This window comes from Flintibacter sp. P01028 (assembly GCF_041925235.1).
GTDB classification, from domain to species: domain Bacteria; phylum Bacillota; class Clostridia; order Oscillospirales; family Oscillospiraceae; genus Lawsonibacter; species Lawsonibacter aceti.
This window is the reverse complement of record NZ_JBHEVC010000002.1, coordinates 1-55,369: the sequence shown is the minus strand read 5'-3', so window position 1 is coordinate 55,369 and position 55,369 is coordinate 1. Positions and strand designations below refer to the sequence as shown.

General features: G+C 58.3%; 58 protein-coding genes and 1 tRNA gene (1 of these 59 cut by a window edge). 6 read left to right on the top strand and 53 right to left on the bottom strand.

Annotated features, from left to right (window positions below; all coding sequences use genetic code 11):
- The 8 genes from ACEVJK_RS04450 to ACEVJK_RS04415 all read right to left on the bottom strand — a co-directional run.
- A protein-coding gene (locus ACEVJK_RS04450; RefSeq protein ID WP_147571200.1) for a biotin/lipoyl-containing protein crosses the window boundary here: on the bottom strand, positions 1–263 show its 5' portion. The gene continues 157 nt to the left of window position 1, outside the view; only the first 263 of its 420 coding nucleotides appear in the window; its start codon is at positions 261–263; its stop codon lies beyond the left edge, outside the window.
- A 201-nt stretch (positions 264–464) separates the two neighbouring features.
- Positions 465–1,601 carry a (R)-2-hydroxyglutaryl-CoA dehydratase subunit beta gene (gene hgdB / locus ACEVJK_RS04445; protein WP_240287852.1) on the bottom strand — a complete coding sequence of 379 codons (1,137 nt, stop codon included), beginning with the start codon at positions 1,599–1,601 and terminating at the stop codon, positions 465–467.
- On the bottom strand, positions 1,598–3,061 hold the full coding sequence (gene hgdA / locus ACEVJK_RS04440; protein WP_147571202.1) for a (R)-2-hydroxyglutaryl-CoA dehydratase subunit alpha: 1,464 nt from the start codon (positions 3,059–3,061) through the stop codon (positions 1,598–1,600). Before hgdA ends, hgdB begins: the two co-directional genes overlap by 4 nt.
- 65 nt (positions 3,062–3,126) lie before the next feature.
- Positions 3,127–3,297, bottom strand: a complete 171-nt coding sequence (locus tag ACEVJK_RS04435) for a hypothetical protein (RefSeq protein ID WP_186852475.1) — start codon at positions 3,295–3,297, stop codon at positions 3,127–3,129.
- A complete protein-coding gene (gene hgdC / locus ACEVJK_RS04430) occupies positions 3,294–4,088 on the bottom strand; it encodes a (R)-2-hydroxyglutaryl-CoA dehydratase activase HgdC (protein ID WP_147571203.1) in 795 nt (264 codons plus the stop codon). The genes ACEVJK_RS04435 and hgdC overlap by 4 nt, the downstream gene beginning before the upstream one ends.
- 145 nt (positions 4,089–4,233) lie before the next feature.
- Complete coding sequence (locus tag ACEVJK_RS04425) at positions 4,234–5,982, bottom strand: carboxyl transferase domain-containing protein (RefSeq protein WP_340405806.1); 1,749 nt, start codon at positions 5,980–5,982, stop codon at positions 4,234–4,236.
- A 186-nt stretch (positions 5,983–6,168) separates the two neighbouring features.
- Positions 6,169–6,972 (bottom strand): glutaconate CoA-transferase subunit B, encoded by an 804-nt coding sequence (gene gctB, locus ACEVJK_RS04420; RefSeq protein WP_147571205.1) that lies wholly within the window; start codon positions 6,970–6,972, stop codon positions 6,169–6,171.
- Positions 6,973–6,992: 20 nt separating this feature from the next.
- A complete protein-coding gene (locus ACEVJK_RS04415; protein WP_240287854.1) occupies positions 6,993–8,090 on the bottom strand; it encodes a CoA transferase subunit A in 1,098 nt (365 codons plus the stop codon).
- 255 nt (positions 8,091–8,345) lie between these two features.
- On the opposite strand from ACEVJK_RS04415, the gene ACEVJK_RS04410 reads away from it, so the two are divergent.
- Positions 8,346–9,191, top strand: a complete 846-nt coding sequence (locus ACEVJK_RS04410; RefSeq protein ID WP_147571207.1) for an AraC family transcriptional regulator — start codon at positions 8,346–8,348, stop codon at positions 9,189–9,191.
- A gap of 149 nt (positions 9,192–9,340) precedes the next feature.
- Here ACEVJK_RS04410 and ACEVJK_RS04405 read toward each other — a convergent pair whose 3' ends face one another.
- The 4 genes from ACEVJK_RS04405 to ACEVJK_RS04390 all read right to left on the bottom strand — a co-directional run bounded on the left by ACEVJK_RS04405 (position 9,341) and on the right by ACEVJK_RS04390 (position 12,694).
- Positions 9,341–10,219, bottom strand: a complete 879-nt coding sequence (locus ACEVJK_RS04405; protein WP_147571208.1) for a YitT family protein — start codon at positions 10,217–10,219, stop codon at positions 9,341–9,343.
- Positions 10,220–10,243: 24 nt separating this feature from the next.
- Positions 10,244–10,768, bottom strand: coding sequence for a CDP-diacylglycerol--glycerol-3-phosphate 3-phosphatidyltransferase (gene pgsA, locus ACEVJK_RS04400; protein ID WP_374740071.1), 525 nt, complete (start codon positions 10,766–10,768; stop codon positions 10,244–10,246).
- Between the two features lie 346 nt (positions 10,769–11,114).
- Complete coding sequence (gene rimO, locus ACEVJK_RS04395; protein WP_147571210.1) at positions 11,115–12,440, bottom strand: 30S ribosomal protein S12 methylthiotransferase RimO; 1,326 nt, start codon at positions 12,438–12,440, stop codon at positions 11,115–11,117.
- A 20-nt stretch (positions 12,441–12,460) separates the two neighbouring features.
- Complete coding sequence (locus tag ACEVJK_RS04390) at positions 12,461–12,694, bottom strand: helix-turn-helix domain-containing protein (protein WP_147571211.1); 234 nt, start codon at positions 12,692–12,694, stop codon at positions 12,461–12,463.
- Between the two features lie 69 nt (positions 12,695–12,763).
- On the opposite strand from ACEVJK_RS04390, the gene ACEVJK_RS04385 reads away from it, so the two are divergent.
- Positions 12,764–13,018 (top strand): hypothetical protein, encoded by a 255-nt coding sequence (locus ACEVJK_RS04385; protein ID WP_186852473.1) that lies wholly within the window; start codon positions 12,764–12,766, stop codon positions 13,016–13,018.
- On the opposite strand, the gene ACEVJK_RS04380 is transcribed toward ACEVJK_RS04385, so the two are convergent.
- The 10 genes from ACEVJK_RS04380 to ACEVJK_RS04335 form a co-directional block, all read right to left on the bottom strand.
- Positions 13,015–13,635 (bottom strand): regulatory protein RecX, encoded by a 621-nt coding sequence (locus ACEVJK_RS04380; protein WP_147571212.1) that lies wholly within the window; start codon positions 13,633–13,635, stop codon positions 13,015–13,017. The two genes, ACEVJK_RS04385 and ACEVJK_RS04380, sit on opposite strands and share 4 nt — an antisense overlap.
- Positions 13,636–14,745 carry a recombinase RecA gene (gene recA, locus ACEVJK_RS04375; RefSeq protein ID WP_186852472.1) on the bottom strand — a complete coding sequence of 370 codons (1,110 nt, stop codon included), beginning with the start codon at positions 14,743–14,745 and terminating at the stop codon, positions 13,636–13,638.
- Between the two features lie 119 nt (positions 14,746–14,864).
- The gene (gene prmC, locus ACEVJK_RS04370; protein WP_147571214.1) at positions 14,865–15,728 is read right to left on the bottom strand and encodes a peptide chain release factor N(5)-glutamine methyltransferase; all 864 of its coding nucleotides are present in this window, start codon (positions 15,726–15,728) and stop codon (positions 14,865–14,867) included.
- Positions 15,729–15,830: 102 nt separating this feature from the next.
- Entirely contained in the window at positions 15,831–16,817 is a 987-nt protein-coding gene (locus ACEVJK_RS04365) for a DUF1385 domain-containing protein (protein ID WP_340405653.1), read from the bottom strand.
- Positions 16,818–16,990: 173 nt separating this feature from the next.
- On the bottom strand, positions 16,991–18,418 hold the full coding sequence (locus tag ACEVJK_RS04360; RefSeq protein WP_147571215.1) for a cell wall metabolism sensor histidine kinase WalK: 1,428 nt from the start codon (positions 18,416–18,418) through the stop codon (positions 16,991–16,993).
- Between the two features lie 251 nt (positions 18,419–18,669).
- On the bottom strand, positions 18,670–19,359 hold the full coding sequence (locus ACEVJK_RS04355) for a response regulator transcription factor (protein WP_147571216.1): 690 nt from the start codon (positions 19,357–19,359) through the stop codon (positions 18,670–18,672).
- A 22-nt stretch (positions 19,360–19,381) separates the two neighbouring features.
- Positions 19,382–20,857 (bottom strand): VCBS repeat-containing protein, encoded by a 1,476-nt coding sequence (locus ACEVJK_RS04350; RefSeq protein ID WP_240287862.1) that lies wholly within the window; start codon positions 20,855–20,857, stop codon positions 19,382–19,384.
- 230 nt (positions 20,858–21,087) lie between these two features.
- Positions 21,088–23,169 (bottom strand): sensor histidine kinase KdpD, encoded by a 2,082-nt coding sequence (locus ACEVJK_RS04345; RefSeq protein ID WP_147571218.1) that lies wholly within the window; start codon positions 23,167–23,169, stop codon positions 21,088–21,090.
- A complete protein-coding gene (locus tag ACEVJK_RS04340) occupies positions 23,170–23,865 on the bottom strand; it encodes a response regulator transcription factor (RefSeq protein WP_147571219.1) in 696 nt (231 codons plus the stop codon).
- A gap of 147 nt (positions 23,866–24,012) precedes the next feature.
- Complete coding sequence (locus ACEVJK_RS04335; protein ID WP_374740068.1) at positions 24,013–24,963, bottom strand: exonuclease domain-containing protein; 951 nt, start codon at positions 24,961–24,963, stop codon at positions 24,013–24,015.
- A 154-nt stretch (positions 24,964–25,117) separates the two neighbouring features.
- Here ACEVJK_RS04335 and ACEVJK_RS04330 point away from each other — a divergent pair, with 154 nt between their 5' ends.
- Positions 25,118–25,366 carry a hypothetical protein gene (locus tag ACEVJK_RS04330; protein ID WP_262669792.1) on the top strand — a complete coding sequence of 83 codons (249 nt, stop codon included), beginning with the start codon at positions 25,118–25,120 and terminating at the stop codon, positions 25,364–25,366.
- Here ACEVJK_RS04330 and ACEVJK_RS04325 read toward each other — a convergent pair.
- Positions 25,356–26,207 carry a patatin family protein gene (locus ACEVJK_RS04325; protein ID WP_186852468.1) on the bottom strand — a complete coding sequence of 284 codons (852 nt, stop codon included), beginning with the start codon at positions 26,205–26,207 and terminating at the stop codon, positions 25,356–25,358. The two genes, ACEVJK_RS04330 and ACEVJK_RS04325, sit on opposite strands and share 11 nt — an antisense overlap.
- A gap of 181 nt (positions 26,208–26,388) precedes the next feature.
- On the opposite strand from ACEVJK_RS04325, the gene cysK reads away from it, so the two are divergent.
- Both cysK and ACEVJK_RS04315 read left to right on the top strand, forming a co-directional pair.
- Positions 26,389–27,321 carry a cysteine synthase A gene (cysK, locus tag ACEVJK_RS04320; protein ID WP_240288907.1) on the top strand — a complete coding sequence of 311 codons (933 nt, stop codon included), beginning with the start codon at positions 26,389–26,391 and terminating at the stop codon, positions 27,319–27,321.
- Between the two features lie 140 nt (positions 27,322–27,461).
- On the top strand, positions 27,462–28,775 hold the full coding sequence (locus ACEVJK_RS04315; RefSeq protein ID WP_262669793.1) for an Ig-like domain-containing protein: 1,314 nt from the start codon (positions 27,462–27,464) through the stop codon (positions 28,773–28,775).
- A gap of 100 nt (positions 28,776–28,875) precedes the next feature.
- Here the strand turns inward: ACEVJK_RS04315 and ACEVJK_RS04310 are convergent, their stop codons facing one another.
- The 21 genes from ACEVJK_RS04310 to ACEVJK_RS04210 form a co-directional block, all read right to left on the bottom strand.
- Entirely contained in the window at positions 28,876–29,403 is a 528-nt protein-coding gene (locus ACEVJK_RS04310) for a hypothetical protein (protein ID WP_147571224.1), read from the bottom strand.
- 4 nt (positions 29,404–29,407) lie between these two features.
- Positions 29,408–29,905 carry a pantetheine-phosphate adenylyltransferase gene (gene coaD, locus ACEVJK_RS04305; RefSeq protein WP_186852466.1) on the bottom strand — a complete coding sequence of 166 codons (498 nt, stop codon included), beginning with the start codon at positions 29,903–29,905 and terminating at the stop codon, positions 29,408–29,410.
- Complete coding sequence (rsmD, locus tag ACEVJK_RS04300; protein WP_262669812.1) at positions 29,902–30,495, bottom strand: 16S rRNA (guanine(966)-N(2))-methyltransferase RsmD; 594 nt, start codon at positions 30,493–30,495, stop codon at positions 29,902–29,904. The genes coaD and rsmD overlap by 4 nt, the downstream gene beginning before the upstream one ends.
- A gap of 3 nt (positions 30,496–30,498) precedes the next feature.
- Entirely contained in the window at positions 30,499–31,095 is a 597-nt protein-coding gene (locus ACEVJK_RS04295) for an NTP transferase domain-containing protein (protein ID WP_262669794.1), read from the bottom strand.
- A complete protein-coding gene (locus ACEVJK_RS04290; protein WP_262669795.1) occupies positions 31,088–33,379 on the bottom strand; it encodes a xanthine dehydrogenase family protein molybdopterin-binding subunit in 2,292 nt (763 codons plus the stop codon). Before ACEVJK_RS04290 ends, ACEVJK_RS04295 begins: the two co-directional genes overlap by 8 nt.
- Entirely contained in the window at positions 33,379–33,843 is a 465-nt protein-coding gene (locus ACEVJK_RS04285) for a (2Fe-2S)-binding protein (protein WP_147571228.1), read from the bottom strand. The genes ACEVJK_RS04290 and ACEVJK_RS04285 overlap by 1 nt, the downstream gene beginning before the upstream one ends.
- A 3-nt stretch (positions 33,844–33,846) precedes the next feature.
- On the bottom strand, positions 33,847–34,638 hold the full coding sequence (locus ACEVJK_RS04280) for a xanthine dehydrogenase family protein subunit M (protein WP_374740065.1): 792 nt from the start codon (positions 34,636–34,638) through the stop codon (positions 33,847–33,849).
- A gap of 178 nt (positions 34,639–34,816) precedes the next feature.
- Positions 34,817–35,590 carry an ABC transporter ATP-binding protein gene (locus ACEVJK_RS04275; RefSeq protein ID WP_374740064.1) on the bottom strand — a complete coding sequence of 258 codons (774 nt, stop codon included), beginning with the start codon at positions 35,588–35,590 and terminating at the stop codon, positions 34,817–34,819.
- Positions 35,583–36,590 carry an iron ABC transporter permease gene (locus tag ACEVJK_RS04270; RefSeq protein ID WP_240287874.1) on the bottom strand — a complete coding sequence of 336 codons (1,008 nt, stop codon included), beginning with the start codon at positions 36,588–36,590 and terminating at the stop codon, positions 35,583–35,585. The genes ACEVJK_RS04275 and ACEVJK_RS04270 overlap by 8 nt, the downstream gene beginning before the upstream one ends.
- Before the next feature lie 22 nt (positions 36,591–36,612).
- On the bottom strand, positions 36,613–37,695 hold the full coding sequence (locus ACEVJK_RS04265) for an ABC transporter substrate-binding protein (RefSeq protein WP_374740063.1): 1,083 nt from the start codon (positions 37,693–37,695) through the stop codon (positions 36,613–36,615).
- Positions 37,696–37,813: 118 nt separating this feature from the next.
- Complete coding sequence (locus tag ACEVJK_RS04260) at positions 37,814–38,149, bottom strand: winged helix-turn-helix domain-containing protein (RefSeq protein WP_186852461.1); 336 nt, start codon at positions 38,147–38,149, stop codon at positions 37,814–37,816.
- 11 nt (positions 38,150–38,160) lie between these two features.
- A complete protein-coding gene (locus ACEVJK_RS04255) occupies positions 38,161–38,673 on the bottom strand; it encodes a cob(I)yrinic acid a,c-diamide adenosyltransferase (RefSeq protein ID WP_186852460.1) in 513 nt (170 codons plus the stop codon).
- 199 nt (positions 38,674–38,872) lie between these two features.
- On the bottom strand, positions 38,873–39,793 hold the full coding sequence (locus ACEVJK_RS04250) for a tocopherol cyclase family protein (protein WP_186852459.1): 921 nt from the start codon (positions 39,791–39,793) through the stop codon (positions 38,873–38,875).
- 105 nt (positions 39,794–39,898) lie between these two features.
- On the bottom strand, positions 39,899–40,963 hold the full coding sequence (locus tag ACEVJK_RS04245; RefSeq protein ID WP_147571233.1) for a galactose ABC transporter substrate-binding protein: 1,065 nt from the start codon (positions 40,961–40,963) through the stop codon (positions 39,899–39,901).
- On the bottom strand, positions 40,920–41,873 hold the full coding sequence (locus ACEVJK_RS04240; protein ID WP_374740062.1) for a sugar ABC transporter substrate-binding protein: 954 nt from the start codon (positions 41,871–41,873) through the stop codon (positions 40,920–40,922). The genes ACEVJK_RS04245 and ACEVJK_RS04240 overlap by 44 nt, the downstream gene beginning before the upstream one ends.
- Positions 41,870–43,636 (bottom strand): sensor histidine kinase, encoded by a 1,767-nt coding sequence (locus tag ACEVJK_RS04235; protein ID WP_147571684.1) that lies wholly within the window; start codon positions 43,634–43,636, stop codon positions 41,870–41,872. The genes ACEVJK_RS04240 and ACEVJK_RS04235 overlap by 4 nt, the downstream gene beginning before the upstream one ends.
- Before the next feature lie 148 nt (positions 43,637–43,784).
- Positions 43,785–45,389 carry a response regulator gene (locus ACEVJK_RS04230; protein ID WP_374740061.1) on the bottom strand — a complete coding sequence of 535 codons (1,605 nt, stop codon included), beginning with the start codon at positions 45,387–45,389 and terminating at the stop codon, positions 43,785–43,787.
- Between the two features lie 140 nt (positions 45,390–45,529).
- Positions 45,530–46,588: a beta-methylgalactoside transporter gene (locus ACEVJK_RS04225; protein WP_147571236.1), complete on the bottom strand. Its 1,059-nt coding sequence runs from the start codon at positions 46,586–46,588 to the stop codon at positions 45,530–45,532.
- A 17-nt stretch (positions 46,589–46,605) separates the two neighbouring features.
- A complete protein-coding gene (locus tag ACEVJK_RS04220) occupies positions 46,606–48,114 on the bottom strand; it encodes a sugar ABC transporter ATP-binding protein (protein ID WP_374740059.1) in 1,509 nt (502 codons plus the stop codon).
- 160 nt (positions 48,115–48,274) lie between these two features.
- Positions 48,275–49,435 carry a galactose ABC transporter substrate-binding protein gene (locus ACEVJK_RS04215; protein ID WP_374740057.1) on the bottom strand — a complete coding sequence of 387 codons (1,161 nt, stop codon included), beginning with the start codon at positions 49,433–49,435 and terminating at the stop codon, positions 48,275–48,277.
- Positions 49,436–49,727: 292 nt separating this feature from the next.
- A complete protein-coding gene (locus tag ACEVJK_RS04210; RefSeq protein WP_186852454.1) occupies positions 49,728–49,994 on the bottom strand; it encodes a GNAT family N-acetyltransferase in 267 nt (88 codons plus the stop codon).
- 162 nt (positions 49,995–50,156) lie between these two features.
- On the opposite strand from ACEVJK_RS04210, the gene ACEVJK_RS04205 reads away from it, so the two are divergent.
- Positions 50,157–50,230, top strand: a tRNA-Gln gene (locus tag ACEVJK_RS04205).
- A gap of 180 nt (positions 50,231–50,410) precedes the next feature.
- Here the strand turns inward: ACEVJK_RS04205 and ACEVJK_RS04200 are convergent.
- The 9 genes from ACEVJK_RS04200 to ACEVJK_RS04160 form a co-directional block, all read right to left on the bottom strand.
- The gene (locus ACEVJK_RS04200; RefSeq protein ID WP_186852453.1) at positions 50,411–51,199 is read right to left on the bottom strand and encodes a hypothetical protein; all 789 of its coding nucleotides are present in this window, start codon (positions 51,197–51,199) and stop codon (positions 50,411–50,413) included.
- Positions 51,200–51,213: 14 nt separating this feature from the next.
- Entirely contained in the window at positions 51,214–51,609 is a 396-nt protein-coding gene (locus ACEVJK_RS04195) for a hypothetical protein (RefSeq protein ID WP_374740055.1), read from the bottom strand.
- Between the two features lie 99 nt (positions 51,610–51,708).
- A complete protein-coding gene (locus tag ACEVJK_RS04190; protein WP_186852451.1) occupies positions 51,709–52,470 on the bottom strand; it encodes a hypothetical protein in 762 nt (253 codons plus the stop codon).
- A gap of 103 nt (positions 52,471–52,573) precedes the next feature.
- Positions 52,574–52,804, bottom strand: coding sequence for a hypothetical protein (locus ACEVJK_RS04185; protein WP_374740053.1), 231 nt, complete (start codon positions 52,802–52,804; stop codon positions 52,574–52,576).
- Positions 52,794–53,285, bottom strand: coding sequence for a hypothetical protein (locus ACEVJK_RS04180; protein ID WP_374740052.1), 492 nt, complete (start codon positions 53,283–53,285; stop codon positions 52,794–52,796). Before ACEVJK_RS04180 ends, ACEVJK_RS04185 begins: the two co-directional genes overlap by 11 nt.
- Positions 53,269–53,430 (bottom strand): hypothetical protein, encoded by a 162-nt coding sequence (locus ACEVJK_RS04175; protein WP_374740051.1) that lies wholly within the window; start codon positions 53,428–53,430, stop codon positions 53,269–53,271. The genes ACEVJK_RS04180 and ACEVJK_RS04175 overlap by 17 nt, the downstream gene beginning before the upstream one ends.
- A gap of 145 nt (positions 53,431–53,575) precedes the next feature.
- Entirely contained in the window at positions 53,576–53,827 is a 252-nt protein-coding gene (locus ACEVJK_RS04170; RefSeq protein ID WP_374740050.1) for a hypothetical protein, read from the bottom strand.
- 16 nt (positions 53,828–53,843) lie between these two features.
- Positions 53,844–54,641, bottom strand: a complete 798-nt coding sequence (locus tag ACEVJK_RS04165) for an N-acetylmuramoyl-L-alanine amidase family protein (protein WP_374740049.1) — start codon at positions 54,639–54,641, stop codon at positions 53,844–53,846.
- A 354-nt stretch (positions 54,642–54,995) separates the two neighbouring features.
- Positions 54,996–55,262: a hypothetical protein gene (locus ACEVJK_RS04160; protein ID WP_374740048.1), complete on the bottom strand. Its 267-nt coding sequence runs from the start codon at positions 55,260–55,262 to the stop codon at positions 54,996–54,998.
- Between the last annotated feature and the right edge of the window lie 107 nt (positions 55,263–55,369).

Here is a 55,369-nt window from a genome sequence, read left to right as displayed (position 1 = left end):
ACAGAGCACTCCACCTTAAAAATGTTGCCAGGCATGGGGCTCTTGACTGCCGTCTCACCGGCGGCCACGGTGGCGGCAGGAGCCGCAGCGGGAGCAGGCGCTGGGGCGGGAGCGGGAGCGGCGGCAGGAGCAGCCACAGGGGCGGCCACGGGAGCGGCAGCCACAGGGGCGGCGGCAGGAGCAACGGCCGCGGGAGCGGCGGCGCCAGTTTTCTCCACGGTCACGCTGTAAACCTTGCCGTTCACTGTAACGTTGTAGTTCATAGCTTGTTTTCCCCTTTACAATTTATTAATCGGCCGCTTAAATACTGACACGGGTATTTCTACTCCAGTATTCACGGCTTATGGTTCTCTCCCGCCTGTTTTAGAGGCGGGAGAGAACTTAAAATCGTGGATATTATACCAGTTTTATCCGTCTTATGTCAAGGTCCGGGTAAATGAGATAAAAATATCTATATAGAAACTTTACAGCACGTCGGCAAATGCCTGGATCGCGGTGCTGGCCTGGCCAAAGTCCCGCATCTGCTGGTCCACACCCAGCTTGATGTGGGGGATGCCCGCCCCATCCAGAGCTTTCTTCAGGTAGGGATACTCCATCTCCTCGGGGTCGCAGAACTGCTGCATGAACAGGACCAGACCCTGAGCGCCGGAGTCCTTGACCAGCTTGACCACAAACTCGCCACGGCGGTTCTGGTTAGAGTGCTCATCGTACAGCAGCACGTCGTAGTCCTGATCAGCGAACTGCTGGGCCAGCGCCATCATGGGGTCGCCGGTCTCAGCAGCGTCCACCAGACAGGGACGGCTCTCATGGGCCACATCGTCGGCGACAATGGCGATCTTATTGTCGTCAAAGATTTGCAACAGCTTGGGGTTGTCGCAGATGATGCCGGAGGTGACCACCTTCTTACCCTTCCAGTTGCAGGCGGGCAGCTTGGACAGCTCCGCGTTCAGCCGCTCCAGCAGATCGGTGTGCTCATCCTTCAGCATGAACCAAGAGGAGCGGAAGACTGCGGAACGGTTGACAGCGGAGATTACATCAGGGTGCTGGCCGGCCAGCTTGGCAAACTCCCTGCGGGCGGCCCGGCTGCGGTTATACACCTTGATAGCATTCCGCAACGCCTCGTCCGTAATAGGAGCGCCGGAGATCTTCTCTAACTCGTTCTTCACATGAGTGTACTGGTCCACGCAGAACTGCAGACCGAAAGCGGGCTTGCGGTGCTGAGGGTGGGCCAGGAAAATGCAGGGCAGCTTGCCCTCCATAGCCACCCGGAAGTTCTGGCTCATGGGGCGCAGGGTGTCACAAATGGTGGGGGTAATCAGGCCGTCCAGGTCGTCCAGTGTGCCATCCAGCAGCATCTCCAGCGCCAACTGGGCGATGGTGCAGTAGAAGGTGGCACAATACTCCTTGGCCTGGGCGATGGTCTTGCTGTTGCTGCCCCAGATGCCCATGGGCACCATCCCAGCGGCATAGACCAGCTCCTCAGGGGCGTAATAGGGCAGGACGCCGATGACCTTCTTACCCTGCTCCTTATAGGCCTTGATCCGACGATAGGGGTGGTCGGAGGCCTCCTTAAACTGATTCAGCAGTACCTCGATGCTCATTTCTCAGCAGCCTCCTTCGCAGCTTTGTTAGCCTCCATGGCCTCTACCAGGCCCTGGACACGGGTCTCATACTGGGCCTCGTTGAAGTTACGGGGATCGGCCTGGTCGCCGTCAAAGCCGGCGCAGGGCACACCCAGATCCTTAGTAAAGCGGCGCTGCATCTCGGCCATGTAACCGGACCAGGGCTTGCAGGAACGGTTATAGTGGACCAGCACGCCGTCCACCTTGTTGTCCCGGCAGATGCCCTCACGCCAATCCACGCCCTGCTCGATACACACAGAGTTGGGGGCCTTGCAGTAGGCGCGGACCATCTCGTCCATGTTATTGTACACGAAGCCGAAAGCGGGGGCGTACACAACGGCGGTGACGTTGACGCCATGCTCCTTCAAGGGCTTGAACAGGGAGGGCAGCTTGGGCCAGCAGGGGATGCCCTCGAACATGACGCGGTACTGCTCCGGGAAGGGCGTTGTAGACTTACCCTCCTTGATGGCCTCATCCAAATCGCGGGAGAGCTGCTCAAAAGCCTCGGCAGCCTCCACACGGCCGCGGGCGGTCACAACGTCGGCCATGTGGTTGAACAGGTCGAAGCCGGAGTAAGGAGCGGGCTTGTACTGCAGATAGTCGCACACCTTCAGCCAGGCCTTGGCGGTCCGATTGGCGTTGGCGCAGGCTTCGTCAAACTTCTTCTCGTCAAACTTTTTGCCGGTCAGCTTCTCCAGATCGTGAATAGCGTTGTCAAACTGGCCGCGGATATAGGCCACATAGGTATCGTCTACTTCTACCGTATTGTTATAGGGGATATCGATCATGATCAGTGGGATATCGCACATACGGGCAATATTCTCATACCACTTGGTCATGCAGTTGCAGATGTTGTTGCAGCACAGCACAAAGTCGGGCTGAGGCATGCGCATCTGGCGGTAAGGCTTGATGGCCTCCCGGCGGAAGTTCTTATAGGCGATCTCCTTCTCGGTGGTTTCAGGCAGAGCCTCGATCTCATAGATGTCATCCAGCACGGTGTAAGGCTGCATGGTTTTGGGATCCTTCTTGGGCTTGCCAGTCTCAGGGTCGATGACCACCTTGCCGTTCTCGTCCTTCAGGGGCTTTCCGCTGTTGGGGTTGATGACAAACTCCAGCGTTTCAGGGTCAAATTTGCGGCTGGCGCGCTTGCCGGCGGCATAGGCCAGGCTAATACGGGCGTAGCCGCAGATGTCGTTGTCAAAACCCAGGTCCTCGGCGGCCTGACACATAATCTCGCCGTCCCGGTTGGCGGCGATACCGGCGGCCTGGTTTTCAGGGTACATTACGTTCAGGTCAAAGGCGGCGGCCAGCTCACAGGGGAACTTGGAGCTGGACCAGCCCACCAGCTTGCCCTCTTTCTTGGCCACACGGGCGTCGGCGTAGACGTCCTCAACGACCTTACGCAGAGCCTTTACGCCAGGACTTACTTCTTTAGCCATTGTAAATTCCTCCTTACCGGAAAATCAATTTTGCGATCGGCCGCCGAGACAGCGGCCATACTGCGTTACTTCTCTTTGAATGCGCCAATTCCGGCGATCACCAGACCGATGACCGCTATCAAAACCGCAAACTCTCCCCTGCTCATCAGGTCTCCCACAATTGGGAGCCATATCTCCGACAGCAGTAAGACCAGCGCAAACAAAATCAGCGCGATTCCAAAGAAGATCTGTTTCATCCCTTCTGCTCCTTCAGATACTTCTGATAGGCAAACAGGGCGGCGCCCAGGGCGCCGTTATACTGGGTCAGAGGCGAGGTATGGATGGTGTGGCCCAGCTGCTCCTCCAGAGCACTGACGATGCCGATGTTCTGGGCCACGCCTCCGGTCATAACTACCTGGTCCCTAATGCCCACCCGGTGGGCCAAACCGGCCACCCGGTTGGCCACAGAGTGGTGGATGCCGTTGATGATATCCCGCTTATCCGTGTCCTGAGCCAGTTGGCTGATGACCTCACTCTCGGCGAAAACCGTGCAGGTGGAGCTGATGCCCACGTTTTTGGTGGACTGGGCGCCCAGAGTGCCCAAATCCTCCACCTTCACCTCCAGCACTCGGGCCATGACGTCCAAGAACCGGCCGGTGCCAGCGGCGCACTTGTCATTCATAACGAAGTTGGTCATCACGCCGTTCTCAATCTGGAGGACCTTTACATCCTGGCCGCCGATGTCGATAACCGTGCGGACCTCAGGGAAAAGGAAGGAGGCCCCTTTGGCGTGGCAGCTCAACTCGCTCATCTGTTGATCGGCAAACTCCTCCAGGGAGTTGCGGCCATAGCCGGTAGCCAGGATATAGCTCATCTCCTCCCGTGCCTTGCCCGCGTTCTCCAGCACCTGGGAGATAGCCCGCTGGGGCCCGCTGGTGCCGGCACCCACGGGAATCAGGGACTTGGCGACGATGTCTTTGCCATCGGCCAGCATAATGCATTTGGAAGCGGTGGAACCGATATCGATCCCAAGGGTATAGATACTCATACGGTCAATTTCTCCTTGTATTGCTTAGATCGGCCGGATCGCAGCGCGGCAAAAAGGCCGCTCCCCCATCGATCCCATCCACACCCGCATCCGGGGACCTGCCGGCTGGGCAGCTCCCCGGCCGGATGATAGCGCAGGTGTCAGATCACCGGTGGCCCTCGTCGTAGTCCTTGATGGTCCGGGGCAGCAGCATCTGGTGGAATGGGCAAATGCTCTCAGGATTCTGATAGCAGGAGTCGGTGAAGGCCACGATGTAGTTGCGCATCATGGGCAGGTCCACCACCTCGTCCACCAGACCGGCCTGGGCGCAGAACAGGGGCTTGGACTTGACATCGTAGTCGTCGATCAAGGCGTTCATCTTGTCGATGGTGGGCTGCAGATCCTTGCCCGCCTTCTGGTCCTTGGCCAGACGGCCGGTGTACATGGCGTTGGCGGCGGTCTTGCCGTTCATGACGTTGATCTCGGTGGCGGCGGTGCCCAGGGAGAAGGCGTTGTTGTCGTTGCCCTGGGGCCCACCCAGGACATAGTGGGCGGCGGCGGTGCCGCGGCGCAGGGTAATCTCCATCATGGGCAGCTTGCTGCTCTGGATGGAGTAGATCAGGGACTGGCCCAGGCCCAGCAGCTCGGCCACCTCGGCGTCGTCACCCACGTCGATGCCGGTGGTATCCTGAATCCAGATCATAGGCAGGCGGTCACGGGCACACAGGGTGACAAACTCGTTCATCTTGATCAGCCCCTGGCGGTACAGCTTGCCGCCCGCGCCCATAGACTGGCCGTATTTGGCCACTTTATACTCAGGGTAGTTGGGGAACACGCCCTGCTGATTGGCCACCACGCCCACCAGTAGGCCGTCCACCTTGGCGATGCCGGTGATCATCTCGGGGCCGTAGCCCTTCTTGTACTCCATGAACTGGCTGCCGTCAAACAGGCGGCCGATGACAGAGTACATATCATAGGGACGGTTCTTGTTGTTCAGCACCAGGTCGTACAGCTCGATATCGGACATGGCGGGGGACTGGGGCGCGTCCACACGGAAGAACTCCAGGTCGAAGGTGGGCAGCATATCCACATACTTCTTGATACCGGCGATGACCCCCTCCTGATCGGCGTACACCTCGCGGAAGAAGCCGGTCTGACCGTAGTGGATGGAGACGGATCCGGGAGGATCGGCACGCAGGCCCTTGGTGGCCTCGATCTGGGCCAGAGCGGCCTCCATATCCACATGGGGCTTGGGATTCATGCCGCCTACGATACCGGCGCCGCCTACGGCCATATTGGCCTTCTCATGGGCGATCAACACGGTGGGAGAGATGGAGTGGTAGCCGCCGCCGGCGGGGTTGGTGCCGTGAATGCCTACGATAACGGGAATACCCATCTGGTTCAGCTCAGAGTTGCGGTAGAAGGGGGTGCCGCCGCCCCGGCGGTTGGGGTACACCTTCTCCTGCTTGTCCAGCTCCACACCAGCGCACTCCAGCAGATAGATCAGAGGGATGCGCAGCCGCTTGGCAGTATCAGAGCCACGGAGCAGGTTATCCGCCTGACCGGGAACCCAGGTACCGGCGTGCTTCTTGTTATCGGAAGCGATGATGCAGCACCACTTGCCGTTGACCCGGCCCAGGCCCTTTACGATGGAGGTAGAGCCGTTTTTGTTGTGCTCGGGGTTGTACAGGCTGTTCAGGGGGCACCAGGTGCCGGCGTCCACCAGCAGCGCGACACGCTGCATAGCGGTGAGCTGTCCCTTGGCGTTCATGTCCTCGTCCGCCTTGCCGGCAGACAGGGCGTCTACAATATGGGCATGGATGTCGTCCTCGATGGCCCTCAGCTCGGCCACGTTCTCGGCGTTGACCTTAACAGGCTTGCCCACCACAGGCATGTTCTGGAAATAGCGGGGCATGGAATAGTTACCCAATGTAATTTCCTCCTTTTATATCGTATCATCTCTGATGCGCGCCGTGCCACCCAGGCGACCATAAATTGTATTGGGTCGCCGACGCCCCCGATCAACACTTGTGTCGGCGGCAGTACGGGCAGGGGAACACGGTCCGAAAGAAAGCATTTCTTCCCATCAGCAGCTTATTTTTTACTCCTTGGGAACCTTAATAAAGGCCTGACCGGGATCGATCTCCTCGCGGATGACCTTGATGATCTCGGGAGAGGGGCCCTCAAAGAGCTGGGCGCGGGACACATCCACCTCGAAGCCGGTGTTCTCCTGAACCATCTCAGGGGAGGAGAAGGGATAGTAGTAGGCCAGGTACATCCGCTTGGTCTCCTCATCGAACTTCATAATGCCCAGATCGGTGACCACCATCTGGGGGCCGCGGTTGCCAGGCAGGCCGGCGCGCTCGCGGCCGCCGGGGCCATCCATCCAGCCGCAGGAGGTAATGTAGTCGATCTTCTCCATAAAGCGGCGCTTCTGGTGCTGCATCATGATAATGGTGTTGCAGTAGGTGGCGATGCCGTTGGCGCCGCCGGAGCCGGTAAACCGGGTCTGGGGCTTGATGTAGTCACCCTTGCCGTAGATACAGGTGGAGTTCACATTGCCATAGGGGTCGATCTGGGCGCCGCCGATAAAGGCGATGAGCCGGTCCTCGTCGTGGAGCCACTCGTTGGCCTCAAACCCGATGAAGCGCACGTTGGGCCACTGGACAGCGCAGTGAGCCATAAAGCGGTTGTCACCCACAGAGCGGGGGACCTCCACAGGGGAACAGTCCATCAGCCCGCTCTCCACGATGGGGTGGCAGGAGGGGCATACCACCCGCTTGGCAAGGGAGGCGCCGATCAGTGGAAGACCGGTGCCCACAATGACGATCTGGTTCTCTTTGATGTTCTTGGCGATGGCGTAAGCCTGCATCTCCTGCTTGGTATACTTGGTATAATCAGCCATGTCTATGTACCTCCCTGTTCTTAGTGTCTGGTGGAGTAGCCCAGATGGGGCTCGTTCTTCAACCGCATCAAACGGGAACCGCCCACCTTATCCAGCAACTCATCGTGGTCCTTGACGGAGTAAACCCACTTGTCTACATAGTCCTTAAAGGTCTCAGGGATGGCGATGCCGGCGGCGGCATCGTCAGCGGCCTTCTTGGCCTTGGCGGCAGCCTCGGCCAGCTTCTCATCCTCAGGCTTGGCGGCGGCGGCCTTCTCAGCCTTGGCGGCGGCCTTGGCCAGCTGGGCCTTGGCATCCTCGGCATCCTGGTACTTAGATGCCTTGTCATACTCCTTCAAAGCATGGGAGTCGTTGTCATAGTAGTTATAGCACTGAGAGGGCCAGGCTCCATAAGGGGCGTGGACTACGGCGGAGACACATTCACCGAAGATACGGGTCAGAGTGGGGTCGCGGCGGATATACTCGTCGCTGACCAGCTCCTCACAGGTGACAATGACCTTGCGGGCAGCCACGGCGATATCCACATCGTGGAACTCGTCGCCCTCGACGATACAGGTGCCGTCGGGGCTGGCCTTCTGCACGTGGATGATGGCGGTGTCCAGCTTGGGCACAGGGACGGCCACCACCTTCTCGCCAGGCTTGAAGGGATTTTCGATCTCGACGCACTTCAGGTCGTCTACCTTGTCCATGGTCTTGCGCTGCTCCTCGCTGATGCCCCAGTATTTCATCAGGCCGGAGCCCTGCATCAGACGGACAGGCAGGAAGGGCAGGCCCAGGGAGGCGGCGTGGAGCTGGAGCATCAGGACGTCCTGGGAATAGTCCTCATAGGTCAGTTCGCCCTTCTCGATGGCAGCACGGAAACGACGGGAGACATTGGTATAGCCGGAGTTGGCGGTGTAGCAGTTGATGTACGCTTTGACGCGGCCCTCGCCAATCATCATATCCCAATCACCGCCGGCGGGGCCGGCCCAGACAGTAAAGTCCTTCTGACCCTGGCGCAGGATCTCACTCACAGCGGCATAGGGCTTGCGGTTGGTGGTGAAGCCGCCGAAGCAGATACAATCTCCGTTCTCGACGAATTTCGCCACGGCGTCATGCAAGGAATACACTTTGTTCATGGTAAAACCCCCATTACAAAAGATTTTTTCATTCGCTTCTTTTTCTCAAATTTTCAAGGTACTGATATGCGCTCTATATCGGCTATTATTTTAACACAACTGACACAAGAGGTCTATCTTTAATTTATCAAAAAGTTTGCATATCTTCGCCTGCTGTGCTATAATGCTCCTGGCCCTCTCCCCCACGCCGGCCGGGGGGGCCTTCCAGGGGCGCTTTGCCCTGAGAAATGAGCCATACAAACGGAGGTTTGCCGTATGACCAATGTGGAGTTTCATCTGCAGCTCAACCACAACGACACCTGGAACATGAGCCGGCTCCATTTTCATGACCACTTCGAACTCCTCCTCCCTCTGACCAGCCCCGGCAACATCTTTGTCAACGACCAGGTGTACCCCCTTCGCCGGGGCACCCTGTACCTCATTGGGGAGAACACCCTCCACCGGACCATGGCCACCGGGGCGCACGCCAGGTATGTCCTCCACATCAGCCGTAAATCCCTGATGCAACTGTCCACCGTTCAAACCGATTTCACCCAGCTCACCCACGACTCCTTCCGCCGGGCTAACCTGAACGGTATGCAGATGACCGAGATCATCGAGCTGTTCCAGGCCTTGGAGCGCAATAAAAACGACGGTTCCTTCGGCAGCGACATCCATCAGATGGTGGCCCTGCTCAATCTGCTGATTCGGGTAGCTCCTACCTTGAATGCCGCCACTGCCGGAGAGGCCATCCACAACAAGGACTTCCTCCGGGTGGCCCCCATTCTAGATTATATCCGGGACAACCTGTCCGAGCCCCTGTCCCTGGATCAGATCGCCAGCCAGTTTTTCATCAGCAAACACTATCTATGCCGCGTCTTCAAGGCGGCCACTGGCTTCTCCGTAATGGAATATATCATCTACAGCCGGGTACTGCGGGCCCGCCAGCTTCTCCAGGAGGGCACCAGCGTCCAGCAGGCCGGCGAGTTGTCCGGCTTCTCAGACAACTCTCATTTCATCCGCACCTTTGGCCATCTCACCGGGGTCACGCCCGGCCGGTATGCCAAGGAGTATCAGAGCAGCGATCAGATCCTGCTCCGTGAAAATCTGAAGCATAGATAGGGACAGGCCCCTTTTTTTCCCGATTTTCCCAGATGAGGCCCCCACTACGGGTCAACATCTGCAAATCAGCTTCTTCTCTTCCTTTTGTCTATTTTGACCGGATATACCAAAGGGCGCTGTGTGCCACGGCACACAGCGCCCTTTCTTTTTCAATCCCTTGGCCTTCGATAGAACTTCCCGTGGACCCGCTCAGTCCGGATGACATTGACAAAGGCTTTGGGGTCGGCCTGACGTACCTTACGGACCAGGCCCTTGCTTTCTCCCACGCTGACCACCGTATAGATCATAACGCAGGGCTCCCCATTGTACAGGCCAACCCCCTCGATCAAAGTAGCGGTATGGTGGGTATCCTGTATCTGGGCACACACGCCCCCCACCGTTTCCCGTCCCGTGACGATAAACAGGGTGGCCCGGCCGCTGTCCGGGTCCAGCAGACGGATGGTCTGAGTGCTGGTAAACTGGAAAATGATGGAATACAGGGCCCGCTCCCATCCGAAAAGCAGTCCGGCCACCGTCAGCATCACCGCATTGCCCGCCAGAATATAGTTCCAGGCATCGATATTCTTCCGTTCGGACAGGGCGATAGCAATAAAATCAGTACCTCCGCTGGTGGCTCTGGCCCGCAGGCAGAGGCTGACCGCGAAACCGGTGATCAAGCCGCCGAACACACAAATCAGCAGCAGGTCCTCTGTAATGGGGATGGTAGGCACCAGGTCAGTGAAAATGCTGACCAGGACAATACACTGACAGGAATAGAGGGTAAACTTCTTTCCCACAAACCTGAAGCTAATAGCGGCGGGCACCGCATTGAGCAGCAGATATACTGGCGAGAAGGGGATGTCTACTCCCCAAAACTCCCAAGCCGCGCGCTGGGTCAGACGGGCAAGCCCCGTAAAGCCGCCGGGAAACAGGTCGCCGGCCTGGACAAAGCTTTTCATATTGACGGCGATGATAAGCGACGCCAGCGTCACCAGGACCAGGCGGAACAGGATATCTCTGACAGGGGACCGCACCGCTTTTTCCGACATAGCCGCTTCCTCCATATTACTGGTCTATTTCACATCGGCCAATACGTCCAGGTTCTTCATAAAGTATTCCACGCCGGAATAGATGGTAGCCAGCACGATGACAGCCACACAGATATTGTTGACCAAGGGGGCGATGGGCAACAGCATCAGCACGATGCACACCATAGTGGAGGCGGTCTTTACCTTGCCGGACCAGCCGGCGGCGATGACTCTGCCTTTGTCAGCGGCCACCATACGCAGGCCAGACACCCCGAATTCCCGGATGATGACCACCAGCAGCGCCCAGCCGGGCATCTGGCCAATCTCTACAAACCAGAGCATGGCGGCGGTGACCAGACATTTGTCCGCCAGAGGGTCCATAAACTTTCCAAAGTCAGTGGTCTGGTTATAGTGGCGAGCGATATAGCCGTCCAGGGTATCGGTGAGGCTGGCAATCACAAAAATGGCCAAGGCCCAATAGTTCGCCCCAGGCACATCCAGATAGAGGACCAGCAGGAACAGCGGGATCATAACGACCCGCAGCAAAGTCAGCTTGTTGGCGGTATTCATCTTATCGTTTCTCCTCTTTTTCCGGAACATACTCTATCAATGTCCTCGAATTGGTCATCCAGGTAAGCGCAGAGGTATTCAATTACGCGGGATTCCACATAGACCTTTTTCCGTGTGTATAGTCTCCAGATCAGACACCTCAGCCGCTTTATCTTTTCTAATGACATATTTTTTCAGGCCCTTTTGTTTCAAGAGCTGGAACAGCTTATTATCGAGCAAGGACACCCAGATCACATATATGTTATCATAGCACATTATCAGCACTGGACAAAGCTGGATTCAACATAAAATCTCACTTTGATTCTGCGTCAGCCAAAATCACGCTTCATCCAGCGCCGCGTTTGTATCAGTCCTCAATTTCGCCGGTCAAATCTCCATCAGACACGCCGGTGATACGCACCTTGACAAATTCCCCCGCGGGCACCAGCCCGGCGGCGGTAAAATACACATGGCCGTCGATATCCACCGAGTCGGCATAGGTGCGCCCGACGTAACAGCCGGCCTGACTGTCAAAGCCCTCGCACAGCACTTCCATCACTGTTCCCAGGCGTTCTTCGTTGTACGAGTCCATGATCCGGGACTGGAGGTCCACCACCAGCTCTACCCGGCGGGCGGCTACCTCTCCATCCACCTGGTCCTCCATGGCGGCGGCCAGAGTGCCTTCCTCGGGGGAGAACTGAAACACACCGGCCCGCTGGATCTTTTCCTCCCGCAGGAAAGCACACAGCTCCTCGAACTCCTCCTCCCCCTCTCCAGGCAGGCCGCAGATCAGGGAAGTACGGATGACCACGTCCGGCATCGCCGCCCGCAGCTTGGCGAAGAGGGCCCGTATCTCCGCCTTGGTGTTTCGGCGGCGCATGGCCTTCAAAATGTTGTCGTTGCAGTGCTGGATGGGGATGTCCAGATAGTGGAGTATCTTGGGTTCAGAGGCGATGACCTGGATAAGCTCGTCGGTGACGGCCTCAGGATAGAGGTAGTGGAGTCGGATCCAGTGGAAGTCCAGCCGGCACAGCTCCTTCAACAGCTGGGCCAAAGTGGCTTTCTCCTCCAGGTCCAGGCCATACCGGGTAATGTCCTGGGCAATGACGATGAGCTCCTTCACCCCGGAGGCGGCCAGCTTTTTGGCCTCAGCCACCAACGACGCTACGGTACGGCTGCGATAGCGACCACGGAGTTTCGGGATGATACAGAAGGCACAGCCATTGCTGCACCCCTCGGCGATCTTTAGATAGGCGGTGTAAGGGGGCGTGGTGACAATGCGCTCGCCGTCCTCATAAGTGCGGTGGATGTTGCCAAAGTGCTCCGCCTTCTCCCCCTCCATCAGTTCCTCTACGGCGGCCACCACGTCGCTGTAGCTGCCGGTGCCCAGCATCCCATCCACTTCGGGCAGCTCGGCACGGATATCGTCGGGGTACCGCTGACTCAGACAGCCCGCCACTAACAGCTTCTTCAGCTTACCCTGGTCCTTCAGTTGAGCCAGCTCCAGGATGTTGTCAATGGCCTCGCTCTTGGCAGACTCGATGAAGCCGCAGGTATTGAGGACGGCCACATCGGCCCCCTCTGGATCGCCGGTGACGATGTGGCCCGCCTGGCGGCACAGGGCCATCATCTGCTCGGTATTCACCAGATTCTTGGCGCAGCCCAGAGACACAAACGCTACTTTATAAGTCATAGGATCGCTCCGTTTATCATTTATTTCCCCCGCCAGGCAGGGTCATCTGTAATTCCCAGAAGATAATCTGTGGAGACATGAAAATAGCAGGAAAGAGCAACCAATTTATCAATGGTCGTTCCCCGCGCTCCGCTCTCTATCGTACTAATCGCTTTGTGTGAGAGCCCAATCGCTTCTCCCAGTTCCTTTTGATTCAGGCCCGCCCGTTTTCTCAATGCAAGCAAACGGCTGCCGAACACATTTGAATTTGTCATAAATGCTCCTTGACATTTACCTTTTAGTAGACTATAATCTACTCAAAGGTAAGAAAGGGTGTTTTATTTATGTACGATTATATCTCCGCGCTCTGCCTGGGCGAAAGCCTGCGGGATCCCCCGGTCAACCCCCTTGAGAACATACCGTCCAGCCTGAAGAAGCAGTTGGAGGGCATCGCTCCGGCTATGGGCGAGCAGTTCAACCAAGAGTTCCTGCGGCAGCTTCGGCTGGTCCTCACCCGCACGGAGCTCAAGAGCTACCGGGACGGCTTTCAGACCGGGGCCCAGCTGATGCTCTCCATGCTGGAGGACTGCTGCAGCTAGTCCAGCTCCACCTCCGCCCCGCAGCGCCCCAGGGCCTCGTTGATCTCGCTCCAGTGGTAGCCCCGGCGGGCCAGGGCGTCAGACAGCTTCTTCAGCTCCTGACGGTCAGGCGTCCTGCCCCCCAGCTTTTTGGTCAGGAAGGCGTCGATGGCCGTGGAGGAGTCCTGCGCCTGGTCGAGGGCATCCTCCCACAGCTCCCTTGGGACGCCCCGGCAATACAGCTCGTCCCGCAGCTTCCGCTCCCCGTATCCCTTAGCGGAGTAGTAGCGGACTACTTGGGCAGCGTAAGCCGCGTCGTCCAGGTAGCCCAGCTCCGCCATCCGTTCACAGATGGCGGCGGCCTCCTCCTGGGTGGCCTCCCACTGGGACAGCTTTCGCTCCAGTTCCTTTCGGGACTGGGGCTTTCTTGCCAGCAGGGACAGTGCCTTCTCCTTCAGGCCGCTCCGGTGGAGAGAGGCCATCAGTCCCTCGGCCTCCTCCTCGGTCAGCTCCTTCCCGGCGCAGAGGGCAAAATCAATGATTTCGTTCTCCCCCAGACGCAGGATGGAGCCGTCCTCCAGCACAGCCAGCCACCGGCCCTGGACCCGCTTGGAGGGCTTCAACTCCTGGATGACCACTTAGTCCTCTCCATCCTCGAAATCGTCCGCAGCCACATCCACCGCCCGCCCGGCGGCCCTGGCGGCAATCTGGGCCTGCTTGCTCATCAGCTTGAAGGCGTTGGCCCGTACCTGGGCCTCAATGTCCTCGGCCAGCTCCGGGTGGTCCTGGAGATACTGTTTCACCGCGTCCCGGCCTTGCCCCAGGCGCAGCTCACCCATGGCAAACCAGGAGCCGGACTTCTGGACGATATCCAGCTTGACCGCCAGGTCCACCAGCTCGCCCCACTTGGAGATGCCCTCGCCGTAGAGGATGTCAAACTCCGCCTCCCGGAAGGGAGGCGCGACTTTATTCTTCACGATCTTGGCTCTGGTGCGGTTGCCGATGATCTCAGAACCGTTCTTCAGAGCCTCCACCCGCCGCACGTCGATACGCACTGAGGAGTAGAATTTCAGCGCCCGACCGCCGGTAGTCACCTCGGGGTTGCCGTACATGACCCCCACCTTTTCTCGGAGCTGATTGATGAAAATAACGATACAGTTGGTTTTGGAAATGGAGCCGGCCAGCTTACGCAGGGCCTGGCTCATCAGTCGGGCCAGTAAGCCCACATGGCTGTCCCCCATGTCCCCCTCGATCTCCGCCCGGGGCGTCAGAGCGGCCACGGAGTCCACCACCACCACGTCGATGGCTCCGGAGCGGACCAGAGCCTCGCAGATCTCCAATCCCTGCTCGCCGGTGTCCGGCTGGGAGATGAGCATGGAGTCGATGTCCACCCCCAAGGCCCTGGCATAGCCGGGATCCAAGGCGTGCTCCGCGTCGATAAAGGCCACCTCTCCCCCCCGTTTCTGAGCCTCGGCCACAATGTGGAGGGCCAGAGTGGTCTTACCGGAGGACTCCGGCCCGTAGATCTCGATGATGCGGCCCTTTGGAACGCCGCCAATGCCTAGGGCGATATCCAGGGACAGGGAGCCAGTAGGGATGGAGTCCACCACCACATCGGCATTCTCTCCCAGGCGCATGATAGAGCCCTTGCCATAAGCCCGCTCGATCTGGGCCATAGCGGTCTCCAGTGCCTTTTTCTTGTCAGACGCGGGAGTTGCCGACTCCACCACGGGTTTTTTAGCAGCCATGTACATCTTTCCTTTCTCGCCGGCGGCTCTCAGCCGCCGGCCTCTGTCTGTCCCATATATTACCCTTTTATCTATCCGATAAACGGTACTTTTTGTGGGGGGCGGCCCCTTGTTCTAGCTCAACTGTTGATGGTCCCCTCCACCACCCGCCAGATCCCCTGGGTATCGGCTGTGGTCTTAATGTCCTCAAAGCCGTTTCGGGCCAGGATCTCCTCCACCTCGGGTGCCTGGCCGATCCCCACCTCGAAGAGCAGGGTGCCTCCCAACCGGAGGGCGGATTTCCATTTGGCGGAAATGAAGCGGTAAAAGTCTAGCCCGTCTTCGCCGCCGTCCAGAGCCATATGGGGCTCGTAGTCCCGGACAGAGTGTTCCAGACCCAGAATGTCCGCGGTAGGTATGTAGGGGGGGTTACAGACGATGGCGTCAAAATCCCAGAGTGCGGAGCTGGGCGGCTCCATCGCGTTGACGGATAAGCAGGTGACTCTGGAGTTCAGGTCGTTGCGGCGGACATTCTGCTTGCACAGCCGCAGGGCTCCCTCGGACAGCTCCGCCAGCACCACCCGGCAGTTGGGCGCATTGGCGGCCACCGCCAGCCCCACACAGCCGCTCCCGGCGCATAGGTCCAGCACTCTGGCCCCCTCGCCGGCCTCCCGTGCCTTCAAAATCCCCCGCTCGGCCAGCACCTCGGTGTCCATCCGGGGGATAAGGACATCCTGGGAGATATTGAGCGGCAGGCCATAGAACTCCCACTCGCCGATGATATAGGCCACCGGCTCCCCAGCCAGACGGCGCTGGACCAGCTCCTCTACCCGGCGCTCCAGCTCGGCGGACACATAGAGGGACATATCTCGGTACAGCTGCTCACGGCTCTTGTCCGAGGCGTAGCACAGGATTTCTCTGGCCTCCAGCTGGGCCCCCTCCACTCCGGCCTTTTTCAGCCGGGCCCTAGTATCCAGAAACAGATTGTTATAGGTGGTGGCCATACTATCACCTTCCCCGTTTATTTGTATACGGACATAGGCGCACAGGGCTCCCGTTAACGGCCGGAGACGGCCTATCAAAACGGAGCCCGCTTTCCTTTGGCGCTACCAGGCGTCCTCCCCCTGCTTCTCCGGCAGGACCAGCTCCAGGGCCCGGATGCCCACCTCAATCATGGAGTCATCCGGCTCGAAGGTAGTGAAGTTCTGAAGCCACAGGCCGGGGGCGGTAAGGAGCTTGGTCACAGGTCCGTCATGGCGGCCTGCCCAACGATTAAACTCATAGCTGATGCCCACGATAAGGGGCAGCATCGCCAGGTGGGCAAGAAAGCGTAAAATGGCATTCTCCACCGGCCAGATGGCAAAAACTACTGTGGACACTAAAATGGAGACCGCGATGACCATAAACAGGAAGCTGGTACCGCAGCGCGGGTGGTGCCGCGGCTGTTTTCTCACGTTCTCCACCGTAAGGGGCAGCCCAGCCTCATAGCAGAAGATAGTCTTGTGCTCCGCCCCGTGGTAGGAGAATACCCGTTTCATCTCCTTCATCCGGGAGCACAGGGCCAGATAGCCCACAAAAATTACGATCTTCAACAGACTCTCCGCCACGTTCCGAACCAGCATAGACGGGGTAAAAAACCGGACCGCTGTGCCCAGCAGGGTGGGCAGCAGAAAAAACAGGGCAATGGACATCCCGATGCCCAAAATCACGGCCAAGGTAGTGAAGAACGCGGTGGCCTTCTCGCTGCCCAGCCTGTCGTTGAGCCAATTTTCAAATCTGGAGGGCTCTTCTTCCTCCCCGTCCTCAGGGTAGAAATCCGCCGAAAACATCAGGGCAGTCACTCCGTTGTACATGGAGTCGCAGAAGGTGACCACGCCGCGGATCAGGGGCAGCCCCAGGATGGGATATCGGTCCCGGATCAGCTTAATATCTTTCTCCTGTATCTCCAGCTCTCCGTCCGGCCGGCGGACCACCACAGACTGCTTTTTGGGGCCCCGCATCATGATGCCCTCAATCAGAGCCTGTCCACCGCACATGGTCTTAAAACCCTTTTGGCAAGCCCCTTGTCTTTCTTGTTCTGTCTGAATCGACATTTGATTCTCCTTATGTTGGCACTGATAGAATAGGTATATCCAACTATGTCCGGGGAGCTCCCGGCAGTTTCGCCCCCTGTTCTCCAGAGGTCTCACCGTCCCATTCTGAATATTCTCCCCGATATTGTACCAGAGTTGAACGAAAATAGCAAGGTAAAATAGAACTTATGTTCTCATTTGTCCAATGGGAGCCGGATGACCACCAGGCACCCTCCCCCTTCGGCATTTCCAATGAACAGCTGTCCCTCATGCCGAACCACAATCTCCTCACACACCGCCAGACCGATACCGGAACCCCGTGCTTTAGAGCTGCCTTTATAGAATTTATTTTTAATAAATGGCAGCTCTCCCTCCGGGATACCGGGTCCATAGTCCCGGATGCGGATGACGGCTTCCTCCCCCTCCCGGGCGATAGACACATCAATGCGCTTTCCAGAACCTCCATGCTTGGCGGCGTTGTCCAGCAGATTACAGAACACTTGCCGCAGCCGGTGGGGGTCACCGGAGATCGGCAGCATTTCCTCCGGGCAGTCTGTGTACTCCAGTGCGATCCCCTCTCTACGGAAGAACTCGGTATAGGTATACACCGCGTCCTCCAGCTCTGCCTTCAGATCCAGGGGCTCCACCGACAGGGTAAAGCGGCCGTCAGAAATACGGGAGAACTCCAGCAGCTCCTCCACCATATTGGTCAGCCGCCTGGCTTCGGACAGGATGATCTCCATTCCTTTCTTCATATCCTCCGGGTCCCGCAGCTCGCCGCTCTGCATGGTTTCAGCCCAGCCGGTGATGGCGGTCAGGGGGGTACGCAGCTCATGGGACACCGAGGAGATGAACTCACTCTGGGTCTTTTCCGACTGGCGTATCTTCAGGGACATATCGTTGATGGTGTCGGTCAGCTCCCCGATCTCGTCGTCAAATTTCTTCTCGATCTGGACTCCATAGCTTCCGTCCGCAATGAGTCTGGCCGTTTCCGTGATGCTGGCCAGAGGCTCCACAATGGAGCGCACAAAATAGAGGTTGGAGAAATAGACCATGGCAAAAATGGCCAGAGCGACCACCGTGATGAGGGACACTGTCAGGATGAACTGGCGGTCGATACCTGACATGGAGGTGACATAGCGGATCAGCCCCTCGGTATGGCCCTGATAGACCACTGGGCTGCAGGCGGCAGCGATGCGCTCCCCCGTACTCGGGTCCCGCCCAATCCACGGTGTCGTCTCCTGATCCTCCAGCGCCCCCTGGATATCCGGCGTATCCGGCGTAGTTCCGGCCGCCAAGTCATTTCCTGAATAAAGAACGGCCCCCGTCTCGTCCAGGAACTGGAGCTCCAGCAGCCCCTTTTCCTCGTATTCGCTGACTGTGCGCTGGGCCACGGTACTATACTCACTGCTGGTATAGTTGCGGAAGCTGTACGCCGTGGAACTGGCCCGGCTCATCAGATCGTCGGTAGTGCCTGTATAATAGTAACTCCGCAGGCTGGCAATGAAGGTGCCCAGGGCCAGAGCTAAAATCAACAGCACTACGCCGACGCTGTTCAGCAGCCAGCGCCGACGAATGCCTCTTATCTTACCCTTATCGTGAAGTTCCATCTTTTTTGCCACTGGAGCACCTCCTTTCCCGTTTTCTGTCCCCTTATGGAGCGGTGGCAACAGTTCTTTTTCAGCATCAGCTTCCTTACGAATAGCCGCAGCCCCAGACCGTATTGACAAACACCGGCTTTGGGGCGTTGCTTTCCCATAGAGCAGGTACCCAGAAGTAAATTCCGCCTTCGGAAATTCTCCAGCCCCCTGGGACTAAGAATTTATGGCCGGCCCCGTTGAGCGGGGAGGACAACGCCCAAACGCCGTCAGGCTTAACTGCCCCACTTATAGCCGTAGCCCCAGACCGTATTGACAAACACCGGTTTTTGGGCGTTATCCTCAATCTTGATCCGCAGGCGGCGGATGTTCACGTCCACAATCTTCAGCTCCCCAAAGTAGTCTTTTCCCCACACAGTATCCAGGATCTCTTCACGGGACAGGGCCTTTCCTGGGTTCTCCATAAACAGCTTGACGATGGAATACTCCACCTGGGTCAGCTTTACCTTCTGCCCATCCTTTTCCAGTGTCCGGTTCCTAGTGTTGAGCAGGAAGGGTGGATCGCTAATCTCATCAGGGCTGGCCGCCGTCTCATCCCCGCCTGTACGGCGAAATAGGGCGTCCACACGCGCGGTAAGCTCCGCCGGGGAGAAGGGCTTGGTCACATAGTCATCCGCTCCGGTCATAAGCCCGGTTACCTTGTCCATCTCCTGGGTCCGGGCAGTAAGCATGATAATGCCGATTTTGTTGTCCATGGCCCGGATACGGCGGCAGACCTCAAACCCGTCAATGTCAGGCAGCATGATATCCAGCAGGGCCACCTTAATCCCTGGATTGGCCTTCAGTGCGGCCAACGCCTCCTCGCCGGTTCCGGCCTCTATCGTCTGGTAGCCCGCCCGCTTCAAGTTGATGACCACGAAGCTGCGAATATTCTCCTCGTCCTCCAGGACCAAAATTTTTCTCATCTCTGTTTTCCTCCGTCGTCTGTCACTGGCTATACCAGTCTGCCTGGATCGTCCTGAAATACTCCAGCAGGCTGGTCTCGTCCAAGCCGCAGTCCCAGTCGCTGTCATAGAAGGCAGCGGAATAAATCACATTCTCCTCCTCCCGGAGAACGAACCGGCCCTCTCGTGTGGATCGGGCCGCCCGGTTCAGCCCGGTCAGCCGGTAAATGCTTAGGAAGGGCACAGGCTCCTTATCCTCGCCCTGCCAAAGAGAGAAAATAACCTCACGCTGGCCGATGACCTGGTCATTGCGGGAAATGGTAATCTTGCCCTCCCACTCCTGTGGGATGACCAGATACCAAGAATCAGTCACATTGTGATAGGTGGTCATCACATGGTCCCGCTCCCCTGTTTCCTGATACTGATACCAGTCGATCAGCCAGAAATTGGTGGCGGCATTGTCTCCGTATACCGGCAGGCGGCTGGGAGAGGGCAGCTCTATCACATAGTCGCCGTTGATGTCAGTGGGGTCCACCTCAGTATAGCCCAGCATGACTTCCCGGCTTACCCCGGTCAGCGGATCCATTGTTAGATTGGTCAGCCGCCCATTCTGATAGGAGAGCACATCGATCACCCGCCGGCCGTCGGAAAGGGTGCTGGTCACATAGAGAGCCGGTGGATAGAACTCTCCTCCCAGGTAATTGGCTCGGATACGGGTCAGGGACACGATGCCGGCAGACAATGGTACGCTGCCCAAGCTGACCATGGCTCCATCTCTCCATCCGTAGACCTCCACATGGCTGCCCACGCCAGCGGAGTCAATACGGACCACTGCTACCTCGCTCCTGGTGTCCCGGTCAATATCCAGCAGACGGTAACCACTGGAGAAGGAGGAGCCCTCCGTAGCGGCACTGCACCGAGTCAGCAGCAGTTCAGTAGCCAGCAGCTCCGCCCGCTCGGCAGGAGCCGCGCCCCATACCGTGGGGCCGGCCTCCGCAGCCTCCGTTCCTCCGGACACTGGAAGCATCAGCTCGTCCAGAGTATAGACACCCAGCTGATATACGCCAGTGCTGATCTGCCAGTTGACCACCAGCTCCTTATATCCGCTGCCGTTCAGGTCCACATAGTCTATGGAATAGATGGCCGAGCCGTCCCCCTCTACCACAGCGGACACCCGGTATTCCTCTCCTATCTGGGTAAAGATAAATATTTTAATGGACTTCTCAATACTGGGGATACGCAGGAAGGTGATCGCGCTCTCCCGGGTCCCATCCCCGTCCAAATCCTGGAGCTGGATGGTGGCAGTATTGTCGCCTGCCAGGATGACTGCTGTTTCCGCACTGGCATCAAACTCCATTTCCAGGGCGGTGCGCACCTCCTGAATGACTGCGTTCAGCTTCTCATAGCCGGCTGACTTCTCCGGCTGGCGGTAGAGGTCCTGGGGAGACTGGAACAGGCAGCCGGACAGCAGCAGCATCAGCGCCGCCGGAAAGAGTATCTTATACCATTTTCTCCTCATGCCCTCCACTCTCCTCTCATTTCAGCCTTCTGCCGCTTCCCATAAAAATCCTATTTATCATCATACCACAAACCCGGTAAAAAGGATATACTTTTTTATTGGTTTTCTAAGCTGGCAGCGGCGGATGTCCTTGGGAGCTCGCTCTCCGGTACGGCTTCCCTCTTATATGCAGCCGGTATGGATATAAAAGCAGACCGCCCGCGAGATGCGGGCGGTCTGTCAGTTTACCCTCAATTCGCCTGGGGCAAGGTGATACACGCTTTGAACAGGTCCCCATCCACCTTCAGCTGGAAAATGCCCCCCTGAAGCTCAGTCAGGCTTCGGGCGATGGACAGTCCCAAGCCGGAACCCTCGGTGGTGCGGGACTCATCCCCCCGGACAAACCGCTCCATCAGACGCTCCGGCGCCACGTTCAGCGCCTCTCGGGAGATATTCTTCACCGATAGGACCACCTGTCCGTGCCCCCGCTCCAGGTCCAGGTAGATTCGGGTGCCCTCCATGGCATATTTGGCACAGTTGGACAGCAGATTATCGATGACCCGCCACAGATGACGTCCGTCAGCATAGACCCAGGTTTCCCCATCCTGAAGATTCCTTACCACGGTCAGATGGCGGGCGGCCAGCTTCTCCTCCCACTCCCCTAGGGCCTGGTCAATCAACTGGACCATACCGATCTTCTCCCGGCTGACGGACAGCACGCCGGTAGACGCCTTGGACGCCTCCACCAGATCCTCCGTCAGCTTCTTCAGCCGCTGGGATTTGCGGTCCAGCACCTCAATGTATTCCTGGGCCTTGGGGTCGGTCTGCTCCGTAGTTTTTAACAGGTTGACATAATTTATAATGGAGGTGAGCGGCGTCTTCAAGTCGTGGGACACGTTGGTAATCAGCTCCGCCTTAAATCGCTCGCTTTTCATCTTCTCATCCACAGCACTGGACAGGCCCACCGAGATGTTATTCAGGTCCTCGGCCTGGAGACGCAGGTCATGGAACATCCTGTTGGTGTCGATCTGATGCTCCAAGTCCCCTGCGGCGATAGCCCGGCTCCCTTTTCGCAGGCGGTGGAACCCGATGGCCCACCAGGCCAGAAAGAGGAACACCACACCGTTGAGGCCAAACCACAGCAGCCCCGCCAGGCCGTTGTAGCGGGCCGAGGTAAACAGCATGACATTGGCAAAGAAATAGATCAAAAAGCCCAGGAGCACCTTCCAGATGAAGGGCAGGTTGACAATCAGCTCGTGGACAGTGCGCACTGTCCACCCGACCACCCTGCACAGCAGGGTGGTCCGCGCCAACGCCCCGGCCTTAACTCGGACCACCAGGGTACGCAGCGCCAGACAGATGACCCCGACCAGCGCCGCTGTGAGCAGGGAGAGGGCCAAATATATGACCCAGAGCACCCACTGCTCCTCCTGGGAATAGAAATGGACTTGCACGATGAATTGGTACAGGTAGTCCCCAAAATAGAGGCCTCCGGCGGCCAGGGCGGTCCCCACAGTCAACAGGAAAAACCAATGGAACTCCAGGAATATCTTATCCTGCCAGGAGAGTATGATCTCCTCTTTTCCCTCCTTATGTCCCGCCGACCACAGCAGAAATAGCAGGCACAGCAGACTGGCCGCCATCAGGGACAGAGCGGCGGTACACCGGGGGCGGAAGCTCTCTAGGGCCTGGTCAAAGCTGGTGGATAGCTGGTAAAATTCGTCTGCCCGGCTCTCATCCACGTTCAGTGGGAGCCCGCACTCAATGACCATCTGTTCCACGGCGCTCTTGCCCTCAAGCTCCGCCTCACCCGGCACCTGCTCGCTCCCCTGTCCCGACACGCCGATTGAGAATACATAATCATTTTCACTGTTATAGAGGTCGTATTCTTCCTGTGTAAAATGCTCGCCCACCACAAAGGTGGAGTACCACACGGAGGACACCGTCGCAGAGAGAGTCTCCCCCTCCTTCAGATTGGTGGCCAGGACCTGGCCGCCGTCGGCGGTCTTGACCTGAAACCGAAACCAGGTGCTTTCAGCGTCCATCCGCTCCTCCAGCTCCTCCAAGCTCTCCTGGATAGACTGGACAGCCAGATAAGACAGGCTCTCCCCATTTCGTTCCAGCTGGATGGCATCCGCCACCCCGCCGGCCAGCTGGCCCTCTCGGTCTCGCAGCAAAACATAGTAGATACCCGTCTGCTGCCAGTTCTCGGCACCCACGCAGGACAGAGCGGTCAGTGCCCTGTATCCGAACCAGCTACTAGAAAAAGCAAGGGCCAGCATCAGAAAGGCAGCCGTCAGTTTAGCCCATGGGCTCTTCCGTACCGCTTCCATTCAGGCCCCTCCCTTCTCCATCTTGTAGCCCAGCCCCCACACCACCTTCAGCCAGCGGGGGTCCGCCGGGTCGATCTCGATCTTCTCCCTCAGATGGCGGATATGGACGGCTACCGTGTTCTCCGATCCGTAGGCCGGATCGTTCCATACCTGCTCATAGATTTGGGCGGAGGAGAATACCTGGCCGGGGTGGGAGATCAGCAGCTTTAAAATATTGTATTCAATGGGCGTCAGCGCCACGGGCTCTCCATCCACTGTGACCCGTTTGGCACTGTCATCCATGGACACCGGGCCAACGGTGATGAGGCCAGTGCTCTTTTCTGAACCTCCCAGGCTGGTATAGCGCCGCAGCTGACTCTTGACCCGGGCTATGACCTCCAGGGGGTTAAAGGGCTTTGTGATATAGTCGTCCGCCCCGATGTTTAACCCCAGTATCTTATCTGTGTCCTCGCTCTTGGCCGTCAGCAGAATAATGGGCACATTGTTCTCCTCCCGCAGCTTGGCTGTGGCTCGAATCCCGTCCAGCTCCGGCATCATGATGTCCATCAGGATCAGATGGATCTCCCTCTGCTCCACAGCCTTGAGCGCCTCTCTCCCATTATAGGCCTTGACCGTCTGATAGCCCTCACTGGTCAAATAGATATCCAGCGCCGACACAATGTCCCTGTCATCATCGCAGATCAGGATAGTATACATGGTCCCTCTCCTCCCGCTTTCCGTGCTTGTTGCTCTAAGGATAACATACAGAGTTTAAGTTGCAAGTGGGAAAATATTAAGAAGTGCTTAAATTGAGCAGAACAGGGGGCGGACCAGCAAAGCCAGTCCACCCCCTGCTGTTCTTTTTTAAGACGCCTTCTCCCTCGCTTCGTCCCCGGATCGTCTTCTTCCGCCGCGCCTCCGCCGCCGGCCGCCCAGCGCCTTGCAGGAATGGAGTTGACCCTTCATGGCCTCGGAGTATGCCTGGATGGTGGCATCCGTCAGAGGTGGGAGGGACAGCCTGCCCCGGAACAGCCCGTCCTCCCCAGGGCTCATCACAAACCGAACCAAGAATCTGCCGTGTTCGCGGCAGGGGAAGGTACCGAAATAGACTCCCTCCCGTCTGGAGCGCCACTGGATGACCCAACCTTTCTCCCCGCAAAGTGGGCAGCTCATCAGACGGCTGGTCCGGCTATTCAGTCCGCTCCTGGCCGTTTGAAATGGCCCGATCTCGCGGCTGCTCCCCTCCGGTTCAGAGGTCCAGGTAAATTTTTTTACCCAAGCGGGCGACGACAGCTCGTCGATAGCCGCCGGGGAGATCCACTGGCTGACCACCGCCGTATAGACGCAGTCGTTCAGCGCGTTGTGAAATTCAAAGGGCGCTGGAACGCCGCAGTATTCCACCGCCCGGTACAGAGCCACGCTCTGGCCTGTGCCCACAGTGATGGAGAACGCGCGCTGGAGGTCCCACACCTTTTTTGACAGGTCGGCCTCCATCTTCCAGTACCGGCAGTTCTGGGCCAGCACCTCCATATCGCCGCTGCCCCAGGCGCCAAATTCCCGCTCGTCGCCGCACCAATCCAGGAAGGCTCCCATGGCCTCTGGAAAGGTGGTCTCCGAATCCAGGGACCGCCGCAGCTCCGGCAGATACCTGGCCATCTGTTTCATCTTCTTGTGGACGCGGGGCCGGATAAAGGCACAAAAGGTATCTGTAATGGGGCCACCCAGCCGGTCTACCCGCACCGCGCCGATCTGGAGGACCTCGTCTAAAACGGTCTTGTCATATCCCTGGTTCCACTCCAGGTCCAAAATGATCATCCTGTCACCTGCCTGTATCTTCTGTATACGACCATACCACATCCTCCTGGAAACGTCAATGGATATCCATGGTTCACCCGTCCCGCGCCTTCGACAAGGCGGCGCGAAAAACCACCCCGGCGGCCAGCGCATAGAATGACCGGGGGTGGTTGTATTGGGTCAACTTTTCCGCGGCGGCAGCCAGGAGCTGCTGGCCATAGCCGTCATACTGGCCCTACTCCTGGCCCAGGACCAGGACAGCGGCCAGTTAGGCCGTATGTCCGCTTTTTTTACCGTGCTGGGAGATATCCTGGCCCTTTTCGCCCTCCAGCCCGACCTTGTAGAGCGGTATCAGGGGCTCTGCTCCCTGCCGGCCAAGGAGTCGGACTGCCCAGCGGACAGGAGGCAGCACCTCATCGGCTGAAAAAGTCCTGGATCTCCTCCAGCCGGTCCACAGCGTCCTGATAGCCGGCCGCCCACAGCAGCCGCAGCTTCTCCGTGTTCCGCTCTGTCCGTGAGACGCCCAGGGTGGAACGGGGCGCGATGACCAGAAGCCGGCCCTCCCGCTCCGCGCGGAAGAGCTCCTCCCGGTCCTGGTTATAGACCTGGGCCCGCTGTTCCATAGCCGCCACAAAATTGGGATATTCCCGGTACTTCTTCCGCACCAGGGGCAGCAGCTTATCTGGCCTGCGCCGGTATTCCCTGGGCCTGGTCAGCACCACCAGAACACGGTCGCAGCCCTGCTCCAGCGCCCTCCGCCATGGGATAGCGTCTCCAACACCGCCGTCCAGATAGGGCTGACCGTTGATATGATAGATGGGAAACATCAGGGGCATGGCGCAGGTAGCCTGGAGCACCAGGGACTCCCGGTCCTGCCGGGGGATCTCCAGATAGTCCGCCCCGCCGGTGTTCAGGTTGGTGACCACCGCCTCCGCCTTTCCGGGATAGGCCTGAAAGGCGTCGTAGTCAAAGGGGACCAGCTCGTTTGGGATAGTCTGATAGGAAAACTCCAGACCGAAATAACTCTGATTCTTCTTATCCGCCAGATTACGCATCCCCATGTAGCGCCGGTCGGGGGCAAAGCGAGTGACCACCTCCAGATTTCTGCGGGGCTGCCGGGACAGATAGCTGACGCCGTAGGCCGCCCCTGCCGACACCCCGATGAAATAGTCTGTCATGATACCGCCCTCCAGCAGGCCGTCGCACACCCCGCTGGAAAAAATGGCACGGAGGGCCCCGCCCTCCAGGACCAGTCCTGTTTTCATAGGTTTTCCTTTCTTGACATACTAAGAGATAAGAGCATTATACCCCCTATCTCCCGTCCTTTGCAATCGAATTGACAAAAAACTCTGCCGGGGGTATGATTTTTAATATCAGGCAACTGGGACAGGCAGTGCCTATCCTTGGCTGCTTTGTATCATTTTGAATGGAGAAAGGTTGGTCATCATGGCCCGTATCTATACTGGAATCGAGCCGCTGGTGGGAGGAACACCTCTCCTGGCACTGACACGCTACGGAAAAGCCCACCACTTCACCGCCACTGTTCTGGCGAAATTGGAATACCTTAACCCAGCCGGCTCTGCTAAGGACCGGGTGGGGCTGTCCCTCATTCTGGACGCGGAGGAACGGGGTCTGCTCAAGCCAGGCGCCACCATTATCGAACCCACCTCTGGCAACACTGGCATTGGTCTAGCCTGTATCGCTGCCGCACGGGGATACAAGGTCATTTTAACCATGCCGGATACCATGAGCGCAGAGCGGCGGTCCATGCTGGCGGCCTATGGTGCCCAGCTCGTCCTCACTCCTGGTGCCCAAGGGATGCAGGGAGCGGTGGGAAAAGCTCAGGAGCTGGCCGCCTCGATCCCCGGCAGCTTTATCCCCGGCCAGTTTGAAAATCCAGCCAATCCCCGTGCCCACTACCAGACCACCGGGCCGGAGATCTGGCGTGACACAGATGGAAACGTGGATATTTTTGTAGCCACTGTTGGGACGGGTGGGACTTTGTCCGGTACTGGCCGGTATTTGAAGGAGCAAGATCCCAATATCAAGGTAGTAGCGGTGGAACCTGACGCCTCTCCCCTGCTGTCCGGGGGCCAAGCCGGCCCTCACGGCATACAGGGCATTGGGGCCAATTTTATTCCCCAGACCCTGGATCGTTCTGTCTACGACCAGGTTATCCGTGTAAGGGATCAGGACGCCTTCCAGGCTGGGCGGGAGCTTGTCCGGACCGAGGGAGTGCTGGCCGGCATCTCCTCCGGCGCCGCCCTGTGGGCGGCGGGAGAGCTGGCCCGACTGGAGGAGAACCGCGGGAAGACCATCGTGGTCCTCCTGCCCGACTCTGGGGACCGATATCTCTCCTCCCCCATGTTTGCAGACTGACCGGAGCTCCCCGCATCCGTTGCTGGATGCGGGGAGCTTTGTCTAAAAGGCAGGATCTTTTCTGGTAATTTCTGTGTTCGCATAATTTGGCTCCAATGGCAAAAGAATAGGGATACACCTAATTTTGAAGGAGGTATCCCATGAATCGCTTTCATCCGTTCCGCCGGGTCATGGCTCCCATCCTAGCCCTGGCTCTGGCCTTTACCCTGTCCCTTCCCGCCTCCGCTTTCTTCTGGAATAAAAAGGAGAGCGCCGCTGTCAACGACTTCTCCAAAAACGGGCTTATCGGCACCATCATCTCCTTCTCTCTGGAGGACTTCGCGGTCACCGGAGATAAGAAGACCCAGCTGACTGCCATCACCATCGAGAGCCTGCCTGACCCCGGCGCTGGCACACTAGTCATCGGCGGCCAGCCCCTCCAGGTAGGCACTGTGGTAGACTGTACCGCTCTGGACGGGCTCCGGTTCCAGAGCTCTCCTGTCCCCACCGTGACCACCACCACCTTTACCTTCACCCCCAGCCTCGCCCCCACGCAGGACTGCGGGCCCGTTACCGTCACCTTGTACCTTCTGGACCAGGAAAATCAGGCCCCAATCGCTCGGAATATGGAGCTATCCACCTATAAAAACGTGGCCATCACCGGATATTTCGACGCCGTGGACAGCGAGGGGGACGCCCTGTCCTTCCAGCTCACCTCCACCCCCGCCCGGGGCGCTGTGACTCTGGCAGAGGACGGCTCCAGCCAGTTCGTGTATACCCCCTATGAGAACAAGACAGGGAGCGATTCCTTCACTTATGTAGCCGTAGACCCCGCTGGCAACACCTCCGCGGAGGCCAAGATCACTGTCCACATCGAAAAGGCCGACACCAAGGTGACTTATGCCGACATGGAGGGGAATCCCGCCCATAAGGCTGCGATTCGCCTGGCCGAGGAGGGCATCTATGTGGGCCAGTATATGAACGGCCACTACTTCTTCGACCCCAAGCAGCCCGTCAGCCGGGCCCAGTTCTTGACCATGGCCATGGCCGTGTCTGGTCTGGAAGCCATGGAGGACGTAACACTCACCGGCTTCTCTGACGACAGCGCCATCCCCACCTGGGCCAAGGGCTCTGTTTCCGCGGCTCTGAAGGCCGGCACCATCCAGGGCTCCAAAGATGAGAGCGGCGCCCCCGTCTTTGGGGCGGATACCCCGATCACTCGTGCCGAGGCCACAGTGATGCTAAACAACCTGCTGGACGTGACTGATGTGCCCGTAGAGGTATTTTCTTCTGACAGCCAGGGTCACTGGGCCTCCCAGGCCGCGGCCAACCTAGCCTCCTCCGGCGTCATCCGAATGGAGAGCACCGGCGCCGCAGCTCTATCCAATCAGCTGACCCGGGCCGAGGCGGCCGAGATGCTGGACGGGGCCATGGATGTGCTGGCTGACCGGGAGGACGGCTGGCTGCCCTGGTGAAGCTAAGTCTCCATTCGCCCCCGCTTCGCCGTGATCCCCTGACTCAGACAAAGCAGCGCCGCTGGAAGCTTCCTTCCAGCGGCGCTGTTTCATTTTGTTCTCAATCCTCGTCAGCCGCGGCGTCATAGATAGGCCGGGAGCCGGTGCTCCCCGCCTGGGGCACAGCAGACGCTCCAGCGGCAGCCCGGAAGCTGGCCCGAGACTTCTTGATCTCATCATAGGCGGCAGCCACTGCCTCCTCCGTACGACGCAGCACATCTTCGCAGTACTCGTTGGCCGACCGCTTCAGATCCCGGCTTCGCTCCTCAGTCTCCCGCTTCAGATCGTTGGCCTTCTGCTTGGCCTGGAGGGTGATGACATCCTCCGCCAGCAGCTGGCGCGCCTTATCCTCCGCCGCCTTGCGGATGGAGTCGGCCTCGCGTTTTGCGGAGGCGACCAATTCAGCCCGGTTGGCCATCATCTTTCTGGCCTCAGACAGCTCTACCGGGAACTGGCTTCGGATATCGTCGATCAGATCCAGCGCCCGGTCCCGTTCGATCATACACTTATCACCGGAGAGAGGGACGTTCTTCGCCTCGTCAATCATCTCAAAGAGCATATCCAGCAATTCTTCTACTCCGCTTGCCATGCCATTACCCTTCCTTTCTTTCCATCTGCCCCATGCGCTGGTTCACATCGTTGACGATCTCTCTGGGGACGAAGTCCGCCAGATTGGCTCCGTAGCGGGCCATCTCCTTCACGATGGTAGAGCTGAGGTAAGTATATTTTTCACTGGAGGCCAAAAACATGGTCTCCAACTTGGGATTCAGCTTGCGGTTAATGACCGCCATCTGGACCTCCTGCTCAAAATCCGATACCGCCCGCAGGCCCTTGACCACCACATGAGCCCGACGGCGCTTGGCGTATTCCGCCAACAGCTCGTTGGAGAAATCCACCTCTACATTGGGGAAACGGGCGGTGGAGCGGCGCAGCAATTCCACCCGCTCCTCCGGGGTGAACATCCCCTGTTTTTTGGAATTGACCATGACGCACACGATCAGCTTGTCAAAGCAGGCGGCAGCCCGCTTGATGATATTCAGGTGCCCCAGAGTCACTGGATCAAAACTGCCGGGATAGATGGCAGTACTCATCGTCTATCACTCCCCGCCCGGCGGCAGACTGTCAGCCTGATCTTGCCGTAGCGATACTCTCTCCCCCGTTCATAGGGGGGCGGCAGGGCGGGCAGCTCCCGTTCCGCCGCACTTTCACAGATTATTATACCATGTTCCCGAAGAATGTCAAACTCTGTGATCCGCTCCACGCTCTTTTCCAGCAGCTCCGTGTGGTAAGGCGGGTCCAACAGGATCACATCAAATTTTTCCCCGCAGGAGGAAAGGAAGGACAGGGCGTCCCCTTGGACTACCCGAGACCGCTCACTCAGGCCGGTCAGCCTCAGGTTCTCCCGAATCAGGGCGGCGGCCTCCTTTCTCATGTCCACAAAGGTACAGTGGTCCGCACCCCTTGACAGGGCCTCGATGCCCAGCTGACCAGTTCCGCCAAAGAGATCCAGCACCCTTCTGCCCTCAATCTCGAACTGGATGATATTGAATAGGGACTCCTTGACCTTATCTGTGGTGGGGCGGGTATCCATCCCCTGAAGCTCCTTCAGTCTTCTGCCTCTAGCCGAGCCGGAGATTACACGCATGGTTTTTCTTCCTTTCCTTTGCCGTACTTGGACAATGTTTCAGGCTTCTGATCCATTTTCTTCCAGAGCCTGTCTAGTATCCACATCCTCAAGTTCCCGTGGGGTGTCCACCTGGATTCGCTGACACCGTTCCCCACAGGCCTCCAGGACAGCCCGTCCACCCCGGTCGCCGGTGAGATCCAATAATTGGGGTATCAGCTCCGCTGAAAAGAGGGTGGGATTGCCTACCCTATCTCCCCAGGCGGCGGTGGCGGCCAGCAGTCCGGGCCGGGCCGCATCCAGCAGTCGGGACACAGTCCCCGCCCCCAGCCAGGGCTGGTCCGCCACGGCAAACAGCAAAAAATCCTCTGGAGCGAATCCATCCAAAGCTTGGATAGCGCTCTTTATTGTAAAGGATAATCCCTTGTCACTTTCAGGGCTATCCACAACCCTGGCGCCTAACGCGGCGGCCATCTCCCGAATCTCCAGATAACTGGAGACCACGGTCAAGGTACAGTCTTCCCGTCTTTGGATCAAATCAGCCAGCATATCCAGGCCATATCTATAAAGTGATTTTCCTTTCCAGTTGTAGAGCAGCTTGTTGCTTCCAAACCGGCGGCCGCTGCCTGCGGCCAGATAGAGGATGTGTTTACTCATCCCGGCCAAGGAGCACCTTTTCCGGCGTGATGGGCAGGGAGTGGTGCCGCAGGCCGGTGGCCCGGTACACGGCATGGGCGATAGCTGGGGCCGGCGTATTGATGACGATCTCCCCAATTGACTTTGCGCCAAAGGGGCCAGTCTGCTCATAGCTGGATTCAAATTCCACCTGAAGCCTGCCCATATCCAGACGGGTTGGGATCTTATAGCGCATGAGGGAATCCTCCCGGATACGCCCCTCCCTGTTGTAGGTCACATCCTCAAACAGTGCCATGCCAATCCCCTGAACAATGCCCCCCTCGGTCTGGACTCTGGCCAGATTGGGGTTGATGGGCGTGCCGCAGTCCACCACGGCCGTATAGTTTAAAACCTTTACAGCTCCAGTTTCTTTGTCCACCTCCACCTCGGCCATGCCTACCATAAAGGGCGGCGGCGAGATGGGGGAGGAGTGGGAAACCGTGGTCTGGACCGCTGTTCCGTTTCCGCACATGGACTTGGTAGCGATATCAAAGAGGGATACCTGGGCGGATCCGTCCAACCGACGCACCGCCTTCCTGGCGTACTCCACTTCCTCTCTGGGGCAGTCCAGCAGCTCCGCCCCAATGGCGCAAAGCCGCTCTTTTAACTCGGCACAGGCTTTCTCCACAGCCTTTCCGGTGACATAGGTGGTGCTGGAGGCATAGGAGCCGGAATCATAGGGGGAGGCGTCGGAGTCAGCGCCAAAGACAGCTACTTCATCCACCTCGCACTCCATACACTCGGCGGCCATCTGGGCCAATATAGTATCGCACCCAGTCCCCATGTCCGCGGCGCCGATGGTCAGGTTAAAAAATCCCTCGTCACTCAGCTTGATAGTGGCGGAGCCCACGTCCACCCCAGAGATTCCGGACCCCTGCATGGCCATGGCTACGCCTGCCGCCCGAATCTTTCCGCCGCCCAAATCCCGGACGGGGTACTTCTCCTCCCAGTGGAACAGCTCCTTACAGCGGGTCATGCACCGGTCCAGGGCGCAGGCGTCCGCCCGCTCGTTATAATAGGCGGGCATGACCTGCCCCTGGCGGACCATATTCTTCTCCCGCAGGGCCACCGGGTCCACCCCAAGCCGGTCGGCCAGCTCGTTCACCGCCGACTCCACAGCAAAGATGCCCTGAGTGGCCCCATAACCCCGGTAGGCCCCGGCAGACTGGACATTGGTGTACACCACGTCATAAGCGAAGCGGAAGGCCTCCAGGCTGTTGGTATACAGGGGAATGGATTTGTGGCCGGACAGACCCACTGTGGTAGGGCCGTGCTCACCGTAGGCCCCGGTATTGGATAAGGTATACACATCCAGGGCCCGGATGGTCCCATCCAGGCTGGCTCCCAAGCGCACCTTGATCTCCATCTCGTGGCGGGGAGAGCCGGCAGTCTGGCACTCCTGCCGGGTATAGATCATCTTGGCCGGCCGGCCCGTCTTCCAGGTGACCAGAGCGGGGTATACCTCGGCCACCACCGTCTGCTTGGCCCCGAAGCCGCCGCCGATGCGGGGCTTCTCCACATGGATCTTGGACTTTGGGATATCCAGAGCGTTGGCCAGAATACGCCTGACATGGAATACGATTTGAGTGGAGCTGACGACATGGAGCCGGCCATAGGGGTCCATCTCCGTATAGGTGCGGAAGGTCTCCATCATGGCCTGCTGGCAGGCTTTGGTGTGATAGGTCCCCTCTACCACGATATCACACTGGGCGAGCACCTGGTCCACATCCCCGTCCTGGCAGCTCTCGCTGGCGCACAGGTTGCGGCGGTTGTCCGCCCCCACAGGGCACAGGGACCGCCAGTCCTCCTCAGGGTGGACCAGGATCATGTTGTCCTTGGCGGTGTGGTAGTCCAGTACAGGCTGGAGGACCTGGTAGCGAACCCGAATGCGCTTCAGCGCCCGGTCCACCGCCCCTTCGTCCTCCCCGGCCACGATGGCCACAGCGTCTCCCACAAAGCGCACTCGCCGGTCCAAAATGAGACGGTCGTAGGGGGAGGGCTCTGGATAGGTCTGTCCGGCCATCGTGAACCGCTTTTGGGGCACATCCTTATAGGTAAAGATGGCAGCCACGCCGGGAATGCTCTCGGCGTTTTCCGTGTCGATCTCCTCAATTAGAGCGTGGGCGTGGGGGCTACGCAGCACCTTGACCACCAGACAGTTCCGTGGCGTCACGTCGTCCACATAGGCGGGCTTGCCCAGGAGGAGGGCCATGGCGTCCTTTTTCCTGACCCCCTTGCCCACGATCTTAAGCTCCTGCTGGTCCATCACGCCTTCCCTCCCTTTCTGCTGTCCAGATAGGCCCGGATGCCCCGCAGTTGCCCCTCATAGCCGGAACAGCGGCACAGGTTGCCCGCCAAAAATGTCCGTATCTCCTGGTCCGTGGGGTCCGGATTCTCCCGGAGCAGGGCAATGGTATTGACAACAAAGCCGGGATTGCAGAAGCCGCACTGCTCGGCGCCCTGGTCGGCAATGTAGGTGACAAACGCCTCCGCCTCCCTCTGAAGGCCCTCCAGGGTCTGGACCGTCCGGCCATCCGCTCTGGCCGCCAGTACGCTGCAGGACAAAACCGGTCTGCCGTCCAGCAGCACTGTACAGGCGCCGCAGTTGCTGGTCTCGCATCCCCGCTTCACACTGTAGCAGCCCTGGTCCCGCAAAAAATCCAGCAGCAGCGTATCCGGCCGCACCGAAGCGCTGACAGCCCTTCCATTTAGATTCAGGTTGATCTCCATATGTCACTCCACCCCTTCCAGCTTCAGCAGTCCCCGGCGGACCAAAACCGGACAGAGCGCCCTTCGGCTCTCTTCGCTGCCCAGGGCGTTTCCCCCTAGCTTCACTCGCTGGGACAGTTCAAGGGCGAATGCCTGGGCGATTTCCCGGGTAATACCTCCGGCCAGCAGGCCTCTCTCATCGCTATAGGTCCGGGCCACCATAGGACGGGCGCCCACCGCCACCCGATATTCCTCCTCCCGGCGGACAATGGCGCAGGCGAGGAGAGGAAAATCAGTGGCGCTGTTTCGCTGGGACAGGTATACCGCCCCTGTCACACCTTTGGGGACAATGACTTTGGTAAGGATGTCCCTGGAAATATGACTCTCACAGAAGTCAGCCAGCGGCATCACTCCGGCGTGATACAGCTCCACGTGGGCCCCCAGGGCCATCAGAATGGTCAGGACATCGGAAAAGCCGAAGCGTCCAAAGACGCTTCCTCCCACAGTGGCACAGTTCCGGAACTGTACCCCCACGATATGCTCCACGCTGTTAGAGATGGCCCCCCCTGTCAGTTCGTTGAGCCCAGGGTGTTTCTCCAGCTCCCGCAGGGACACCATGGCCCCTATCTCAAAGGCGTCCTCCCTCTCCGTGATCTGGTCCAGCCCTAGGCCGCACAGATCAATGGCGGCGCCCACCTTTCTGTCCTGCATCTTCAGCCAGAGCATTCCCCCCAGCACCACGTTATTGCGCTTCTGACACAGCTCATAGGCCTCCTTCAGACTTTGGGCCTTGACATACCGGTCGATGGTCAGCAAAGCGTTCCCCTCCATATCTTGATCGGCACAGATGTCCGTCATAATCCACGGGATGCCGCAGCGGCACAGCCAAATTGGCTCTTGCCTGGCGGCATCATCATTCAGCGGCTATTATACCATCCTTTTTCTCCTTTGACAAACAAAAAACGACGCCCTATTAAAGGGCGCCGCTTCCCGTTCAATCGGGCAGACAGTAAAACCTGCCCTCCGCCTCCCGGCGGACACGGATGGAGGGATACAGCCTTCTCAATGCCGCCTGGAGTTCCTCCTCCCTCCGTTCGGCCACTATAATATCGTCCACCAGCCTTCCTCCGTCCAGCAGGAGCAGCCGGTGACAGCGGTCCAAGGCCAGAGCCGGGTCATGGAGGACCATCAGGGCGCACTTTTCCCCCTCCACCATCTGAGTGATCCGGTCAAAGAGCAGGGCGGTATTGTCAAAGTCCAAGGCAGTGTTGGGCTCGTCCAGCAGCAGGATTGGGGCGTCCTGGGCTGCCAATCGTGCCAACTGGACTAGCTGGCGTTGTCCCTCGCTGAGTTGGGCACAGTCCCGGTCCAGCAGGTGATCCACTTCAAACTGGGCCGCCGCCGCCCGAACTCGTTCCCGCTCCTCTCTGTCTCCCCCGGAGAGGGGACCCGTCCAAGGGTAACGGCCCATGGCGATAACCTCCCCCACCAACAGACCGGGAAGCAGCCGTGCCCTCTGGGGGAGCAGCGCCACCTTCCGGGCCTTCCGCCTCGGGTCCCAGCCGGCACAGTCCTGTCCATCTAGGAGTACAGTCCCCTCCATCACCTTGGCCCCGCCAGTCAGGCCTCGGAGCAGAGTGGTTTTTCCACACCCATTTCTCCCTAGGACAGCGGCCAGCTCCCCCTTGCGGATAGAGAAAGAGATGTTCTGGACCACCGGCCTTTGATAGCCTGCGCTGAGGTCCCGTACCTCCAGCAGCTTATCCATCCCGGCCTCCTCTCTGCCCCACCAGCAGGGCCAGCAGTACCGGCACACCAAAACATACTGTCCAGATGCTCAAAGGCAGCTCTCCCCCACCAGCTAGGCTTCGGGCCAACAAATCGGCGGCCAGCAGGATATCTCCTCCCACCAAGGCGCACAGCGGCAGATAGGGGCCGCCCCGCCGGCCCAGCAGAAGGAAGGCGATGTGGGGGGCAATCAGCCCCACAAAGGCCACCACCCCGGCCACTGACACCACCGCCGCCACCATCAGCGTGGTCAGACCAAGCAACAGACTCCGCCACGGTCCAGGGGCAAGGCCCATGGTCCGGGCGCTCTCCTCCCCCATGGAGAGGATGAGCAACCGCTGCCGGAACAGAAAGATGAGAAGGGCCGGGATAAGGATGGCAGCCGCCGCAGGCCACACCTTATCCGCCGTCATAGCGGCCAGGCTGCCCATGGTCCAAAACTCAATGGCGGCCAGCTCTCCCTCCGGGTCAGCCACAGTCTTCAGCACCATCAACCCGGCATCCGCCGCCGAGGAGATGATGACCCCCGCCAAGATATAGGTCCCTGTCCGCTCCAACCCGGCCCAGCGCACCAGGGCCAGGACCAGGACCAGCGAGGCCATTCCCATCAGGAAGGCTCCCCCCATGATCTGGGCGGAGGTTCCGGCCCCCAGCACAATAGCGCAGGCCGCTCCCAAGGAAGCCCCTGAGGCTACCCCTGTCAGGTCCGGGGAGGCCAGAGGATTGCCGAACAGCGTCTGATAGACTCCGCCAGCCAGACCCAGGGCCCCGCCGGCCAGCAGCCCCATCCACACCCGCGGCAGACGGAGTGTCCACAGCACCTGGGCCTGGGTGGTCCCCTTCCGTCCCCCAGCGAGGATGTCCCATATTTCATTGGAAGAAAGGGGGAAGCTGCCCACCTGTACCGAAACTAGGACCAGAGCCGCCATTAGGACGGCTGCTATCCCCAGGGCCTTCCCACTCCGACCAAACCGTTTCACAGGCCGCATCCCCCTCCTTTCGTTACTTGGTGATCAGGCTCCCATCCAGTTGAAAGCCGTAGAAGGTCTGATAGAAGTCCTGCGCGTCGGCCACAAAGTCCGCAAAGGGATAAACGTCCTCATGGAGGACGCTGGTCAGCCACATTGTGCCCAGAATGCCGGAGGGGATGGGAGAGTCCCACTCCTCAATGCCGCTGGGCATGGCGTAGACCGCGCCGCTCTGGACCGCTGGAAGGGAGGCCAACTGGGGATTCCCTAGAATATCCTCAGCCGTATACTCCGCTCCCGCTGGGATAATGACCACCTCCGGCGCCATGGCCAAGACGCTCTCATAGGATACTTCGGCCCAGTAGTCCCCCTCCAGGCCAGCGGCCACATTGGTCCCTCCGGCGCCCTCGATCAGAGAGCTCTGATACATAGCGTCCGGGGCGGCGGTAAGGTAGGAGGAGTTCCCCGCCAGATAGACCAGCGGCCTCTCCGTCCCCTCGGTGAGCTGGGCCATCCGGTCCAGCTGTTCCTCATAGTAGTTTGTCAGCTGGGCCGCCCGGTCCTCAACCCCGCAGGCCTGCCCCAGCAGCTCCAGCATAGTCACTAGTCCTTCATGGGTTTCAGGCTCCACGACCATCACCGGAAGGCCCAGCTCCTCCAGGGTATCCGCATAGTCCATCAGCTTCTTTGGCATGACCACCAGATCCGGAGCCAGAGCGGCCACCGCCTCTACATCCAGTTCTTTCATGGTGCCCACCTGGGGCTTTTCCAGCAAGGCAGAGGCCGCCATATGATAGATTGGACGGGTATCCGCCTTTTTTTCCAGACCTACCACCCGGTCGGCTACGCCCAGAGCAATCGCCGCGTAAGTGGTCACATAATAGCAGCTTACCACCGTCTGGGCCGGACCCTCCAGTTCTACCTGCCGCCCGGCCTGGTCCGTAAAGGCGACTATCCCCTCCTGCCCGCCGCTTTGGACCTCAGCGGAGCCAGTGGCCGCCCCCTGGCTCCCACTGGAAGCCGCGGGGCCGTTCTTCTGGCCACAGGCGGCCAAGGAAAGGGTCATCACAGCTGCAATGGCCAGTGCCAGCAGCCGCTTTTGAAAGTTTATCTTCATCTCTCTATCCCTCTTTATCTTTTGTCGATCTCTGGTCGGCAAATGCCGAGCGTTATTCTAACACAAGAATATCCCTTTGTCAAAAACACCCCTGCCCGTCGGGCAGGGGTGCTCTCAGCTACTGAAAATATTGTGCAAACGCCTTTTGGGCCGCCTGCTCTACTTGGGCGCACATGGCCTCATACCGCTCCAGCAGATCCCTGCCTTCCGGGGTAAGTACGGAGCCTCCTCCTTTGGGGCCGCCGGACTGGCGGTCCAGCAGGGTAAAGCCCCACTCCTTTTCCAGCTTACGCAGCAGGGTCCACGCTTTGGAGTAAGACATCCCCATGGCCTCCGCCGCCTGGTGAAGAGAACCGCCCTCCTCCACACCGCGGAGCAGCCGCATGGGGCCGGGGCCAAAGCTCTTGTCCTGCCGGTAGAGCCTCACGGTCAGATGATAGCGCAGATGCTCCATTTCTTACCCCCTTAAAATTCGATCCCAGGGCGAGCCTGTGTCCCGCGGTCAAAGGGGTGGCTGTGGCAGACCATCTCTGTTGAGTAGTGGGCCGCCTCCTTCATCCAATCCGCGGGCTCCCGGCCAGTAAGCACTACCTCACAATGCTCCGGCCGGCCCAATACAGCCTGACGGAGCATTTCCCGGTCTACCGCGCCAAGCTGCCAGGCCGCACAGGCCTCGTCCAGGATCAGCAGGTCACAGGGGACCTGGAGAGCCTGATGAAGCAGTCTGGTCTGCGCCTGCGCCAGTTCTTTTCGCTCCGCCTCCGACATCTGGAAGAAGAACCGATCTCCAGCCGCCCCAGAGTATATCCTGGCCCCCAACCGCTCTAAAGGGGACAGTTCCCCGCTCATTCCCCCTTTTAAGAACTGGACTACGGTGACTCCCATACCTTTTCCAAGGGCCCGGAGGGCCAGCCCCATAGCCGCTGTCGTTTTTCCTTTTCCCGTTCCCCAGTAAAGGTGGACCATTCCCCGCTCCATGCTTGTCCCTCCCCATTTCCGCCTGCCTCCAAAAAGCCTTCTCCGCTCCGGAAAGGGCTAAAGCGCCGTTCGCGGCACAGGCATCTTGATATCAGATTGATTTAACTACATTTTCTGAGAAAAATCAAGCTTTGTGACCGGCCGGCTGGGAACAAGGCCATCCCTCTCCTGTCTGTATCTTGTTGGAGTCCATGTTTCCTTATGAATACCGGCCCCTCCCCCGGCGCTTTTTTCCCTCGTCCGCGTACTCATAGCTGGCCAGCTCATCTGTCCGGTCGAACATCAACTTTCCCCGCTCCCACAGGCGGTAGCGGACGGTGGCGCAGAGGCTCTCGTGGATGGTCCGCTCCATCTGTCCGGAAACAGGGGCCCGGAGGGGCTGTCCGCTCTCCCGGACCAGATCCACTGATAATTCCAAATCTCCCTGTCTTAGACGCGCCCCCTCTTTACCCCACTGGACTACTTTTACTCCCTGGTAGGTGGCCATCCGGTAAGATCTGCCTCCGAACCATATCTGACAGATACAGCCGGTAAACCCTCCCACCAGAATAGGGATGTGGGCAATAGAGAGCATGATGCTCCCCTTCTGGCGCTCTTGCCAGCAGCACTGCGTCCACAGGTAGGTCCTGGGGAACGACCTCCCCCTGTCCCCCTCGATATATCCCGTTCCATGGGAGAAATCCAAATACCGCCCGTTCAGGCAGAGCAGCCCCTCCAACGGGTGGGCCATACTCAGCACCGTGTGGACGCACTCCATGGCCGGCACCCGTCGAAAGGGGCCCATAATGTCTGACTCCAGCCTGGTAAACGGGCCGTAACGCAGCTCTCCTTTCAGGGAAAAATCCCCTTCCTCCAAATCCACATAGACTCCGTCCTGGGAAAACCAGTTTCCGCTGACTCGAACCTTAAACTGGTCCGCCCATGCCTGAAACGCCCGTTCTGGGAAAGAGAATATTCTAGTCTGGTCCGCAGTGATCACCTGGATGGTGGCAGAGCGTTCCCCGCCGCGCCGCTGGTGAATCGCCGGGATCAGGGCCAACTCCCCCTCCGGGCCCTGATGCTTTAGATACCAGCCCTCAAAATAGGCCCCACGCCGGCCCGGACCATGGTAGTATTCCATGCTCTCTCCACCTTTTACTCTGTTTAAGATCCATTCCCCCATAGTATATCCCCGCGGGAACAAAATATCAGCGGGACAGGAACCACGCCCCGTCCCGCCAAAGACCTATTCCATTTGAAAGTCCGCCAGATTCTCTTTGGTCACTTTCTGGTAGGAGAGCCAGACGTAGTGGTCCCCGGTCAGCTCCACAGTGTCCCCAGAGTCCTTCACACCGCTCAGTGCCAGTGTGAGGTCCAGCATCGCCCGTGCGATCCCCTCGGCGTCGTTGAGGACCGTGCCGTACAGCGTTCCCTCCGCTACGGCCTGAAGCGCCGGGGCGGTGGCGTCTACCCCCACCACCAGAGGCAGCTCCCAGTCCGTCTGTCCATAGGCGTCTATCGCGCCCAGCGCCATGTCGTCATTGTTGGCGATGACCGCCTCGATCTGGTCCCCAAATTCCTCCAGCCACTGGCCCATTTTTGTGGCGGCCGGCCCCCTCTTCCAGTTTCCGGTGTCGCTTCCCAGTTTCTCCAGCTCCACCCCAGCCTCTGACAACACCTGGATGGAATACTCGGTACGCAGCAGGGCGTCCTGGTGGCCCGGCTCTCCCTCCAGCATCACATACTGGAGGATACCGTCTCCGTTTTTATCCAGCCGCTCCCGGTCGGACAGCCATGCCTTCAGCACCAGTTGCCCCTGAAGGATGCCTCCCTCCTCCGCTCTGGCGCCCACATAGTAGAGCTGATCCCATCGCTCCATATCCTCCGCCACCGGCTGGCGGTTGAAGAAGATCAGGGGCACCCCGGCCTCCTCCGCCTTGTCAATGAGAACCGCCGCCGCGGTGCGGTCCACGATATTGACACACAGCACATCGCAGCCCCAGGTAATCAGCCGGTCCACCTGTTCCAGCTGGGTCGTCTGATTGCTCCTTCCATCAGCCACAGAGAGGTTGATCTTGATGTCCCTGGCCAGTTCCTCCTCCTGGGCGATCCGCTCCAGGTCCTGTACAATGGTGGAGATGAACGTGTCGTCTTGGGTATAGAGCGCCAGCCCCACCCGCAAGGTCTCTGTTTCCGCTCCCTTTTCTGGGCCGCAGCCAGACAGAGGCGCTATGGCTAGCAGGGCCAGCAGCAGGACGGCAACTCCTTTAAGATGTGACTGGGAAGAGTAATTTTTGGTTGTCCGGCTCATAGATGTCCTCCCCTCGGATCAGGAAAAAGGGCGGCGGCTTCATTTCGCTCCGCTCCCCCCTGGCCAGTTTGGCGGCTCCGTCCACCGCCAGATAGCCCGCGGCGTAGTCGCTCCAGGCGGCCACGGCGGACAGGGCGCCCTGATCCAGGGCCGCTACAACGGCGGCGGTCGCGCCTACGCCGTAGAGATCCGCCGAAAGCCCCTCCAGGCTTTTCACACTGGCGGCCGCTTCCGTGGCCGCCGGCTCAAACGTCATCATCTGGGCAGGGCTCAACTGCCTAAGCAGCTCGGGCAGCCGGCTCGCCAGGCTGTCTACAGAGACTGTCTCAACCTGTGTCTCCACCCCAGCCCCGGCCAAGAAATCTTTGGCCGCCGCCAGGCGCTGGGCCACAGCGGTACAGTGGGGAGCGGTGTCAAGCAAAAGCACCGTTCCACCCTTCCAATCCTCCAGTGCCGCCTGGGCCAGACTGGCCCCCATCTCAGCATTGGGGACTACCACGCTCAAATCAGCCCCCTCCAGCGGGGATTCCAATGTGACCACCGGAACGTCCCTGTCCAACTCCCCCAGGCTTTTCTCCAGCGCCGCCGGGTCCGCGGGGGCGACCACCAGAGCGTCCGCGCCCTGCTCGATCTCCCGCTGTAACAGCTCCCACTGCTCCCTGCCGTCGTTGGCGGTGGCCAGGGTCAAAAACCGCAGTTCAGCCCCCAGCTCCCCGGCCGCCTGCTCCATCCCCATACGGGTGTTGGTCCAGAGGGAGCTGTCCTGCTCCCGAATGATGACCGATAGCTCCAGCGGCTGTGGACGCCTGTGCAGTCCAGACATCTGAGGCAGCAGAAGGGTGAGGGCCACAGCGGCTCCCAGAGCTGTCAGGATGGCCAGCTGGATCAGCGCGCTTCTTCTCTTTTTCATGGCACGTCCTCCCGCTGGTACTGAGCCGCCCCGTCCTGATCCAGAGCGGGGAGGCGGATCCGCACAGTGGTCCCCTCGTCGGGTTCGCTGAATATGGTAAGCCCATATCTGTCTCCGAAGGTCAGCCTAATCCGCCGGTGGACATTCCGCACTCCAATCCCCGATCCGCTGGTGCGGATTTCGGGCCTGTCCTCATCCAGCAGAGAGGCGGCCACCTCTGGACGCATCCCCAGCCCGTTGTCCGCTACATCAATGACCAGGTCCTCCCCCTCCCGCCGGGCTGTGACGGTGATGAGGCCGTCGTCCTCCGCTGAGGCCATCCCGTGGTAGATGGCGTTCTCCAAGATAGGCTGTACAATAAGCTTCATGGTATATAGGCCATCGGTCCCAGGCAGGGCATTGATTTGCGTGGTAAATTTGTTTTTATAGCGTATTTGCTGGATATTCATATAGTGGCGGGCATGCTCCAACTCGTCCGCCAGGGGGATGATGCTCTTTCCTCGGCTGAGAGAGATGCGGAACAGCCGGGCCAGGGAGGTGACCATTTGGATGGCCTCCTCATAGCGGCCCGCCTCGGTCATCCAAATGACGGAATCCAGAGTGTTATAGAGGAAGTGGGGATTGATCTGGGACTGGAGGACCTCCAGCTCACTTCGGCGCTTCTGCCCCTCCTGCTCGATGATGTCGTCCATCAGGTGCCGCATGGTGGACACCATGGACCGGATCGAGTGGCCCAGGCGCTGCACCTCATAGCAACCTCCCTCCTCGATCTCCACCTCCTCCCTGCCCGCCTCCAGCTCCTTGATGGACTGCTCCAGACGGCGGATAGGATCCGAGATATGGGCAGATATCCGGAAATTCAAAAAGGCCATGAGGAAGATAGAGAACAACAGCAGGGACAGCCCAAAAAGGAATATCTGCCGGGAGTCGGAGACAAACCCTCCCTCCACCGGCACGACTCCCACCAGCTTCCAGCCGGTATAGCCTACGGTCTTTACGGTCACCTGGCGGCGTTGGCCCTGGAACTCCTCGCTGTGGGTGCCATCCCGGTAGCGTGCCGCTGCCTGGTTGTTCTCCTCCTGCAGCCCGGAATAGATGAGCTGCTGCCGGGGATGGTAGATCAGCTCGCCGCTGCCGTCAATGAGATACAGGTAGCCCCCATTGGGCAGCTCCACGTTGCGGCACACCTGTTCAATGCCAGCAAAGCCCATATCCACCAGCAGGACACCCCCCTCTGTGGCTCCGTCCCGGGTCAGCTGGACATAGCGGCTGAGGGAAACCACCCACTGGTAGTGGTAGTCCGGGTCCTCGAAGAGATCCTGGACATGTGGCGTAGAGAAATGGAGGTTCTCCTTCTTCTGAAGCGCCGAGAGGAACCAGCCCGTCTGCGTCAGGTCCGCTGGCTGTTTCAGGGCGCTTAACGGAACGGCGGACACCAACCCTCCCCGCAGGTCAAAGAGGGCGATGGACACCAGGGAGTCCCGGTCGTCCTCATATAACAGCTCCATGGGTGCGGTCAGGCTGTCCCGCCCCAGGTCCGCGCTCTTGATAACCCGGTAGTACATGGTGTCGGACACCCGCATCATAGAGCGGAGATAGCTGTCCAGATTCAAATTGACCTGAGCCAGCACCCGCTGGCTGTTCTCCGCCACCAGTTCCCCGGTGGCGGAAGAAAAGCGCCAAAACAGGCTCAGGCCCATAAAGATCATCCCCACCACCGCCACCGTGGTAAAGGAGAGGGAGATAACCATTTGGATGCTCATTTTCTGGTATCGCTGGGCCCAGCGGCTGGTAAACCGCTTTAATATAGAGGTCACTCTCCCCCTCCTCTCTTTTCGTTGACCAGGTCCCCTTTCCTGGGAAAGGGGCAGCGGGCCATGGCCCGCTGTTATGCCCATCCGGCGGATGGTGTCAGCCCGTCTGTCCCGCCCTGAATTTGGAGGGGGACACACCGAACCGGCGCTTGAACACATAGCTGAAATAGTTGGGGTCAGTATAACCTGTTTGCTCCGCGATAAGGTAGGTCTTTTCCTCTGTTTCCCGCAGGAGCTGGGCGGCCCGCTCCATCCGCACCTCAGTCAGATAGGCGATGAAGCTCATCCCCACCTCCCGTTTGAAGAGGGTGGAAAAATAGGTGGGCGACAGGTGGAGATAGGAGCAAAGGGTTTCTACGCTCAAATCCCCATCCCCATAGTTCCGGGCAATAAAATCCTTGGCCCGCTCCACCGTCTTCCAGGTGGAGTCTGTCCGCTGCTGCCCCAGCAGCTCCCGCAGCTTCAGGCCGCCCTTTACCAGCCACCGCTCCAGTTCATCCAGCGAGGAAAAATCCGTGATGGAGATCGCCCCGGTAAAGCCGGACCCAAACACCCGCTCCAGCTCCACCCCGCCTCCTCTGGCTAGTTTGATCAGACAGGTCATGGTTTCCAGGAAAAACAGGTGGCACTGGGGCAAAGAGAGCCCCGCCTCGCGGACCCGGTCCATCAGTGTACGAATGGTCCGCTCCACCTCTTCTTGGCTTCCCAGCTTGATCGCCGCTGTCAGTTGGCGCTGGTCCTCCTCCTCGAAGGCCAGCCGGACCGTGTGGTCCGGCTCCATATCGCCGATATAGATGACCTGTACGCTCCCCTTCAGCACACGGTAATCCAGGGCGGAACGGGCCCCCTCGGCCGAGGAATGGAGCTCCTCCGGCCCATCGCAGGGCAAGCCCACCCCCACGGTCAGCGACATCCCCAGATAGCTGTAAGCCAGGGCACACAGCCGCCCCAGCTCCTCGATCAGGGGATATATCCCCTGATCTCCCATATGGGCCAGCAGAGCCACTGTATCATTATACAGGATGGCCCGGATGGTACAGCCCTCCAAGGCAAAATGCTCCTCCAAAAACGCCCGGACGGACAGGAGGAGCAGTTCATCCCGCTCCGGCTTTCCCGCTTCGTTGAGGCAGTCCACCTGGACTAGCGCCGCCGCCCAAGTCCCCTGAGGCAGTTCAATCTCGTATCGGCCCGCCCGCTCCTGAATCAGATCAGCCCGTATCTGTCCATCCAGCAGCCGGGCGTAGAACATTTCACGCAGCACGGGCAGGCTCTCCTCATACCGGCGGCGGAGGGTCTCCATATCCCGCCGCTCCAGCCGCTGCCGGTCCAGCTGGTCCTTCAGCTTGTTCAGCACATCCATCAGCTCAGGGGCGTTGATGGGCTTCAGGATATATTCGGATACGTCCATACCGATGGCCTGGCGGGCGTATTCAAAATCGTCAAAACCGGAGAATACTACTAGTTTAGCCGCCGGAAGGGACTGTTTCAAGCGGCGGCACAGCTCCAAGCCATCCATAAATGGCATTTTGATATCAGTGAGGACCACGTCCGGCCTGAGCTGCTCGGACAGCTCCAGGGCCTCCTGGCCGTTCTCCGCCTCGCCCACCAGGGCGAAGCCCAGACTGCTCCAGTCGATCTTGCGGCTGATGCCGGCGCGGATCTCCTCCTCGTCGTCGGCCAGCAGCACACGGTAGGGCTCCATAGTGACCCCTCCTTTGGAAAGAGTATAGCACAGGTCTGCCAAGCTATTCAAGGGCCTCCCTTCTTTCCCACAGAAGAAAGGCGCCCGTCCGCCGTGTGGTGGATGGGCGCCCAAAAGGCCAGAGGAACGTGCGGTAGAAATTACTTTTTCACCAGATATTTGCGCATATCCAGAGCGCAGGCAAAGAGGATGATCCCGCCCTTGATGGCATACTGCAGGTTCTGGTCCATGCCCACCAGAGGCAGGGCCACGAAAATCAGGCGCAGCATGATAACACCGATGACGATGCCGCTGATCTTACCGATGCCGCCTACAAAGGACACGCCGCCGATGACGCAGGCCGCGATGGCGTCCAGCTCGTAGTTGACGCCGGTGTTGGCGGTATTGGAGGCGATACGGGCGGACTCCACGAAGCCGGCCCAGCCGTACATGGCGCCAGCCAGGGCAAAGACGGCGATGGTGGTGGCAAACACGTTGACGCCGGACACACGGGCGGCCTCCTCATTGGCGCCCAGGGCAAACATGTTTTTTCCGAAGGTCGTCTTGTTCCAGATGAACCACATCAGAACGGTCAGCAGCACAGCGTAAATCACATAGTTGGGGATCTGAATGGATCCGAAGGTCAGCAGAGGGGGATTGCCCACCACGAAGTTGCGGTAGCCCTGATCCAGACCGGAGATGGCCATGCCGTTGTTGTTGCCCTGCTGAACATATAGCAGAAGGATAGTGTACAGGATCAGCTGGGTCGCCAGGGTGACGATGAAGGGGTGCAGCTTGAACTTGGCCACAAAGAAGCCGTTGAATGCGCCGATCAGAGCGCCGATGCCCACCACGATCAGGATGACCAGGGGGATGGGCAGGGTGCCGATATTGGGCCACATCTTGTTGGCGGCATCGCTGGCCTGGAGCAGGGAGGCCGCCACACAGGCGGTGATACCCACAGCCCGGCCGGCGGACAGGTCGGTGCCAGTCAGCACGATGCAGCCGGCGATGCCCAGCGCCACAGGCAGATAGGCCGCGGTCAGGGACAGCAGGTTGACCAGAGAGCGGGGGGCCAGGAAAGAAGGCTGGGTGATCGCCACATAGGCGGCCACCGCCAGCATAATGATGATCAGGGCATTGTTCAGCAGGGCGTTGCCGACCTGCTTGGCGTCAATGCCTTTCGCCTTGGCGGCGAGCTGCTTGGATTCGTTACTCATGAATCGTTTCCTCCTCTTTACACATACTTCGCCGCCAGGGTGAGGATCTCCTCCTGGCTGGTGTTCTTCGCGTCTACCTCACCGGCTACCTGACCGCCGGACATGACGATGATGCGGTCGCATACGCCCAGCAGCTCAGGCATCTCGGAAGATACCATAATGACCCCCTTGCCCTCGTTGGCCAGGTCGATGATAAGCTGATAGATCTCGTATTTGGCACCTACGTCGATGCCACGAGTGGGCTCGTCCAGCAGAAGGATCTCCGGCTTGGTCAGCAGCCAGCGGCCGATGATGACCTTTTGCTGATTGCCGCCGGACAAAGAGCGGATCTGGGTCCTCTGGCTGGGCGTTTTGATGTGCATGGCCTGGATAGCCCAGTCGGTGTCCTCTTTCATCTTCTTGTCGCTAAGGTAGGCCAGACGGCCAAAGCCCACCAGGTAATTTTTGATATTGGAGATGACGGTATTCTCCTTGATGTCCCGAATGCCGAAGATGCCGGTGGCCCGACGCTCCTCGGTAAGGAGGGCAAAGCCGTTTTTGATGGACTCTCTGGGGGTCCGGTTCTGGATCTGCTTACCGTGGAGGGTAATAGTTCCCCCCTGTCGGGTCATGGCGCCGAACAGATTTTCCAACACCTCGGTCCGGCCGGAGCCGTCCAGACCGGCGATACCCAGCACCTCACCCTTTTTCAGCTGGAAAGTAGCGTCCTTCAGCCGGGTATATTTTCCCGCAATATGCTGGACGTCCAGGATCACATCCCCGGGTTTATTGGTCTTTGGCGGGAAGCGGTTGGTCAGCTCCCGGCCCACCATCAGCTTGATGATCTCGTCCATGGTCAGCTCCTTGGCCGGTTTGGTAGCCACCCAGGTGCCGTCCCGCATAATGGTGACATCATCGCTGATCCGCAGGATCTCCTCCATCTTGTGGCTGATATAGATGATGCCGCAGCCCCGGTCCCGCAGCATATTGATGATCCGGAACAGGTGCTCCACTTCAGTCTCTGTCAGGGAGGAGGTGGGCTCGTCAAAGACGATAATCTTGGAATTATAGGATACTGCCTTGGCAATCTCCACCATCTGGCGCTGGGAAACGGGCAGCGTGGACATCACAGCATTGGGGTCCACCTCTACCTCTAAGGTCTCAAAAATCTCCTTTGTGCGCTGGTCCATTATGCGCTCGCTGACCACAAATCCGGCTACTTTAGGATACCGGCCCAGCCACAGGTTGTCCTTCACCGTGCGGGTCAGGGCCTGGTTCAGCTCCTGGTGCACCATGGCCACACCATTCTCCAGGGCCTCTTTTGAGCTTCTGAAATTGATCTCCTTGCCGTCCAGCGTGATGGTACCCGCGTCTCTGTGATAGATGCCGAACAGGCACTTCATCAGGGTGGACTTACCGGCTCCGTTCTCCCCCATCAAGGCATGGACTGTGCCAGGACGGACAGTAAGATTGACGCCGTCCAGCGCCTTGACGCCCGGGAATTCCTTGCAGATGCCGCGCATCTCCAGCAGTGCTGGCTGCTCCATATTGTTCCTCCTCTCTCTTGGTGAAGCTTCCGCTTCATACGCGCCCGGTACAGGCCGCGTCTCAAGCGGGAGCTTCACTTGGAGAGCGGGGCTGCCATCCGGCAGCCCCGCTCGCTTTGGGTCGTTTCTATTGGGGCCGATTCAGCTTTGCCACCAGTCCTTAGTCCTGGGTAGTAGCGTCATACATGGCGTAAGGCACTCGGATCTTAGCCACATCAGCGTCAATGGTGAAGGAATCGGTATTGGCCATCAGTTCAGCGCCGTCCTGAACGTTCTTGACCAGGGTGACGATGGTGGAGGCCATGCCCACGGCGTCCTGCTTGATGGAGCCGGTCATGTTGCCAGCCTTGATTAGAGCCTTGGCGGAGTCGGTGGCGTCAACGCCGAACACGGGGATGATGGTGGTGCCCTCGCCGTTGTTATAGCCCACGTTCTGCAGAGCGGCGATAGCGCCCTCGGCCATACCATCGTTGTTGCAGATGACCAGCTCGATCATGTTGTTGTTGCCCTCGTTATAGGAACCCAGCAGAGACACCATGTAGTCGTTGGCAGCCTGAGCGGACCACTTGCCGGCCTGGTCAACCAGGTACTTGGTGGAAGCGGAGGCATCGTAATAAGCCAGCTCGGGCTTGCCGCCGGCAGTCAGGATGGCGTTGGCATCCTCAACGGCGAACTGGGTGCGGGCCTCAGCCTCAGCGTTGGCCTCCTGGCCCTTGAACATCACATAGGAGATGGTGCCGTCGCCGTTCAGGTCCACGGCATCGTAGTTGGCCATCAGGTAGTTGCCGATCATCTCACCCTGCATATGGCCGGCATCGGGGGCGTTGGTACCCACGAAGGCGCACTTCTCATAGCTGTTGATCACCTCATTGTCGGCGACCTCGCGGTTGAAGAAGATGACGGGGATGTCAGCGGAGCGGGCGGCCTCAACGATATCCTTGGCGGGATCGGAAGTGGAGGTCTCCACGATGTTGACGATCAGAAGATCGGAACCGGCGGTGATGGCGGTGTTGACCTGGTCAGTCTGGGTGGGCTGAGAGCCGGCGCCGTCCCAGTTGTTGGGCTCAATGCCCAGAGCCTTCAGCTGCTCGTCCATAGACGCGCGGACGCTGGAGATATAAATATCGGAGAAGTCATAGTAGAACACGTCTACCCGCATATCGCTGGCGGGAGTGGCAGTCCCCTGAGAGGTGCTGCCGGCGGCGCTGCCAGCAGAGCTGCCGGCGTTGCTGTTCGAGCTGTTGTTGTCCTTGCTGCCACATCCGGCAAACAGGCCGATCATCATGACAGCGGCCAGAGCAAGTGCAAGCTTCTTTTTCATTGTTATTCCTCCTGTTTCGTTCAGTTGGCGTCTTACGTAGACTCGCTGAAAAAACCGACGTTTCTTTCAGCGTCCTTATTCTAATCGTTTCTGGCCGCAAAAACGATAGAAAAAACTACGAACTTCTATAAAAAAACTTGGTTTCGTGAGCAAACAAGAGAAAAATTTTCCGAAAAAAGACGAACCCAGCCCTTTTACCCTTACAGTATACCCCTCATTTCTCCTGCCTTACACCACAAATTGAAGCAATAAAAAAGACGGCCTTGAGCAGGTCGTCCTTCGTGCAGGGGAATTAAAGCAGATCAGACTGATCAGGGTGCTCCTTGAACCACTTTGCTGCGTAGCTACAGGTTGCCTTGGCACGCAGGCCCTCCATCCGGATCTGCCGCACGGCAGCATCCAGCAGTTGGCCGGCCACCCCCTGTCCCCGCAGGGACTGGTCTACAAAGGTGTGGTCAATGTCAGCCACCCCCTCTGAAACGGGGAATGTGACCTCTGCCACCAGCTTTCCCTGTTCATCCAAGGCAAAAATGCGCTCCCGCTCATGCTGAAACTCCATATCCATCACCTCTTAAAAGGTAGTATACCTTACTTTCAGATAGAAGGCAAGACAGGACCATCTTTCTTTTTTGCTTTCAAAATAAAAAAATAAAAAAATTCTATTGACAATTTTCTATCCTCTGCTATAATAACATTCGTGCTTGCGACAGCAGGCGCAAATAGCGGGATTGTGTAAGGGTAGCACGACAGACTCTGACTCTGTTTGTGAGGGTTCGAATCCTTCTCCCGCTGCCAAGCTAAAATTCCCTGAAAGTGCTTTATTTCCAGTGCTTTCAGGGAATTTTTCTTTCTCCTTCAAAGGCAGAGAAAATATCTTTTTAGTGCCTGTTTGTGCCTTTAAGTGGTGGAAAATGTGGTGGAAAAGTATTTTTACTTTACAGAATAGTCCGCCCCCAATTTTGAGGGCGGACTTTTTTATCTTACGATGTACTTATAATACTTCGCCAGTTTATCGGGACCAGCGTCCTTGTCGTCCAGGAATGCTTTCGCCATATCGACATAGAAGTCGATCTTATCCCCGACTCCGAATTTCTTGGCCACTTTAACATAATCGGAATAGATCATATTGAGTGCGGCCCAAAATTCGTAGGGATCATAACCTAGACTCCGTTGTGCCATGACCTGTTTTGCCTGGTCGAATGTCCAATGGGCTCCATTTGTTCCATCCTCATTCTCCATGTGGCTGGTCCACTCATCGGCCATTTGCTGGTCAAACTTTGGGGAATAATTGCTGTCAGAATATCCACTCATAGCACGATGGCCAGGAATGTGGTCCATCTCTCGATACTGAGGCACGCTCGCATCGGAACTTCCCATTTGTACCCAGTCACGATTGAACCCGATTGGACGGCCCTCGTATCTATCGTTTATCGGCCAATGCTGGTTCTCGTCAAAATGGCCCATGGGTTGGTCATGGTAGGGAAGATAGCGCCCCATATCAGGCCCATACATATCCGACCTGGGCGCAAACCGTCCGTCTGAATATCTGCGATATCCTCTGTCCTCCGGTTCCATCATTGCGGACATTGGGGCGTACCGTCCATTGTCGTAGTGCTCACGGCCAGTGCGGTCGCGGAAGCGGTCCTCCACCCGGTCAGGATACGGATAGCGGTCTTTAGCCCGCCAATCATCATACTCAAACCCGAAATGGCGGCCTTTTTCTTTCCCCTGGTTCATCAGAAGCATTTTAGTAGATCGTTTCATACTGTATCCCTCCTTTATGTCGCAGGGGCAGCGGCGGTCCCACCGTCAATGCTGGAAAGGTTGTTGCTGGGGGAGCAGCAGGGAGCACCCAGCATACGGAACGAGCCGCCGGTGGGAGTAGTAACCGCACAGACAGAGTAGCGGGTGCGGGTACGAATACCACAGGCGGTTACCTGAGCACAGCTACGCTTGGTCAGCGGGTAGAGCGTTGTCCCGGTCCCGATGGTGATATATACCGGAGCATTGATAGTGGTAGTTTCGGGGATCGCCTGGGCCACAACGATACAATACTTCTCTCCGTTATTGTAGGAACCAGCAGGCAGGTTGATCTCCAGATTCCCACCAGTAAAGGTGACCGCCTGTGAGAGCACAAGCCGGTCACAGAGCTTACATACAGGTTTGCAAGACATATATTTTACCTCCAAAAATCAGGGGCGGCAGACTGTTGCCCACCGCCCCGAAATAGTCACGGCAGAGCCGGAAATTTAAAGTGGTCGATTTCGACCAGTTTAGCAGCCACAGCCGCAGCCGCTGTTATAGGCCCCGCAGTAGGGATAGGGGGCGGGCACCTGATAGGCTGGCACGGGCATAGGATTGATGCGCCGGATCAGTTCAGAGGTCTGAGCGTCCAGAGTGGCGGTCAGATAGCTGTTCTGGTTAGCCTGAGACGCAGCCAGCTTGAGGGACTGATTCTCAGCCTGGAGGGAATCAATCTTGCTCTGAGTCAGGAAATCCAGGATGGCACGGGTGTTGGAATTGTTGTTTTCCAAAATATCGCGGGTGCTGCCCTGGATAGTGTTCTGAATGGCGCAGGTGTTAGTGGCCATGTTGTAATTCACACCGTCAATGGCCCGCTGGGTCTGGCAGCAACAATCCTGAGCCTGCGCGGCCATGTTGCACATCTGGGACTGGATGCCGTTGAAGCCCTGAAGCAGAGCAACATTGGTGTTATTGAAGCCGTTGGTGATGCTGTTGTTTAGGGCATAGGTGCTGTCACAGATGCCCTGCTGGATAGCAGAGATGCCGCGCTCCACACCGTTGAAGGCAATGGCCTCGTTTACATCGGCACGGGTAGCAAGGCCCTGGAGACCAGGATCAGTGCTGGCACCGCCACCGCCGAAGCCGCCGAAACCGCCTCGGCCCCAGCCAAAAATCATGGCGAAGATGATAATAGCCCACCAGCCGTCACCGCCCCAAAAGCCGCCATTGTTACAGTTTCCGCCGTTGGAATCGCTGCCCAGCGCATAGCCAGTCGCAAAATCGTTGTCCATTGTATATACTCCTTTATCAGTTATTACATCGGGGCCGTACGCTCCCCGGATGTTTCCAAAGAGCGGTTTTTATCAAGACCCGAAAACTGATAAAGTGCTTTATTTACTTAGGCAATGTAATGCCCATTTGATGGGCCATCTGATTCAGATCAACGCCCCGCTCTTTTGCCATGTTTTCCGCAATCTGGCGGAGTTGCTGCGGATTCTTCCCCTGGATCAGCCGCATAGCCTGGGCGGCCTGTGGATTCTGTCCAGCCATCTGTTGGAGCATTTGCATGGGATTTCCGCCGTTCCGTGCCATCTGGAGCATTGCCATCATTGGATTATTCATCATTGGAGGCATCATTCTTTTTCACTGCCTTTCCAGTAGGTTTTTTCAACCTATCAACCTCGTCCTTTAAATTTTGTACTGTGTCCTTCATGTCTATAAACTCATCCAGCGGTGCAAAGGCCGCTACCTGAGTGGGGAACTGTTCCTGTTTCTCTCTGGGCGCGTCGAGCTTAAACTCAAACACATCAGCCGACCCACTGTTGGTATTGAACCGCTTCATGTAGACCACATTATGAGCAAGGTCCGGGAAAAACATGGGAGAACCCATAAAGTCCACCGGGACACCCAGAGCTTCCTCTTTGGAGGCCACAGGACGGCAGAAAAAGTTGGGCTGTGTGTTTGTACTCCCAACTGTCTGGGCGGACTGTACAGGCTGTGGAACAGGCTGCTGCATAGGTTGGTAAACCTGTGGAGCGGGCGCAAACGGAGTTACAGGGTTGTAGCCGCCGTAAGCGGGGTATGTATAATTAGGAAATCCGGCCATTGTCCAGTGCCTCCTTTCTTGCTTCTACCTCGTCCAAGTATTTTTGGAGCCCATAGTCATCCCCCTGGGCCTGATACCACATCACACTTTCTGCGGCGCAATCAGGCCGGATGCCAGCGGCAATCAATCTCTCTACCGGGGTCATATATCACACGTCCTTTGTATAAAATAAGGAGTCCGTGAGGAGGGCGGCGACGTGTACCAACCCTTGATCCTCACGTCCTCCATGTCTATATTGTCGCATAAAAATTCCCCGGCTGGGTACGGTCCCAGTCGGGGTTGTGTACGTTTTATGTACGGTTTGTGTAGAGCTTGGCGGATACATTTTCCACCCGCTCCAAAATATGTTTGAGGTGGTCTCCCACCGTGGCCCTGCGCCATCCCAGCTCCGCCGCAATATCCATCTGACACCATTTGTCAATAAGATATCGTCTGGCAATCAGTTCATCGTCCCGGTGGAGTGCGGCCTCGTGGATGGCCTCCTCCAGTTGAGAGCGCAAGAGCTTGTCAAGCGATTCCGGTAGCTTTACTCTTGCGCTCATGCTCCACGTCCTTTCCTTACTTCAACGCCGCAGCTCGTGCCATAACAGCACTCTCCTCACGAGTGACAAATGCCATAGGTCGGGTCCCATCTGTCAGGCCAAGCTCGTTGGCCTCTGCAAACAGCTTCGGCATACTGGCCGGTAGCTCCGCTCGCTCGGCCAGATAGCGGTCCATGTACTCCTTCCACTGCTCGTAGGTCACAGTCTCATCCTCTCCTTCCATCCATCGGGCCACATCCGCCCGGAAATCATCCATGGTCTTGCCGAATTTAGGGAACCAGTGAAGGACATCCCCGTGGTTACTGGCGATCCCTCTGCGGTAGCCCTCCTTATGGCAGATTACCACTCCGTCAGCCAACGGGTCCAGGTTATACTCTTTGCAGAGAGAGGCGGTCAGCTCCACGGCCTCCTGGTACACCGCCTTAAAATAGCTGGCATCCGTTAGGCCGTCCTCGCAGATTTCAAAAGAAATGTGGGTATCATTTGCACTGCCGTTCTTCCCTCGGCCACAGTGCCAGCCACGGCGATTCCAAGGAAGGGTCTGCACCGTGCCAACGCCTCCATCGGCAAATCTGCCCATAAAGGCGTGGGCGCACTTATTCAGCTTCTTATCAAATTTTGCCTTGTATTCTGTATTGGTCTGGTTCCAGTGGTTGCCATAGGTGTTTCGGCCTATCTCCTCATCTCCGGGCACATAGCGGGCCACAGAGGGGTTATTAGCCCCGGTTGAGTGTATCATTACCCCCTGTGGCCGGATGGTCCTCCCGGCCCTGTAACAGTCGTTTCTGGTCAAATACTGTTGTACGATTCTCATGATATCCTCCAAGGACGGCAAAAGGCCGCCCCGTCTACTTGACAAAGCGGCCTGGTCTGATATAATAATGACGAAGGGATGACTGCGACAAGCGGTTAGCCCGGTAACAGGTTAAATAAGCAAAAGCCTATGAAGCCGTCACTTGGCAGAGTGGCGGTTTCTGCTTTTCACAATAATCGTAACCGTAAAAGGCCCGATATGTAATGTGATCCGCATGGCCTCACCCCCTCTCGGGTGGTGTGGCTAACCGCCTGCCGTTGTTGCAGTATCCCTCCGGTCCCTTGTGGGACAAAATCATTCTATCAGAGGGTCCGCTTTCTGTCAATTCCTGCCGCCCAGTGAGGCGGCTTTTTCTTATGCCTGCTCCGCCTGCTCGGCGGCCTCTTTGTCAGCCTGGATGCCAGCCTCAACGGCGGCGGCGAAGGTATCCATACCGCCAGTTTGATAAGCGGCGGCCAGCTCCTGACCGTAACGGCCAGTAAACTCACGCATCTCCTTGGCCTCTTCATGGGTAATCTCAGGGTGCTTCTCCCGGAGCATAGCCATACCTACGGTCGCCAAATCGGGGGCGTCGTTCTTCTCAGTGATTTCGTACAGTTCATAGAGCATTTCGGTGTTCATAGTTCAATCTCCTTTGTAGTCAAAAATATGTTGTTATTCCTTCATCTGCTTGATGGCCTGGTTAACACCAGTTGCCGCCAGACCGCTTACAATGCCCACGGCAACGG

Excerpts from the sequence above, each read along its gene's own strand:
- hgdB (WP_240287852.1), bottom strand. The coding sequence starts at position 1,601 with ATGAGCATCGAGGTACTGCTGAATCAGTTTAAGGAGGCCTCCGACCAC.
- hgdA (WP_147571202.1), bottom strand. The coding sequence starts at position 3,061 with ATGGCTAAAGAAGTAAGTCCTGGCGTAAAGGCTCTGCGTAAGGTCGTT.
- ACEVJK_RS04435 (WP_186852475.1), bottom strand. The coding sequence starts at position 3,297 with ATGAAACAGATCTTCTTTGGAATCGCGCTGATTTTGTTTGCGCTGGTC.
- hgdC (WP_147571203.1), bottom strand. The coding sequence starts at position 4,088 with ATGAGTATCTATACCCTTGGGATCGATATCGGTTCCACCGCTTCCAAA.
- ACEVJK_RS04425 (WP_340405806.1), bottom strand. The coding sequence starts at position 5,982 with ATGCCCCGCTATTTCCAGAACATGCCTGTGGTGGGCAAGCCTGTTAAG.
- gctB (WP_147571205.1), bottom strand. The coding sequence starts at position 6,972 with ATGGCTGATTATACCAAGTATACCAAGCAGGAGATGCAGGCTTACGCC.
- ACEVJK_RS04415 (WP_240287854.1), bottom strand. The coding sequence starts at position 8,090 with ATGAACAAAGTGTATTCCTTGCATGACGCCGTGGCGAAATTCGTCGAG.
- ACEVJK_RS04410 (WP_147571207.1), top strand. The coding sequence starts at position 8,346 with ATGACCAATGTGGAGTTTCATCTGCAGCTCAACCACAACGACACCTGG.
- ACEVJK_RS04405 (WP_147571208.1), bottom strand. The coding sequence starts at position 10,219 with ATGTCGGAAAAAGCGGTGCGGTCCCCTGTCAGAGATATCCTGTTCCGC.
- pgsA (WP_374740071.1), bottom strand. The coding sequence starts at position 10,768 with ATGAATACCGCCAACAAGCTGACTTTGCTGCGGGTCGTTATGATCCCG.
- rimO (WP_147571210.1), bottom strand. The coding sequence starts at position 12,440 with ATGACTTATAAAGTAGCGTTTGTGTCTCTGGGCTGCGCCAAGAATCTG.
- ACEVJK_RS04390 (WP_147571211.1), bottom strand. The coding sequence starts at position 12,694 with ATGACAAATTCAAATGTGTTCGGCAGCCGTTTGCTTGCATTGAGAAAA.
- ACEVJK_RS04385 (WP_186852473.1), top strand. The coding sequence starts at position 12,764 with ATGTACGATTATATCTCCGCGCTCTGCCTGGGCGAAAGCCTGCGGGAT.
- recA (WP_186852472.1), bottom strand. The coding sequence starts at position 14,745 with ATGGCTGCTAAAAAACCCGTGGTGGAGTCGGCAACTCCCGCGTCTGAC.
- prmC (WP_147571214.1), bottom strand. The coding sequence starts at position 15,728 with ATGGCCACCACCTATAACAATCTGTTTCTGGATACTAGGGCCCGGCTG.
- ACEVJK_RS04365 (WP_340405653.1), bottom strand. The coding sequence starts at position 16,817 with ATGTCGATTCAGACAGAACAAGAAAGACAAGGGGCTTGCCAAAAGGGT.
- ACEVJK_RS04355 (WP_147571216.1), bottom strand. The coding sequence starts at position 19,359 with ATGAGAAAAATTTTGGTCCTGGAGGACGAGGAGAATATTCGCAGCTTC.
- ACEVJK_RS04350 (WP_240287862.1), bottom strand. The coding sequence starts at position 20,857 with ATGAGGAGAAAATGGTATAAGATACTCTTTCCGGCGGCGCTGATGCTG.
- ACEVJK_RS04345 (WP_147571218.1), bottom strand. The coding sequence starts at position 23,169 with ATGGAAGCGGTACGGAAGAGCCCATGGGCTAAACTGACGGCTGCCTTT.
- ACEVJK_RS04340 (WP_147571219.1), bottom strand. The coding sequence starts at position 23,865 with ATGTATACTATCCTGATCTGCGATGATGACAGGGACATTGTGTCGGCG.
- ACEVJK_RS04335 (WP_374740068.1), bottom strand. The coding sequence starts at position 24,963 with ATGATCATTTTGGACCTGGAGTGGAACCAGGGATATGACAAGACCGTT.
- ACEVJK_RS04325 (WP_186852468.1), bottom strand. The coding sequence starts at position 26,207 with ATGAAAACAGGACTGGTCCTGGAGGGCGGGGCCCTCCGTGCCATTTTT.
- cysK (WP_240288907.1), top strand. The coding sequence starts at position 26,389 with ATGGCCCGTATCTATACTGGAATCGAGCCGCTGGTGGGAGGAACACCT.
- ACEVJK_RS04315 (WP_262669793.1), top strand. The coding sequence starts at position 27,462 with ATGAATCGCTTTCATCCGTTCCGCCGGGTCATGGCTCCCATCCTAGCC.
- ACEVJK_RS04310 (WP_147571224.1), bottom strand. The coding sequence starts at position 29,403 with ATGGCAAGCGGAGTAGAAGAATTGCTGGATATGCTCTTTGAGATGATT.
- coaD (WP_186852466.1), bottom strand. The coding sequence starts at position 29,905 with ATGAGTACTGCCATCTATCCCGGCAGTTTTGATCCAGTGACTCTGGGG.
- ACEVJK_RS04295 (WP_262669794.1), bottom strand. The coding sequence starts at position 31,095 with ATGAGTAAACACATCCTCTATCTGGCCGCAGGCAGCGGCCGCCGGTTT.
- ACEVJK_RS04290 (WP_262669795.1), bottom strand. The coding sequence starts at position 33,379 with ATGGACCAGCAGGAGCTTAAGATCGTGGGCAAGGGGGTCAGGAAAAAG.
- ACEVJK_RS04285 (WP_147571228.1), bottom strand. The coding sequence starts at position 33,843 with ATGGAGATCAACCTGAATCTAAATGGAAGGGCTGTCAGCGCTTCGGTG.
- ACEVJK_RS04275 (WP_374740064.1), bottom strand. The coding sequence starts at position 35,590 with ATGGATAAGCTGCTGGAGGTACGGGACCTCAGCGCAGGCTATCAAAGG.
- ACEVJK_RS04265 (WP_374740063.1), bottom strand. The coding sequence starts at position 37,695 with ATGAAGATAAACTTTCAAAAGCGGCTGCTGGCACTGGCCATTGCAGCT.
- ACEVJK_RS04260 (WP_186852461.1), bottom strand. The coding sequence starts at position 38,149 with ATGGAGCATCTGCGCTATCATCTGACCGTGAGGCTCTACCGGCAGGAC.
- ACEVJK_RS04255 (WP_186852460.1), bottom strand. The coding sequence starts at position 38,673 with ATGGAGCGGGGAATGGTCCACCTTTACTGGGGAACGGGAAAAGGAAAA.
- ACEVJK_RS04250 (WP_186852459.1), bottom strand. The coding sequence starts at position 39,793 with ATGGAATACTACCATGGTCCGGGCCGGCGTGGGGCCTATTTTGAGGGC.
- ACEVJK_RS04245 (WP_147571233.1), bottom strand. The coding sequence starts at position 40,963 with ATGAGCCGGACAACCAAAAATTACTCTTCCCAGTCACATCTTAAAGGA.
- ACEVJK_RS04240 (WP_374740062.1), bottom strand. The coding sequence starts at position 41,873 with ATGAAAAAGAGAAGAAGCGCGCTGATCCAGCTGGCCATCCTGACAGCT.
- ACEVJK_RS04235 (WP_147571684.1), bottom strand. The coding sequence starts at position 43,636 with ATGAGCATCCAAATGGTTATCTCCCTCTCCTTTACCACGGTGGCGGTG.
- ACEVJK_RS04230 (WP_374740061.1), bottom strand. The coding sequence starts at position 45,389 with ATGGAGCCCTACCGTGTGCTGCTGGCCGACGACGAGGAGGAGATCCGC.
- ACEVJK_RS04225 (WP_147571236.1), bottom strand. The coding sequence starts at position 46,588 with ATGAGTAACGAATCCAAGCAGCTCGCCGCCAAGGCGAAAGGCATTGAC.
- ACEVJK_RS04220 (WP_374740059.1), bottom strand. The coding sequence starts at position 48,114 with ATGGAGCAGCCAGCACTGCTGGAGATGCGCGGCATCTGCAAGGAATTC.
- ACEVJK_RS04215 (WP_374740057.1), bottom strand. The coding sequence starts at position 49,435 with ATGAAAAAGAAGCTTGCACTTGCTCTGGCCGCTGTCATGATGATCGGC.
- ACEVJK_RS04210 (WP_186852454.1), bottom strand. The coding sequence starts at position 49,994 with ATGGAGTTTCAGCATGAGCGGGAGCGCATTTTTGCCTTGGATGAACAG.
- ACEVJK_RS04200 (WP_186852453.1), bottom strand. The coding sequence starts at position 51,199 with ATGAAACGATCTACTAAAATGCTTCTGATGAACCAGGGGAAAGAAAAA.
- ACEVJK_RS04195 (WP_374740055.1), bottom strand. The coding sequence starts at position 51,609 with ATGTCTTGCAAACCTGTATGTAAGCTCTGTGACCGGCTTGTGCTCTCA.
- ACEVJK_RS04190 (WP_186852451.1), bottom strand. The coding sequence starts at position 52,470 with ATGGACAACGATTTTGCGACTGGCTATGCGCTGGGCAGCGATTCCAAC.
- ACEVJK_RS04185 (WP_374740053.1), bottom strand. The coding sequence starts at position 52,804 with ATGATGAATAATCCAATGATGGCAATGCTCCAGATGGCACGGAACGGC.
- ACEVJK_RS04180 (WP_374740052.1), bottom strand. The coding sequence starts at position 53,285 with ATGGCCGGATTTCCTAATTATACATACCCCGCTTACGGCGGCTACAAC.
- ACEVJK_RS04175 (WP_374740051.1), bottom strand. The coding sequence starts at position 53,430 with ATGACCCCGGTAGAGAGATTGATTGCCGCTGGCATCCGGCCTGATTGC.
- ACEVJK_RS04170 (WP_374740050.1), bottom strand. The coding sequence starts at position 53,827 with ATGAGCGCAAGAGTAAAGCTACCGGAATCGCTTGACAAGCTCTTGCGC.
- ACEVJK_RS04165 (WP_374740049.1), bottom strand. The coding sequence starts at position 54,641 with ATGAGAATCGTACAACAGTATTTGACCAGAAACGACTGTTACAGGGCC.
- ACEVJK_RS04160 (WP_374740048.1), bottom strand. The coding sequence starts at position 55,262 with ATGAACACCGAAATGCTCTATGAACTGTACGAAATCACTGAGAAGAAC.